Source organism: Riemerella anatipestifer (assembly GCF_009663465.1).
GTDB classification, from domain to species: Bacteria; Bacteroidota; Bacteroidia; order Flavobacteriales; family Weeksellaceae; genus Riemerella; species Riemerella anatipestifer_C.
Window position 1 is genome coordinate 1 of the sequence record NZ_QXHU01000008.1, and the last position, 41,819, is coordinate 41,819.

34 protein-coding genes, 1 rRNA gene and 1 pseudogene are annotated in these 41,819 nt (G+C 35.4%); 16 read left to right on the forward strand and 20 right to left on the reverse strand.

Annotated elements, in window-relative coordinates:
- Both rrf and D1003_RS10235 read left to right on the forward strand, forming a co-directional pair.
- Positions 1-92, forward strand: a 5S ribosomal RNA gene (gene rrf, locus D1003_RS10230); the annotation flags it as partial.
- A 489-nt stretch (positions 93-581) separates the two neighbouring features.
- Entirely contained in the window at positions 582-2,714 is a 2,133-nt protein-coding gene (locus D1003_RS10235; protein ID WP_153936909.1) for a S8 family peptidase, read from the forward strand.
- A gap of 77 nt (positions 2,715-2,791) precedes the next feature.
- On the opposite strand, the gene D1003_RS10240 is transcribed toward D1003_RS10235, so the two are convergent.
- Positions 2,792-3,556: an enoyl-CoA hydratase/isomerase family protein gene (locus D1003_RS10240; RefSeq protein WP_153936910.1), complete on the reverse strand. Its 765-nt coding sequence runs from the start codon at positions 3,554-3,556 to the stop codon at positions 2,792-2,794.
- Positions 3,557-3,649: 93 nt separating this feature from the next.
- Here D1003_RS10240 and radA point away from each other — a divergent pair, with 93 nt between their 5' ends.
- From radA to D1003_RS10255, 3 genes are read left to right on the forward strand one after another with little or no spacing between them, the layout of a single operon-like run.
- Entirely contained in the window at positions 3,650-4,999 is a 1,350-nt protein-coding gene (gene radA / locus D1003_RS10245) for a DNA repair protein RadA (RefSeq protein WP_311710112.1), read from the forward strand.
- Between the two features lie 46 nt (positions 5,000-5,045).
- Positions 5,046-6,695: an Ig-like domain-containing protein gene (locus D1003_RS10250; RefSeq protein ID WP_153936911.1), complete on the forward strand. Its 1,650-nt coding sequence runs from the start codon at positions 5,046-5,048 to the stop codon at positions 6,693-6,695.
- A 5-nt stretch (positions 6,696-6,700) separates the two neighbouring features.
- Positions 6,701-7,165, forward strand: a complete 465-nt coding sequence (locus D1003_RS10255; protein ID WP_153936912.1) for a heme-binding domain-containing protein — start codon at positions 6,701-6,703, stop codon at positions 7,163-7,165.
- A 41-nt stretch (positions 7,166-7,206) separates the two neighbouring features.
- Here the strand turns inward: D1003_RS10255 and D1003_RS10260 are convergent, their stop codons facing one another.
- On the reverse strand, positions 7,207-8,067 hold the full coding sequence (locus tag D1003_RS10260) for a GLPGLI family protein (protein ID WP_079206946.1): 861 nt from the start codon (positions 8,065-8,067) through the stop codon (positions 7,207-7,209).
- Positions 8,068-8,231: 164 nt separating this feature from the next.
- Here D1003_RS10260 and D1003_RS10265 point away from each other — a divergent pair, with 164 nt between their 5' ends.
- Both D1003_RS10265 and D1003_RS10270 read left to right on the forward strand, forming a co-directional pair.
- Entirely contained in the window at positions 8,232-9,662 is a 1,431-nt protein-coding gene (locus D1003_RS10265) for a redoxin domain-containing protein (protein WP_153936913.1), read from the forward strand.
- Between the two features lie 228 nt (positions 9,663-9,890).
- Complete coding sequence (locus D1003_RS10270; RefSeq protein ID WP_153936914.1) at positions 9,891-12,080, forward strand: TonB-dependent receptor domain-containing protein; 2,190 nt, start codon at positions 9,891-9,893, stop codon at positions 12,078-12,080.
- Between the two features lie 124 nt (positions 12,081-12,204).
- Here D1003_RS10270 and D1003_RS10275 read toward each other — a convergent pair whose 3' ends face one another.
- The gene (locus D1003_RS10275; protein ID WP_153936915.1) at positions 12,205-14,400 is read right to left on the reverse strand and encodes a glutamine synthetase III; all 2,196 of its coding nucleotides are present in this window, start codon (positions 14,398-14,400) and stop codon (positions 12,205-12,207) included.
- 96 nt (positions 14,401-14,496) lie between these two features.
- Positions 14,497-15,609, reverse strand: a complete 1,113-nt coding sequence (locus D1003_RS10280; protein WP_153936916.1) for a DUF3078 domain-containing protein — start codon at positions 15,607-15,609, stop codon at positions 14,497-14,499.
- 106 nt (positions 15,610-15,715) lie between these two features.
- On the opposite strand from D1003_RS10280, the gene D1003_RS10285 reads away from it, so the two are divergent.
- Positions 15,716-16,480, forward strand: coding sequence for a rhomboid family intramembrane serine protease (locus D1003_RS10285; protein ID WP_153936938.1), 765 nt, complete (start codon positions 15,716-15,718; stop codon positions 16,478-16,480).
- Between the two features lie 3 nt (positions 16,481-16,483).
- Here the strand turns inward: D1003_RS10285 and D1003_RS11395 are convergent.
- The 3 genes and pseudogenes from D1003_RS11395 to D1003_RS10300 form a co-directional block, all read right to left on the reverse strand.
- Positions 16,484-16,953: pseudogene (locus D1003_RS11395) on the reverse strand (YdeI/OmpD-associated family protein).
- A 1-nt stretch (position 16,954) separates the two neighbouring features.
- Positions 16,955-17,089 carry a DNA alkylation repair protein gene (locus D1003_RS10295; RefSeq protein WP_260393399.1) on the reverse strand — a complete coding sequence of 45 codons (135 nt, stop codon included), beginning with the start codon at positions 17,087-17,089 and terminating at the stop codon, positions 16,955-16,957.
- A gap of 594 nt (positions 17,090-17,683) precedes the next feature.
- A complete protein-coding gene (locus D1003_RS10300; RefSeq protein WP_260393400.1) occupies positions 17,684-17,950 on the reverse strand; it encodes a hypothetical protein in 267 nt (88 codons plus the stop codon).
- A gap of 737 nt (positions 17,951-18,687) precedes the next feature.
- Here D1003_RS10300 and katG point away from each other — a divergent pair.
- Positions 18,688-20,910: a catalase/peroxidase HPI gene (katG, locus tag D1003_RS10305; RefSeq protein WP_153936918.1), complete on the forward strand. Its 2,223-nt coding sequence runs from the start codon at positions 18,688-18,690 to the stop codon at positions 20,908-20,910.
- Positions 20,911-21,238: 328 nt separating this feature from the next.
- Complete coding sequence (locus D1003_RS10310) at positions 21,239-21,724, forward strand: YkgJ family cysteine cluster protein (protein WP_153936919.1); 486 nt, start codon at positions 21,239-21,241, stop codon at positions 21,722-21,724.
- A gap of 101 nt (positions 21,725-21,825) precedes the next feature.
- Here D1003_RS10310 and D1003_RS10315 read toward each other — a convergent pair whose 3' ends face one another.
- The 6 genes from D1003_RS10315 to D1003_RS11340 form a co-directional block, all read right to left on the reverse strand.
- A complete protein-coding gene (locus D1003_RS10315; protein ID WP_221410928.1) occupies positions 21,826-23,586 on the reverse strand; it encodes an erythromycin esterase family protein in 1,761 nt (586 codons plus the stop codon).
- Between the two features lie 116 nt (positions 23,587-23,702).
- Entirely contained in the window at positions 23,703-24,923 is a 1,221-nt protein-coding gene (locus D1003_RS10320; protein ID WP_153936921.1) for an aminotransferase class V-fold PLP-dependent enzyme, read from the reverse strand.
- Between the two features lie 108 nt (positions 24,924-25,031).
- Entirely contained in the window at positions 25,032-26,573 is a 1,542-nt protein-coding gene (locus tag D1003_RS10325) for a glycine--tRNA ligase (RefSeq protein WP_153936922.1), read from the reverse strand.
- Between the two features lie 88 nt (positions 26,574-26,661).
- Positions 26,662-27,510: a hydroxymethylglutaryl-CoA lyase gene (locus D1003_RS10330; protein WP_153936923.1), complete on the reverse strand. Its 849-nt coding sequence runs from the start codon at positions 27,508-27,510 to the stop codon at positions 26,662-26,664.
- 355 nt (positions 27,511-27,865) lie between these two features.
- Positions 27,866-28,423 (reverse strand): hypothetical protein, encoded by a 558-nt coding sequence (locus D1003_RS10335; protein WP_153936924.1) that lies wholly within the window; start codon positions 28,421-28,423, stop codon positions 27,866-27,868.
- Between the two features lie 3 nt (positions 28,424-28,426).
- Positions 28,427-30,787, reverse strand: a complete 2,361-nt coding sequence (locus D1003_RS11340; RefSeq protein WP_260393401.1) for a thrombospondin type 3 repeat-containing protein — start codon at positions 30,785-30,787, stop codon at positions 28,427-28,429.
- A gap of 115 nt (positions 30,788-30,902) precedes the next feature.
- Here D1003_RS11340 and D1003_RS10345 point away from each other — a divergent pair, with 115 nt between their 5' ends.
- Genes D1003_RS10345 through D1003_RS10360 form a run of 4 tightly spaced genes read left to right on the forward strand, consistent with a single transcriptional unit; the run spans position 30,903 to position 34,176 of the window.
- A complete protein-coding gene (locus D1003_RS10345) occupies positions 30,903-32,153 on the forward strand; it encodes a dicarboxylate/amino acid:cation symporter (protein ID WP_153936925.1) in 1,251 nt (416 codons plus the stop codon).
- A 57-nt stretch (positions 32,154-32,210) separates the two neighbouring features.
- Positions 32,211-33,314, forward strand: coding sequence for an Mrp/NBP35 family ATP-binding protein (locus tag D1003_RS10350; RefSeq protein WP_153936926.1), 1,104 nt, complete (start codon positions 32,211-32,213; stop codon positions 33,312-33,314).
- Positions 33,315-33,345: 31 nt separating this feature from the next.
- The gene (locus D1003_RS10355) at positions 33,346-33,585 is read left to right on the forward strand and encodes a NifU family protein (protein ID WP_153936927.1); all 240 of its coding nucleotides are present in this window, start codon (positions 33,346-33,348) and stop codon (positions 33,583-33,585) included.
- Positions 33,586-33,594: 9 nt separating this feature from the next.
- Complete coding sequence (locus D1003_RS10360) at positions 33,595-34,176, forward strand: hypothetical protein (RefSeq protein WP_153936928.1); 582 nt, start codon at positions 33,595-33,597, stop codon at positions 34,174-34,176.
- A 91-nt stretch (positions 34,177-34,267) separates the two neighbouring features.
- Here D1003_RS10360 and D1003_RS10365 read toward each other — a convergent pair whose 3' ends face one another.
- From D1003_RS10365 to D1003_RS10385, 5 genes are all read right to left on the reverse strand, one after another.
- A complete protein-coding gene (locus D1003_RS10365; RefSeq protein WP_153936929.1) occupies positions 34,268-34,708 on the reverse strand; it encodes an exosortase F system-associated membrane protein in 441 nt (146 codons plus the stop codon).
- The gene (gene xrtF / locus D1003_RS10370) at positions 34,692-35,219 is read right to left on the reverse strand and encodes an exosortase family protein XrtF (protein WP_153936930.1); all 528 of its coding nucleotides are present in this window, start codon (positions 35,217-35,219) and stop codon (positions 34,692-34,694) included. The genes D1003_RS10365 and xrtF overlap by 17 nt, the downstream gene beginning before the upstream one ends.
- An 86-nt stretch (positions 35,220-35,305) precedes the next feature.
- Entirely contained in the window at positions 35,306-36,280 is a 975-nt protein-coding gene (locus tag D1003_RS10375) for a deoxyhypusine synthase family protein (RefSeq protein ID WP_153936931.1), read from the reverse strand.
- A 183-nt stretch (positions 36,281-36,463) separates the two neighbouring features.
- Positions 36,464-36,964 carry a DUF2480 family protein gene (locus D1003_RS10380; RefSeq protein ID WP_153936932.1) on the reverse strand — a complete coding sequence of 167 codons (501 nt, stop codon included), beginning with the start codon at positions 36,962-36,964 and terminating at the stop codon, positions 36,464-36,466.
- Between the two features lie 30 nt (positions 36,965-36,994).
- A complete protein-coding gene (locus tag D1003_RS10385; RefSeq protein WP_153936933.1) occupies positions 36,995-37,762 on the reverse strand; it encodes a DUF3108 domain-containing protein in 768 nt (255 codons plus the stop codon).
- A 137-nt stretch (positions 37,763-37,899) separates the two neighbouring features.
- On the opposite strand from D1003_RS10385, the gene D1003_RS10390 reads away from it, so the two are divergent.
- Together D1003_RS10390 and D1003_RS10395 are read left to right on the forward strand one after the other, a co-directional pair.
- Entirely contained in the window at positions 37,900-38,952 is a 1,053-nt protein-coding gene (locus tag D1003_RS10390; RefSeq protein WP_153936934.1) for an NAD(P)/FAD-dependent oxidoreductase, read from the forward strand.
- A 5-nt stretch (positions 38,953-38,957) separates the two neighbouring features.
- Positions 38,958-39,287, forward strand: a complete 330-nt coding sequence (locus tag D1003_RS10395; protein WP_153936935.1) for a 2Fe-2S iron-sulfur cluster-binding protein — start codon at positions 38,958-38,960, stop codon at positions 39,285-39,287.
- Positions 39,288-39,482: 195 nt separating this feature from the next.
- On the opposite strand, the gene D1003_RS10400 is transcribed toward D1003_RS10395, so the two are convergent.
- Both D1003_RS10400 and D1003_RS10405 read right to left on the reverse strand, forming a co-directional pair.
- Positions 39,483-40,043, reverse strand: coding sequence for a hypothetical protein (locus tag D1003_RS10400; RefSeq protein WP_153936936.1), 561 nt, complete (start codon positions 40,041-40,043; stop codon positions 39,483-39,485).
- Positions 40,044-40,131: 88 nt separating this feature from the next.
- Positions 40,132-41,819, reverse strand: a 1,688-nt coding sequence (locus D1003_RS10405; protein WP_153936937.1) for an FISUMP domain-containing protein, incomplete at its 5' end; no start/stop codon positions are given.

Here is a 41,819-nt window from a genome sequence, read left to right on the forward strand (position 1 = left end):
GTGGGGCTCACCTGTTCCCATTCCGAACACAGAAGTTAAGCCCACCAGCGCCGATGGTACTACGAAAGTGGGAGAGTAGGTCGCCGCCAGTTTTTATTTTTGAAAAGCCTCTAGCATTACTGCTAGAGGCTTTTTTGTTTGGAGTGTTCAGGAAGGAGGAGTGTTGTCTTATCAGACGCCACATCGGCGTAGCCTAAGACAACGGAGTGTTGTAGGGTAAAGCAACACATCGGCGTAGGATTATAAAACTCCTTGCACCGTTTTGATTAAAACGGTGCGAGAGATAGGATAACTTCTCGCAGTGTTTTCTGAAAGTTTAAAAGAGTTGGAACTAAGCGATTGAAATTTGTATTATGAATGCCGTTGCGTGAGGGCGAAGGGCATTGTTGGAGCTCATCTTACAAAGGTGTAAGGGATAGGTGTGGGCTTTGTAAGATAGCGACTGCCCGTAGACCGACCCTTGCTAGGGCTTTAGAATTGGAAAGGGACACGCCCTATAGAGAAGAGGGTATCCTTAATCTTTTAGTAAAATTATGAACTTAATAATAAATGACTACATTTGCAGTGTGAAAAATCTAAGTATGAAGAAAATTATATTTTTAACTTGTATAGGGCTTGGGGGTGTTGTTTTGGCTCAAGAGAATTCTTTTTCTCTTGAAAAAAAATTAGAAGAAGATAAAAATCGTTTGCTCTCTCAGTTTGATTTTTATAAGAATAATTTACTTACTAATAAAGTATTAGCAGGTAAATCCTCTCTTGAAGGTATAAAAAAAGCAGAAAGGGCTTTGCTAGATAAAAGAAAAAAGGTTGATTTCTTTTTTGATGGAAAGCCTTATTTCTTGAGTGCGGAGGATTTAGACCAAATAGAGAACTCTAATGTGGATTTTATCCAAAATGGTAAAATGTTAGGGCTGACAAAAAGTTATAATGGAGAAAATGTAAAGGTATCTGTGTTCGACGGAGGGAAAGTCTATGAGAAACATACTGATTTTGGAGGTGCTGTAAGTACTAGAGTGGTTAATAAAGAGAAAGTTTCTTCTAGTTATAGTGCTCATGCGACTGCTGTTACTAGTATGTTAGGGGGGATAGGGCATATTATAAGAGATGGGACTATCTCGGGTAATACTAAGGGAATTATGCCTAAAGCTACTTTTGATGCTTATAGTTTTATGAATTCTACTTTAGAGGGCGAAAATGCAGATAAAACAGTATATCAAAAAATATTATTCTCTAAAGCGCATCTTTCTAATCATTCGTATGGTATAAATCCAGCTTGGAGTTATGAAGAGGCTGGCGATATGGGAGAAGGATTTTATTGGGGTGGTGCTTATGATACTACAAATAAAGTTTCTTATGACTTGAACGGAGCTTACATAAGTAATGACCAAAAATATGATGATATAGTTTATGAAAATCCTTCGATGATTTTGGTTAAGTCTGCAGGAAATTCTTTTGGTGATGGTCCTGCGGGTACTAGTCTAAATTCTTATTATGAAGATAAAGATGGTAATTATGTTAAGTTTACACAAGCTGATAATTTGCCTAGTAATAACTGTTCTGAAGGTTATGATTGTATAGGCCCTGGCTCTCTAGCTAAGAATATTATAGTAGTTGGAGCTACAGAAAAAATAACCTCAAATAATAAAAGGTATAGGCAATCTACAGATGTGATAAAGGCTGATTATAGTAGTGCTGGTCCTAGAGATGATGGTGCAATAAAGCCAGATATTGCAGGGGTGGGAAGTGATATTTTTTCTGCCTCATCTTCTGATACGGGAAGTAATAGCTGGGCGTATGGAAGTGGAACTTCTTATTCAGCTCCTCAAGTTACGGGGATTATAGGACTGTGGATACAAATATATAAAGACTTGTTTAGTGATGCAAGTTTAGATGCTGCATCGGCGAAAACACTCTTGATACATTCTGCAGAGGAAGCAGGAAATGTGGGGCCTGATGTTTGGTTCGGTTGGGGTTTTGCTAATGCTCAAAAAGGAGCTGAACTTCTTGTAAAGAAAAGTAATAACGAAATTATTTTTGAAACTAAGCAACTAAAAAACGGAAATAAAGAAGTACTAGCATTGAATACTGATGGTAAACAACCGCTTAAGGTAACCATAAGTTGGGTAGATCCTTCGTATAAAAAGTTACCTAAAAATTATGCAGAGGCTCATAATAATAGAGCTTCTAAGCTAGTAAATGATTTGGATTTAAGAATCATAAATGAAAAAACAGGGGAAGTGTACTATCCTTGGAAATTAAATATCAATAGTCCAATGGCTGCTGCTACCAAGGGAGATAATACGGTAGATAATGTGGAACAGGTTTTAATAGATGTGCCAATTTCAGGAACATATAGAGTGGAAGTTTCTCATAAGGGTAAATTACTTAATAATTTAGGAGCTGAAGCTCAAACTCAAGATTATAGTATTATAGTTTCTGGATATACAGAACTTGAATCAGCCAGTCAACCAGTTGATAAGCTATCGGGTGAGGTGAGATTGCAAGATGCCGTGGTAACTTCTAATATTATTTTTGTTAATCCTCAATTAATTACTTCTCCTGTGTATATGTATGATATGTCTGGAAGATTACTTCAAACTATAAATAGTAGTTTTTCACAATCGGTTGATGTATCTGGGCTTACGCCAGGTGTATATATCATAAATATGATGACAACTAATGGTAAGGTTACCAAGAAGTTTATCAAGAAATAAAAGTTTATATGATAAATATCTCCCCAAATTTTAAAATTTGGGGAGATTTATTTTATATTCAAATGAATTTTGGATTGTTATTTTTTAGCTAATTTTTCTTTAATTTTTTGTATGCTTTCTTTTGCAGTAGCCTCTAATACTAGACTTGCACTCATTAGAATTCGGTCAGGCATAATGCTATCAAAATACTCTGTACCTTCCCAAGATACTTTTTTAATGAGAGCCAACGCATCTGCACTCCTTTCTGACAACTGCTTTAAAAAAACTTCTAATTTTTCGTCCATAGAAGTTATATCCTCCGAAATGTGATGGTAGATGTGATTTCTTTCCGCCCATTCAGCACTTCTAAACTCTGTATCTAGAGACATTGCAGAAAATTGTGATTTTCCTATCTTTCGCTCCACAAATGGACCAATAACGAATGGACCAATACCCAAATTGATTTCTGTAAGTGCTAAAGCAGCTTCTTTTGTAGCGAAGCAGTAATCTGCTGCACAAGCGATGCCTACGCCGCCACCTGTAACCTTACCCTGAACTCTTACAACTACTATTTTGCCACAATTCTTCATAGCATTTAGCACCTTAGCAAACCCTCCAAAAAATCTTTTGGAAGCTTCTAAATTATCAATCTCTAATAGTTCATCAAAACTCGCACCTGCACAAAACGCTTTTTCTCCGTGAGATTTAAGTAATATTGCCTTTACTTCTTCTTTTTCTCCTTCGGATAAAATCGTTTGTGCTAGTTGTTCTAAAATATGTCCTGGTAAAGAGTTACTTTTAGGCGTTCCAAAAGTAATATGTGCAATATGATTTTTAATTTCTGAATTTACAAAAGCTTCCATTCTTTATTGACTTTAGATTTATATTCTACGCTCTGCTAATTTAAGAAAATTTATTTTGTAAATTGCGGTTTCATTTTTAATAGACATTCAGAAGTGGCTAAATTAAAAACAGTATATTATTGTCAGAATTGTGGTTCGCAACATTCCAAATGGCACGGACAATGCCAAAATTGTGGACAATGGAACACTTTAGTGGAAGAGATTGCAGAAAAAACAACCTCTAAAAATTATGCAGGAGATTTTGGAAGGCAACACCTCATCAATATCATAGAAGTAGAAACACAAGCCGAGCAACGCATTAAAACTCCAAGCGGAGAACTTAACAGGGTTTTGGGTGGCGGTATTGTTTTAGGTTCGGTAACCCTTATTGGCGGAGAACCAGGTATAGGGAAATCTACATTACTGTTGCAATTAGCCCTTAAAATGAAGAAAAAAATTCTCTATGTTTCGGGGGAAGAAAGTGCCTCTCAAATCAAAATGAGAGCAGATAGACTAACGGAACTTCAAAATCCGAATTGTTTTTTATACACCGAAACTTCAATAGAGAAAATCTTACACGAAGCCAAAAAACTTCAGCCTGATTTTATGATTGTGGATTCCATACAAACTCTACATTCGCAGGTGATGGAAAGTTCCCCAGGTACGGTGTCTCAGATTAGAGAATGTGCTTCGGAAGTTATAAAGTTTGCAAAAGCGACTAACACGCCTGTTTTCTTAGTAGGACATATTACTAAAGATGGGCAAATTGCTGGACCAAAAGTATTGGAGCATATGGTAGATGTGGTTCTTAATTTTGATGGTGATAGAAACCATTTGTTTAGACTTTTGAGAGCAAATAAAAATCGTTTTGGTTCTACTGCGGAGATTGGTATTTATGAGATGATTTCGGCAGGATTGAAAGAAATTAAAAATCCTTCGGAAGTGCTTATTACCAAAAAATCCGAAGAGTTTTCAGGTAATGCGGTAGCAGTAACGCTAGAAGGTAACCGCCCTATGTTGCTAGAAATACAAGCCCTTGTAAGTACAGCCGTGTATGGTACACCACAGAGAAGTTCTACGGGTTTTGATGCTAAAAGACTTAATATGCTTTTGGCAGTTTTGGAGAAACGTTCTGGTTTTCAACTCGGGGCTAAAGATGTATTCTTAAATATTACAGGAGGTATTAAAACGGACGACCCCGCTTTAGATTTAGCTGTGGTAGCTGCTATCTTGTCTTCCAACGAGGATATTGCAGTGTCGGAGCATTATTGTTTTGCTGGGGAAATTGGTCTTAGTGGAGAGATTCGTCCTGTGCCACAAATAGAAAAACGCATCTCCGAAGCCGAAAAATTAGGCTATCATAAAATATTTGTTTCTAAACAAAATAAGATACCAAAGAAAAAACACAATATAAAAATTGTGGAAGTTTCTAAAATAGAAGACTTTCACGAAGAGATATTTTAAGCATTCATCTTGTTTAAAAACCTTACTTTTGCCTAAATAAAAGAAAATGAAAAAAGTTTTTTTTCTGCTTATCCTTAGTCTTATAATGCACTCTTGTGCTAGAGTAGGGGCTCCTGTGGGAGGGGATAAGGATACTTTGGCTCCTCGTTTTTTAGGAGCTAATATAGACAGTTCTAGAACCAAAGTACCTCTACTTATAAGAGAGTTAAGACTAGATTTTGATGAATATGTTAATTTAAAAGATATTCAGAAGCAGCTCATTATTTCGCCACCTATTAAAAATATAAAGAAGATTATCCCCTCTAATCTTGCCAACAAATATGTATTGATACAGTGGGGAGATACTCTACAAGCCAACACGACTTACAGCTTTAATTTTGGTAATGCCATTGTGGACAACAACGAAGGTAATATTTTACCCTATTTTAATTTTGCTTTTTCAACGGGGGAAAAATTGGATAGCCTTTACCTTGCAGGAACGGCACAAAACGCTTTATCTACGACTAATAGTGAGGCTCAATCTAAATCTAATATAGTAGTGGGGCTTTACAAGGCTTCGGATAGCATCAATTTTAGAGAGAAACCTTACTACATTACTAAAGCAGATAAAGACGGCTATTTTGAGTTAGAATATCTAGCTCAAGGCAAGTATAAAGTCATCGCTTTTGATGATGAGAATATGAACTCAGTGTACGATAAAGGAAAAGAAAGTCTAGGCTTTATTAAAGATGAACTTAATATTACTAAAGGTGTTTCTGGGCTTAAACTCACGCTTTATCCACCTAAAAAAGAGGTAAAATATAAAGAAACAAAAGCCATAGACGGAGGTCTCCTGCTCCTTTTTGAAGGCAAACCCGAAAAAGTAGAAGTGAAGGAAATTACAGGTCTAGTACAAGATTATAAAGTTTCTCATCAGAAGTTTTCAGATTCTGTAAGAGTTTGGTTTGATGCCCAAAAGGAAAACCTAAGCTCCAACCATGGGACTAACCTTAAGTTCAGTTACGATACCAAGGTTAAAAAAGACACCGTCCAAATATTCTATCGTACCAATCCTAAGGAAGAATTTACTCTTAAAAATAATGAGGGGCATTTACTTCCGCCCAATCACCCATTTAGGATTACAGCTAATATGGAGTTAAAAGAACTCAATACCCAACAATGGGAACTAAAGGTAGACTCTACTCATCAACAACCTTTTAAAGCCAGAATAGCCGAAACTTCACCCAATACCATTCTTATTGAAAGTGATTTTCAAAAAGGAAAAAAATACCGCCTATTTATTCCAAAAGAAAGTGTAAGTTCTTTCTATAAGTCTAATACCAAGCCTTATGTTTTTGAGTTTGAGGCAGACTCTCCCCAAAACTATGGTTCTGTAATAATAAGACTTAAAAATAAACCTTCTATTCCCTTTTGGATAGAGCTTCTAGACCAACAAAACAAAGTATTATCTAGTAGAAAAACTACCGAAGCGGAACATAAATTTACAGAATTAAAACCTGATACTTATTATATAAGAATTTTGGTAGATAATAACGGTAACGGCATTTGGGATACCGCCGATTTAGCGACTAATACTCCTGCCGAAGATTACTTTGTTTTCCCTAAGAAAATAGAAGCCAGACAGCTATGGGATTTGGTGGAAGATTGGGAACTTCCAAAACAAGAAGTACCAACAACCGAAAACAACAATAAATAAAACTGATGAAAAAAATATTTAAAATAGTATTGTGGGCGATATTAGGTCTGTTACTGATACAACTTATCCCAATAGACCGCACCAATCCTCCAGTAAACGAAAAGGATAATTTTGTAAAAGTAGAAAATACACCTAAAGAGGTAGAAGTGCTTTTAAAGAAAGTTTGTTACGACTGCCATTCCAACGAAACTAAATACCCTAGCTATGCCTACATTGCACCTATATCTTGGAGCATAAAACACCATATTAACGAAGGAAGAAAGCATCTCAACTTCTCCGTGTGGAATACTTATAACGAATATCTAAAAAAAGGAGCTTTGGAGGGAAGTATAGAAACTATAAAACGCCACGAAATGCCACTAAAAGGCTATGTAGCACAACACCCAGAAGCACAACTCACCCAAAAACAAAGACAGCTTTTACAAGATTATTTCCAAAAGCTACTAGATGAGGAGGTTTATAAAAAATAAGTCTATTACATTGTAATAGACCTATTTTTATCAATAATGTACTAATTTTCTAACTCAATAGGATTGTATCCTTTCTTTTCCAACTCATCTCTTTTTTGTTTTTCTCTCAATGCAGTGGTTTGCTCAGGTGAGAGAACAACACCATCATTTTTCATTGATTGTAATAAGTTCTTCCTAAAACTATCTTTCGCAACCTCTAACTCCTGCTTTGTAACAGATATAGAATTATCATAGCGTTTTTTGTTTATACCTACTATCTTTCCTTTTAAATCTCGACTAGGTAATGATTTTACTAACTCAAAATCGTACTCACCTTTTTTGTCCGTCATTTTTATAATCAGACCCGGTAGTCCTCCAAACTTATAAGGTCCATAAGGGAAAGGAATTTCAGCAGAGTACCAAGCAATCCAGTCTCTGCCCTTAAATCTTAACTCTGCTTTTTTACAACTAAAAGAGTTAACTAGTTTTGTTTCATCAACTAATTTCCAGCTATTGATTTTAGATTCGTGATAAGAAAGAACAGAAGTTCCTACAGTTCCATAGAAAATAGTTTTATCATTTTCTTGCACGATTAAGAATTTAGAATTCGTTTTTGGAAATGATTTACCACTAAAATTAACAGATTTTGAACCACTTCTGATAGCTGTATTCATTTCATTAGTAAAAATAGAATCATACTTTAATAAGTTTTCACTAATAAAAAATGAGCGATTATCACTAACTTGAAGGGAAAATAGCTCTTGATAAATATTTTCAGGGTACAAATTATTAGGTTTAGACTTCAATAGATAAGTAAAACTTCCGCGTAATGAATCACTTTTATACGCTTGTGCACCAATGCATATAGATGACAATAGTGTAATAATTAAAATACATTTTTTAAACATAGATATTATAAACATAAAATACAATAATAGTTAATTTTTATTTTTTATAAGCCTTTTTTATTAAATTCCAAATCAGCAATCAATGAGGTCGTTAAAAAAATGTTCATTTCTCTGTACCTATTTTTTTACCGAGTTTTATTAACTACCTTTGTGATTGTAAAAAATAATCATTTATATCTATGAAAAAATATCTTTTGTTAGTACTTTTTGCCATTCTAATGGTATCTTGTTCTAAAAATGAAGTTCAAATTTCGGGCACGCTTAAAAATGCTTCTCCTTTAGATAGGATAGAGCTTATCAATGTATCTAGTGCCAGCTCGTTGCCTATTATGAATATAGGAGTAGATGCTAAAGGCAACTTTTCCGCAACACCAAAAATAGAGGAAGACGGCATCTATCTAATTACCTACGCAAGGCAGATGAATTTTATATATCTTAAAAAAGGAGATAATATTAAAATTACGGCTGATGCTACAGAATTTCCTAGAAAAATGAAAATCTTAGGAGATGGCGAAAAAAACAATGAGTTCCTTACTCAAATGCAATCTTATATAGAGGACTATATGAGCAAGATAGATATGCAACTTATGTCTAAACCCGAAAAAGAGTTCATTACAGCAGTAAAAAAAATACAAACAGATGTAAATAAGAAAATAGAAGAGCTTAAGTCTAAAACAAAGCCAGATTCTGAAGTGGTAGAATGGAAATCAGACGAGATGAAAGTAAACCTACTAATGATTACCGAACAGTATGCGACTATGCACGGTGTAGCTACTGGGAATCCTAGCTTCAAGCCTTCAGCTGAATTTACAAAATATCAAGACGGTCTAAAAGGAGATGAGAAAAAGTGGATAAAAACTCTGCCTACTTATAGAAGCTACTTACTTATTAAGAGTCAAGAAGGTTTTACCAACTTTATGAATACACTTCAAAACAAAGAAATCTCTACTACAGAAGCCTTTGTTAAATATCTAGAAGGCAAAAAAGATATTGACCAGTACACTAAAGACCATCTAATTGCTTTTATTGCAACACAATACGATTTGCAACCTCAACACCCAAGAATTAAGCAGGTAATGGAAGTGGTTAGTAAGTCTATTAAAGACAGCCAGATAAAAAAAGAGTTAGAAAAAGTTAAACTCGCTATACAAGGTATTGAAGTTGGGCAGAAAGCTCCTAGCGTTGATTTAGTTAATAATAAAGGAGAAAAAGTGAGTTTATCTAAATATGAGGGTAAACCAAGTGTTTTAGTATTTTATGCTTCTTGGAATCCTTATGTATCAGAAAGCCTTACCCCTTCTGTAAAGCAACTTGCAACACAATACGGAGGTAAAGTAAATTTAGTAATGATAAATCTAGATGATACAGAAGAACAATTCAAAAAAACCGAAGCAGCTATGTTTAAAGGATTAAAGGTAGAAAGCCTGTATGCTAAAAACGGTATGAACTCTGAAGTTGCTGATAAATTTGGTATTTATGGATTTAAATTACCAAGTGCAGTGGTAATAGATAAAGATGGTAAAGTAGCTAGCCCTGCAGCTATAGGTAACATAGATATGCAGATAGTAGATGCTCTAAACAAACTATCTCAATCTACAGCGAAAAAGTAAAAATTTTCCTTTTAAAAAAACTATACATTAAATTAGGCTGCATCGTTAGGTGTAGCCTAATTTAGTTATATATTAAGATGATAAAAATCATAAAATCAAAATAGATTGAATTAGAGTTTTTTATAAAAATCCATTAAGTTTTATTTAGAATTGACCTAAATAAATTTTGTATGATTAAGAGAATATTATACTTTTGTTAAAATTTTTAATAATTCTAAATAGGCTATAATGAAAAAACAATTTTTACCTCTTATACTATTAGCTTCGGCGACCTCATTTGCTCAAGAAACAGATTCTTTAAATTCACGTACTATAGACGAAGTCGTTATTCAGTCACAAACCATTTTTACCAATAAAGACAAAAATGAAAAAGCAAGTTCGTTCATCTACATTGGTACTAAAGAGTTACAAAAATATAATTACTCCGATGTTAACCGTGTGCTTATGGGAAAAACGGGGGTTCATGTGATAGAAGAGGAAGGTTTTGGGTTGCGTCCTAACATTATCATTAGAGGAGCCTCTTCGCTTAGAAGTTCGTCTATCAATTTAATGGAAGATGGTGTTTTAGCTGCACCTGCTCCTTACGTGGCACCTGCAGCTTACTACTTCCCTACTATGGGAAGAATGGCTGGTGTAGAAATTCTTAAAAGTAGTGGACAAATTATGTATGGTCCCAACACTATTGGAGGGAGTATGAATATGCTTTCTACCCAAGTGCCTAATAAGTTTTCAGGGTTTTTAAATGCCTCTTATGGTAGTTTCAACACCTATAAAGTACATACTCATGTAGGAGATAAAATTGGTAAGTTCGGATATTTAGTAGAGTATTTTACTAATAATTCTGATGGTTTTAAAGAACTCCCAAATGGGAAAAATACAGGATTCGCACTTAATGATGGTATGATAAAATTGTTGTACGATAATTCTGATGCCGCTATTCCTAATAAACTTCAATTGAAGTTCCAAGCCTCTAAGCAAAACTCTAATGAAACTTATATGGGAATTTCTAAACGAGATTTCAATAGAAATGCATATCAGCGTTACTTATCATCGGAACTGGATAACATCGAAGTTAATCAACGGCAATATTTGTTGTCTTATCAAATAGAACCTAGTAAAAAACTTCACTTAAATTTTGATGCTTATAGAAATGAAGTTAAACGAAATTGGTACAAAGTGAATGATGTTAAAGCTGGAGGTAACAAAGTAGGGCTTTCTAATGCTTTAGAAATGGCTGATAACTCTAACGAAATGCTGGCTTTAAAAGGAGCTTACAATGCAGATAATACTATTTATATAAGACATAACGATAGAGATTATATTTCACAAGGGCTTCAGTTCAACGGACATTATCATTTAGGTAAAACGGGTATGGTTCGCTTTGGAGCAAGATACCACTATGATAGCCAAGACCGCTTTCAGGCAGATGATGAATATCTTTCCACATCACAAGGTTTAGCACTAAAAAAACGAGGAAGTGCAGGCTCTCAAGACAATAGAATAGAAGATGCTAATGCTACAGCATCTTATGTTCAATATCAACAAGAGTTTGGAGCTCTTGTTGCCACTGCAGGGGTAAGATATGAAAATATCACTCTAAGACAAAGAAACTATGGGCGTTCTGATGCAGATAGAACGGGTAAAGATTTAAAAACTACGACTAACAAAGTAGAGTCTTGGATACCAGGGCTATCCTTACTTTATAAAATAAATGATGGTTTAAAAGTATTTGGTAGTGTTCACAAAGGGTTTTCGCCTCCAGGAATTCAACAAGGACAAAAGGAAGAAAGAAGCTGGAACTACGAGCTAGGAACAAGGTTTAATAACAACTTTGTAGATGCTGAACTGATAGGCTACATCAACGATTATTCTAACCTACTAGGTGCAGATACCAATATTATGGGCGGCAACACAGGGCAAGGCGACTTATACAATGCAGGTGAAGTATTGATAAGAGGTATAGAAGCACAATTAAGATACACCATCAGCGGAAAAAACAGTGAAATTAACTTCCCTCTTTCTATCAATTATACTTATGTAGATTCTTCCTTCAAGAAAGACTTTCAATCTCAAGTATTCGGAACAATTAAAGAAGGTGATGCTCTACCATTTATTCCTAAAGAACAATTAAGTATAGAAGCAGGAGCTAACATCAAAAACTTTAGACTTTCTGCTATTTGGAGATATAGAAGTGATTTTAGCAATAAGGTTTGGCAAGGGGCTATACCAGAAGCTAACCTAGTTCCGTCTATGAACATACTAGATGCTTCTATTTCTTATAAAGTAAATAGAAATGCGACTGTTTATGCTAACGCTCAAAATTTACTTAACCAAACTTATTTATCTTCTCTTAACCCTTCAGGATATAGACCAGGTATGCCAAGGTTTGTAAATGTGGGTGTAAGAATCAGTCTATAATAAAACGCGCCAATCTAATATAGTTTTTCATTAAAAAGGAAGATAACTCCATGGAGTTATCTTCCTTTTTTGATTGAAGCTAATCTAACCCAAGTTTAGGTTAATATATTTTAACACCTTTGCTTTATCTTGTAAAGAGGAGTTCTCTGTATTTTGTCATTGGCCAAAGCTCATCATCTACCATCATTTCCAATTCGTCTGAAGCCTCACGAATACTATCAAATAAAGGCTTTACTTTTGAGCAATAAGCTTCCGCTTGTTTCATACCATGTAATTCTTTAGCTTTAGCTTTTTCTGAAAGAAGCTCATCTACACCTAGTTTTATTTTGGATACATTTTTAGAAATTTCAGAGATAAGATTTAGTTGCTCTTTCGCTAGGACTTTATACTCTTTTTCAGGGAATATTTCTTTCAGTCCTTTAACATTTTCTATAAGTCTATTTTGATAGCTAAGAGCAGCAGGAATAATGTGATTTCTTGCAATATCGCCTAGTACTCTAGCCTCAATATCTATTACGGTAGAATATTTTTCTATCTTAATTTCATTTCTAGCTTGGAATTCTCTTTTTGAATAGATTCCAAGTTCTTCATAAAGTTTTATAAATTCATCTTTTAGCTCATTTTTGAGGGCTTCAGGTGTAGTTTTTAAATTGTTAAGTCCTCTTTTTTTTGCCTCTTTTTCCCATTCTTCAGAATAGCCATCACCTTCAAAAATAATGTTTTTAGATTGTTTTACATATTCTCGTAGTACATTAAAAATAGCTTCGTCTTTCTTAAGACCTTTTTCAATCAGTGCATCTACTTCTTTTTTGAAAACGCCTAATTGTTTAGCCATAATGGCATTCATTACTGTCATTGGTTCAGCACAGTTTGCAGAAGAACCTACAGCACGAAGCTCAAATTTATTTCCTGTAAAAGCGAATGGTGAGGTTCTATTTCTATCGGTATTGTCCAATAAAATCATCGGAATTTTTCCTACAACATTCAGTTTTAAGTCTGTCTTTTCTTCTGGAGATAATTTTCCAAAAGTTACTTTTTCAAGTTCGTTGAGTACACCTGAAAGCTGACTTCCTATGAAAGCGGAAATAATGGCAGGAGGTGCTTCGTTAGCTCCTAGGCGGTGGTCGTTACTTGCAGAAGCGATACTTGCTCTAAGTAGGTCGGCGTAGTCGTGGACGGCTTTTAGCGTGTTTACAAAAAAGGTTAAAAATTGTAAATTCTTTTTAGGGTTTTTTCCTGGGCTTAATAGGTTTTCGCCAGTGTCTGTACTTAGAGACCAGTTGTTGTGTTTTCCACTACCATTAACTCCAGCAAAAGGTTTTTCGTGAAATAAAATATGGAAGTGATGTTTATGAGCTACTCTTGCCATTACGTCCATTAGAAGAGAGTTATGGTCTACGGCTACATTGGTTTCTTCAAACATCGGAGCAAGTTCAAATTGATTGGGTGCAACCTCGTTGTGTCTTGTGGTAACGGGTATCCCCAATTTCATACACTCTATTTCTAACTCTTTCATAAAATTCATTACTCTAGTAGGAATAGAACCGAAGTAATGGTCGTCTAGTTGTTGGCCTTTAGCAGGAGAATGTCCCAAAAGGGTTTTTCCAGTAATTACAAGGTCTGGTCTAGATTGGTAAAGAGCGGTATCTACCAAAAAATATTCTTGTTCCCAACCAAGTGTGGCGGTAACTTTATTTACATTTTTATCAAAATAAGCTTTACATACTTCTGTGGCTGCCATATCTATAGCGTGTAGAGCCTTTAGAAGAGGGGTTTTGTAATCTAGAGTTTCTCCTGTATAAGAAATAAAAATAGAAGGAATACATAAGGTAGTTCCCATAATGAAGGCGGGAGAAGTAGGGTCCCAAGCGGTATAACCTCTAGCTTCAAAAGTATTTCTTATTCCTCCGTTCGGGAAAGAAGAGGCGTCAGGCTCCTGTTGAATAAGCATACTTCCGTTAAATCTTTCAATAGCTCTACCGTCTTCTATAGGAGTGAAAAAGCTATCGTGCTTTTCTGCCGTAGCGCCTGTAAGGGGTTGGAACCAGTGGGTATAGTGTGTAACACCTTTGCTCATAGCCCAGTCCTTCATAGCTACTGCAACTTGGTCTGCAATGTGATGCTCTATTTTTGCTCCCATTTTCATAGCGGCTAGAATGGAGTTGAATGCCTCTTTGGTCAAGTATTTTCTCATAGTTTCCACGGAAAATACATTTTGGCAAAATAAATCTGATAATTTAGTAGGTATATCTATAGCGTTAGATTTCCTATAATCTCTAAATGGAAGCTCTGATAAAGCTTTAAATCTTAAGGTTGACATATTTTGTAATTTTTAATGGGGCTAAATTACAAAAAAAACAATTTAAAAATAAATAAACCCTATTAAATTTAGGGGTATGTGTGTTAAAAAGATGTTTTATCTAAATTCGTATGGCTTCAAGATTTTTTTCTGAGGTACTTTTTTCTTTTCTTCTGCTCCAAAGTTGTAAGTAAGTCCTACACCTAAAGTTTGTTTCATTTGTAGTTTTTGTATTTGGTCGTGGTCATATAATAGGTTTATCATTACCACTGTAGTAATAAATTCGTTAAATTTGATATTAAGTGTGCCAGTGTAGGTAATATCCACTCTCTCTGGGTGATATAGGTAATTAGTAAAGAATCCTACTTGGTTCACCAGATTAATATCTTTATAAATTTTAAGGCGATACAAAGCGGTAAGCATTGCACCAAGCTCTGTTCTTAGTGACTGTCCGTCTCTTTCCAAACCGTACCTTCCAGCTTTTTGTAATTTTTCGTCTAAAACAAAGGTGAGTTTTGTGTTTGCAGGACGAAATACCACTTGAAAATTTTCATTCGGATTATGAGAAATACCTATACCTGCATTGATATATCCAGGAGCCATAAATTTTGAAATTCTATTTTCATATACAGGTCTTGGGGTAGTATTATAGTTATAACCTGGCATAAACTGGCTTAAGAGTTGAATCCCCATAGAGAGATAATAGTTTTTTCCTATTTCATAGCCGTAGTTACTCATAATGTTGAGGTAATCGTCAGTTTTTCTTGCTGCTTGATTTTGAGTTGAAACCATACCGTATCCCATTCTAATAATATTTTCCCAGTAATGATTTCTGTTTTTATAGCTTAGGTTATAATCTATGCTTCCTATCACTCCGATGCTGTTATTACCGCCAGAGTTCCAGTTGGAAAAGCTAGACTGGTTGAAGACTAAAGTGTTTTGCCCCCAAAAATACCACTTTTGAGGTGTATCCATTCTTAGGAATTTGTAGGGAGTTACGGGAATATCTTCTTTAATATTTTTAGGCGGAGATGGGGAGATTAAGGTGTCTATTTTATAAGATTTAAGAGCTACCAAATGTTCTTTACTAAAGCTATCTATATCTATAACCTGTGATTGCCAGTATGTTCCACTTATAGAGTCTATCAGTTTTCTATTGTGACAGATTTGTCCTAATATAATAAATGTAGGACAAATAGATAAAACAAAAAGGATTAAATATCTTAGCATTAGTAATTTATTTATAACTTCAGTACAAAAATAGGACAGATTTTCTATTTATGAAAAATAAAGTATCTTTTTGGGGTTTGGCAAAACATTTGTGAAAGAATTTACTATGTTTGAAAATCAATTTTTCCGTTCTTTAAAAGTGCCGATTGTAGTATTGTCAGCTATATGGTTGGGGTTTTTATTACAATCTATGGACTTAGTGGAGCGTTGTCAGGGGGCACTAATTCCGTTAGCTCCAGAAGGGATAAAAGGAATTTTATTTTCTCCTTTTTTACATTCGGGATTAGAGCATATATGGAGTAACTCTGTTCCTCTAGGGGTTTTACTTTTTTTACTATATGAGTTTTATCCTAAAATAGCAAATGTTATTTTCTTGTTGGGTTGGTTGTCTACGGGGTTTTTGGTTTGGCTGACTCCTCAAGTAGATTTATTTACAGGGGAGCTGCATTATACCTGCATTATAGGAGCGAGTGGCATTGTTTATATGTTAGCTTTTTTCTTGTTTTTTAGTGGGATTTTTAGATGGAATATGAAATTACTTACCATTTCCCTTCTTGTAGCATTATATTATGGAAGTTTAATTTGGGGGATTTTCCCAGAGGGGCTCTTCTCTCAGCTAGACCAGCCCAGCCAAATCTCATGGCAGTCTCATTTGGTAGGAGCGGTAGTGGGCGTTGTTTTAGCATTTATGTATAGAAAACAAGGCGAAAAAAAACGCCGATTTATATGGCAATATCCCAATTATTACAGCGAAAGAGATGACAAACTTTGGCAAACCTACAAAGAAGAACACCCCGAAGATTTTGAGGAACTCCCAAAGCTGAATGAACCTGATATATGGGAAGAACTTAATAGATTGCGTAGGCAGTAATAACTATTTATTTTTGGTTTCCTCTAAAATAATGGAAGGTAGTTGTTGCTTTCTTCTTTCTCTAGTTTCTTCTTTTTTGGCAGAGGTAATCCATAACATTAGTTCTTTTTTTCGGGTGTACGATAGCTTGTTATAAGCTAACCCTACTTCAGGATAAGCATTAAATATAGTTAATACTTCCTCGGGTACAACCACCACTCGTTCCTTCAATCTTGCTCAAGGCTTACCTCTACAGTATCTCCAAAGGTTTTATTTAATGATGCCCTCACTTCTTTAGTTAAAATTAAAAAATGGTAGGATTTGCCCATTTTAGCAAGGCTTCCTCGGTATGGCACTTTATTGTCGAATAGCACTTTTACCTTTACTTGCCCTTTTTTGCCAAAAAGTTCTTCGGTGGAAAAAGGGAAGACCACATAACCAGCATTGTCTGTTCCGTGTTGGATAATTTCTGCAGTGAAGTTAATAGTTTTCATATTAAATATTTCCTTTTATAAAGTCTTGTCTTAGAGGTTCGTTTAGTTTTTCTATAGCGTATCTTAGAGTAGTTCTAGGCATAGTGGTGTAGTGCTGTTTGAGGAACTCTAATAATATTTCTTCGTTTTTTATCATAATATTTAAATAAGAAAGCATCTTAGTAATGAGATGCTTTCTGGTCTGTTACTTCTCTCATATCCATCCTTATAAGTGATAAGGATTTTGTATTATCCTCTACTTAATGTTCGTCTTATTTTTCAATATATAGATTATGCTTACAACTATATAGATAGATACAATTGTATTACCTATCAAATTTAAAATACTCATATTCTCAAAATCTGTTATAATGCAATAAAAATTGTAAGTAACAAAAAAAACAGAAACTATAATAAGAGAACACAATATATATTTTTTCATTTAAATAAAATCACTTTTTATTATGCGAACGAATTCTTATAAATATTATACATAATCCGTTGTGTATTATAATTATTTAAATTAAAGTTTAAAAAAAATTACAATAAACAATCTAAGTGCAAGTTACAACTTGCTTTACAAGTTTTACAAAAAATATCAGAAAAATCAACTTTTAACTTATCAAAGAGGAAACACCTATTATGATACGATGTAATTATGCTAAATCACTCGATAGGTTTAAAACACGGATACTTGCCAAAATAACTTCCTTTTTAAAATACACAACCGATTTAAATAATATATCTAAATCTACAAACCTTGTTTTCCTTCCACCCAATATGGCTCAGTTTGTATTTGTGTTTTTTTGTTAATCCCTAGTTTGGTTAAAGTATTTCGTAAGTTGGCAATAGATTTTGCGTTTCCAGTCAAATAAAAAGCAATATTTTCTTTATTTCCTTGATAATTATTTAAAAATTCTTTCGTTTTTTCAATAGCATATTGAGCCTTGTTGATAGTAGATTTTTTGCAAGTTTCTATTTCAAAATCCAATTCATCAGCGATATTCAAGTTTAGCATTGTTAATTTATTATCTGATTTCAGAAACAAAAGATTTAAAGAGTTTTCTAACAATTTAGAGTAACACTTTGTTTTTCTTTTAAATTTCGTAATGCCTTATTCTACTGCTATCTCTCTCCACTGTAAAGATTCCTGTTTCGGAGGTATCACCTCTGAATGGCTTTTCCAATTATCACTACAAAAACCATTTATATTTCTATTTTTTTAATCGTTCCCAAAGTTTTAAGAAGGTTTTTATGTCCCGTTTGTCACAAACAAAACTAATGAACCTTTTTTCAAATCTATCAACAGTAATTCAGCTCCAACAGTAGTTTTTTATGTTGTACATAGCTGTGAATCTCATTCAATCCCACCATTTCAATAGAGTCTTCGTTTTTTGGAAGTTCTACAGATTCTCCCTATTTCTTAATCCGCTGATAAACTGTTCTGTAGCTAGTATCTAATAATCTTCCAATAGCTCGAAAACCTAAGCCTGCCAGCCCCTAAAAAACCTAAAAACAAAACCACCCTCCTAGCTTATAGAGAGCTTATAGCTACCTTATAGCGGTGCACTTAAAAAAGAAAACTTAATATTAAAATAAAGTTAATTCCAAATAAAAGGCTCAATTCTTGCATTACTGTAGAAGTAATAGTTTAATTTATAAAATCTATCATTGTTATAAATTTAATTGTTTTTATAAACTAAAAGTATTCCGTTACCTTTGCATCAATAACTCATTAAAATAATACAAAAAAATATGGAAAACACAGGAAAATGCCCGTTCCCACACGGACAACAAGAACAACCAAAATCAACAGGAAAATGTCCCGTAGCACACGGTGCAAATACCGAAATGGGAGACTCTGTAATGGAGTGGTGGCCAAAAGCACTTAATTTAGACATTCTACATCAGCACGATACTAAAACTAATCCTTTAGGAGAAGATTTCAATTACGCCGAAGAATTTAAAAAATTAGATTTAGAAGCCGTAAAAACCGACCTTAAAAACCTGATGACCGAAAGTCAAGAGTGGTGGCCTGCAGACTGGGGACACTATGGGGGGCTTATGATTCGTATGGCGTGGCACGCCGCAGGTACTTATAGAATTGCAGACGGTAGAGGTGGCGGAAATAACGGAAATCAGCGTTTTGCTCCGTTGAACTCTTGGCCAGATAATGCCAATTTAGATAAAGCCCGCCGTTTGCTTTGGCCTATCAAAAAGAAATACGGCAACAAACTTTCTTGGGCAGATCTTATGATTTTAGCAGGAAATATGGCTTACGAATCTATGGGATTAAAAACTTTTGGCTTTGCAGGTGGTAGAGAAGACATTTGGCACCCAGAAAAAGACATTTATTGGGGCTCAGAAAAAGAATGGTTAGCTCCAAGCGGAAGCGAAGGTAGCCGATATTCGGGCGAGCGTGATTTAGAAAACCCTTTGGCATCAGTAATGATGGGGCTGATTTATGTAAACCCAGAAGGGGTAGATGGCAACCCAGACCCTCTAAAAACAGCAAGAGATATGCGTACTACCTTTAAGCGTATGGCAATGAACGATGAGGAAACGGTTGCACTTACCGCTGGAGGACACACCGTAGGGAAAGCCCACGGAAACGGAAACGCTGCTCTTTTAGGTGAAAGTCCAGAAGGGGCTAATATAGACGAGCAAGGTTTTGGGTGGAACAATCCTCACTGGGACGGAAAGGCAGCTAGTGTGGTAACCAGTGGTATTGAAGGAGCGTGGACAACGCATCCAACTAAATGGGATAATGGATTCTTTGATTTACTTTTCAAATACGAATGGGAACTTAAGAAAAGCCCAGCTGGAGCGTGGCAATGGGAGCCTATCAATATCGCAGAGGAGGATATGCCTGTAGATGCGTCTAACCCAAGCGTAAAGAGAAACCCAATGATGACCGATGCGGATATGGCACTTAAAATAGACCCTGAATATCGCAAAATTTCGGAAAGATTTCACCAAGACCCTGCTTATTTTTCAGAAGTATTTGCAAGAGCTTGGTTCAAATTAACGCACAGAGATTTAGGTCCTAAGAGCCGTTATTTAGGAGCAGATGTGCCACAAGAAGATTTAATTTGGCAAGACCCAATCCCAACGGTAGATTATACACTTGCCGATGCGGAAGTTAAAGAATTAAAAGAAAAAATCCTTCAAATAGGTTTAACTCGCACCGAGCTTATCAACACGGCGTGGGATTCTGCAAGAACTTTCAGAGGCTCCGATTTTAGAGGAGGTGCAAACGGAGCAAGAATCCGCCTTGAACCACAAAGAAACTGGGAAGGCAACGAACCAGAAAGATTAAATAAAGTATTAGACGCTTTAACGCAATTCCAATCAACTTTAGCTAAAAAAATCAGTTTAGCAGACCTTATCGTACTAGGAGGAAGTGCCGCCGTAGAACAAGCGGCAAAAGAAGCAGGTGTTGAAGTAGAAGTTCCATTCTATGCAGGAAGAGGAGACGCCACACAAGAAATGACCGATGTAGAATCTTTTGAACCACTAGAACCACTACACGATGGTTTCAGAAACTGGGTGAAAAAAGAATATGCCGTAACACCAGAAGAAATGCTATTAGACCGAGCTCAACTTATGGGGCTTACTGCACCAGAAATGACGGTGTTGGTAGGAGGAATGCGTGTATTAGGAACCAACTACGGAGGTACTAATCACGGTGTGTTTACCGACAAAGTGGGCGTATTGACCAACGATTTCTTTGTACACCTTACGGATATGAATTATGCTTGGAAGCCAGCAGGAAGCAATCTTTACAACATTGTAGATAGAAAAACAGGCGTTACCAAATTTACTGCCACTCGTGTAGATTTGGTGTTTGGTTCTAACTCTATTTTGAGAGCTTATGCAGAAGTTTATGCCCAAGACGACAACAAAGAAAAGTTTGTAAAAGACTTCGTAAAAGCATGGACAAAAGTAATGAACGCCGACCACTTTGATTTGAAATAATAAAATTTCTTTAACAATAATACCCCTTTATTCATGATGAGTAAAGGGGTATTTTTTTGTGCGATGATTAGGGCGTGTCGGCTCCCCAATCCCGAAGCTAATACCTCGCCGTCGGGCTTTCGGCTATATCTTTTTCTTTTTTTCAACACCAAAGCTCAACCCAAAAAAGAAAAAGGATACCGCCTCTATCCCTCACGCAATAAAAATACTCAACAAAATCCCCTACGATTATTATCTGTCCAACCAATTCGATATAAAATCTAAATAACTTGAAAAGGTATAAACCATACAAAAAAATCAAACAATAAGATTTTACTAAATTTGCACTATGGATTTGGAACTTAACAGACAAAATGCTCAACAGAAGTATAAAGAACATAAAAAATTCTTAGATAAGCTCAAGAAAAAAACACCTAAAAATTTAGATTATCTTACTCAAGAAATTCACGATGAAGTGTTTGATGAGATAGACTGTCTATCTTGTGCCAACTGTTGTAAAACCACAGGTCCTCTTTTTACGACACAAGACATAGAACGAATTTCTAAATTTTTAAAACTAAAACCTACTCAGTTTGAAGAAAAGTATCTAAAGATAGACGAAGATAATGATTGGGTATTACAACAATTGCCTTGTCCGTTTCTGTTCTCTGATAATACTTGTATGATTTATGAAGTCCGCCCCAAAGCCTGCCGAGAGTTCCCACATACGGACAGAAAGAAGATTTACCAAATCAATCATCTTACAATTAAAAATATAGAAATATGTCCTGCAACCTTTAAATGGGTTGAGAAAATGCGAGAAAAAATAGAGTAATTTCATTCTGGGAAAAGCATTTTCGATGAAAAATTACTAAATAATTTTCTACCATTCCCTACTCCTCCTTTTGCAAATGCTATGTTGGCAGAAATGTTTTTTTATTCAAGTCGTTTTGCACTTGTTGATTTATTAATGAAAATTAGATAGTCATAATTATCAGAAATATCCGTTTGATAAAATTCATTTAATAGTTTTGTGTGGCCAACTGATCTAAAGTCCAAATCGGAAACCAACCAACTTAGATCGTTGTCTTTTTTCATTTCATTTAGGTCTAATATAAAGTATGGGACATTTAAAGAATTCATCCAATATTCATAAGTTCCCAAATATGGTTTTTGTGCGGTTTGTGTTGCTAGCATTTTATCTTTAGTTCCTCTTGCTGTATATTCTCCGTCAAAAAAAGCAAATCCGAAAGTTTTATAATCATTTTGTAACTTGTCTTTCAAAAATTTGCCCATTCTATTTTTCACAGTATTAACATGTCCATTATGTGCTGAAATTATGAATTTGGAGTTTGGGTTATGCTCTTTTATCCATAAGAAATTTTCAGCCATAAATTTATCTCGATTAATACTTGATTTTTCTAATAATTGCTCGATAATTCTAACATTTTGGGTTTGCCAAGATTTATCATTTGTAGAAAATTTTGAATTTTTATTTATTTTAGTTTTTAATTCTGCAATAATAGGATAAATAATATCTGCTTGTTCTTTTTTAAGAATATAAGATTTTATATTTCCTCTATTCTCGTACGCAAATTCTTTAACAGTAGAAGACAATTTCTCAATTTTTTTGACAATATCTTTATCTTCCGAAAATGCTTCATATAACTGCTTTATTGGTTCAGTAGCATCTTGCATATCAAAACCTGTGAAAAGAATTTTTTGAGAGCCATTATTATATTGTTTCATCCATTGTAACATTGTAGACATCTCTTCGGTTTTCCAAACAAAGAAGACAAGGTTTTGCAATGCTTCATTGAGCGTTGCAGTATTTTTTATGGTATAGTCATTTGCAAGATAGGCTTGTTGCATATATGCTTCGAGTGAAAAAATATCAAATTTGTGATTTTTTACCAAGTAACGAGTTAGTCTATCCTTCATTTTATAAATCTCGCTTGTTCCGTGCGTCGCTTCTCCCAAAGCGACTACTTTAGAACTACCTACTAATGTTTTTAATATTTCTAGATCAGTATTATCACTCGAAGTTGGTTCAAATGAACTTAACGGATAAACATATTTTTTTATCGCTGTAATATGTTCGGGAGTTAATTCCTTTACAGGTTTCTCAATAGGTTTTCCGTCAAGTAGTATCTCAACTTTATCAAACCAAGCTATCCCTTTTCCTTTATACACAAATCCAAAGTCTAGATTTTCCACATTTTCTAGGATAGGTATTTTTATTGTTACTTCTTGCCAATCTGTATTTCCTTTTACTGGTTTGTCTTGTTGATTGAGAAATGAAACATTTTTTTTGTCTTTATCTAATGTTCTTAAATAGGGAAAGGCGGCACCATCAAAATTACTTTTTGATTTTATCCTTGCTTTAAGCACAAATTCTTTTCCGTTGAGATATTTTTTTTGAATCTTTTGCATCACTACAGCAAAATCATTTTTATCATCTGATGATATACTTTCTCCTGTAATTTTCAAACTTCTGTTTCCTTCAAATTTAACTAGAGTATCAATTTCAATGCTTTGATTTTTTTTGTTTGATCTCCATTTTAACATTTTATTATTGTCGGATACATTTTCAAAACCAAGGTTCATTCTAGATTGTGAAAAAAGAAAGTTTGATAATAATGAAAGAATTAAGATTTTTGACCTCATAACTTGAGTTGATTTTAGTTTAGGCTTCAAAGAAAAAATAATATTTTCAGAACCTCTCTATTTCCTACTTTAAAATTTATTTAAACTTTGTTAAAAAATGCTAATGTTTGCGAGAACATTTGGTAATATTTCTGCTAACTATAAAATTACCTCAACATCTTTTGTGCTTTTTTCAATCCTTCTATAAAAATATCTATTTCCTCTAAGGTATTATAAACCGCAAAACTAGCTCTTACTGTACCAGCTATATCAAAAAACTTCATGATAGGCTGTGTACAATGGTGTCCCGTTCTTACGGCTATGCCCATTTTATCTAAAATCATACCTACATCAGAAGCAATGCCTACACCATCAAGGTTGAAAGAAATAGCACCAACTCTGGGAGCTTTTTTAGCATAGATATGTACGCCTTCCATTTGTTCTAGTTGGTTTTGAGCATATTGCATCAGTTGATTTTCGTGAGTTTGTATATTGTTATGACCTATTGTCGTTATAAAATCTACAGCAGCTCCTAGTGCAATATTACCTCCTACATTAGGCGTGCCCGCTTCAAATCTAAATGGAAGTTCGGCATAGGTGGTTTCTTCAAAAGAACAAGTGGCTATCATCTCACCGCCGCCGTGAAATGGAGCTAGAGAGTTAAGAGCTTTTTCCTTACCATAAAGAATACCCGTTCCCATAGGAGCGTACATTTTGTGTCCCGAAAATACAAAAAAATCACAGTCTAATTTTTGAACATCTATTTTAAAATGTGGTACTGACTGTGCTCCGTCTATCAATATTAAAGCGTCTGATAATCGTCTCGTTTTTGCTATAATTTCCTCTATTGGATTGATAACTCCCAAGGCATTGGATACTTGATTTACCGATACTAATTTTGTTTTTTCAGAAAGCCATTCGTCTAAAACTTCTATTTGTAGTATGCCATTTTCATCTATAGGAATTACCTTTAGTATTGCTCCTGTTCTTTGACACAACATCTGCCAAGGCACAATGTTAGAATGATGTTCTAGGTAGGAAATAATGATTTCATCACCTTGCTTGATATGAGGTGTAAGTGCATAAGCAACTAAGTTGATAGATTCCGTGGTTCCTCTCGTGAAAATAACTTCATAATCGTACTTCGAATTGATAAAAGTTTGAACTTTTTTACGAGCGTCTTCCATTGCTTCGGTTGCTAATTGGCTCAAAGTATGTATGCCTCTATGCACATTGGCATTGATTTCTTTGTAGTAATTTTCCCAAGTCTGTAGAACAGAAATAGGCTTTTGCGAAGATGCTCCGTTATCTAAATAAACTAAATCTTTACCATTAACTTTCTGAGATAAAATAGGAAATTGATTTCTTATATATTTAATGTCTAGCATTTTAACTAATTTAGATTAAATTAAAGTTCAAAGGTAGTGAATTAAGTTTACAACAAAAAAGCCTTACCAAATTATTTAGGCAAGGCTTTTATGCAAAAATTGTTTATTTTAAATTTTAGATAAAAGTGTTCTAAAGTTTACTTTATCATCTATAATTTTTCTTAGGTCTTCTACGGAAACTCTTTCTTGTTTCATTGTATCTCTTTCTCTAAGAGTTACGGTGTTATCATTAAGTGAATCATGGTCTACAGTAATACAGAAAGGTGTACCTATGGCATCTTGTCTTCTGTAACGCTTACCAATACTATCTTTTTCTTCAAAGATAACATTAAAGTCGTACTTTAATTCGTTGAAGATTTTTTCTGCAAATTCTGGTAATCCGTCTTTTTTCACCAATGGCAAAATAGCCGCTTTTACAGGAGCTAGAGCTGGAGGTAAAGACAATACCGTTCTTGTAGAGCCATCTTCTAAAGCCTCCTCTTTAAGAGAGCTAGAGAACACCGCTAGGAACATTCTATCTAATCCCACAGAAGTTTCTACCACATAAGGTACATAGCTTTCGCCTCTTTCTGGGTCAAAATATTGTAATTTTCTACCTGAGAATTTCTCGTGTGCAGAAAGGTCAAAGTCTGTTCTTGAATGGATACCTTCCAACTCTTTAAATCCGAATGGGAATTTAAACTCTATATCTGCTGCTGCGTTAGCATAATGAGCTAGTTTTTCGTGGTCGTGGAATTTATAATTTTCGGAGCCTAATCCAAGCGCCAAGTGCCAGTTAAGTCGTTTTTGATTCCATTCTTCGTAGAATGACAATTCTGTTCCTGGAGCTACAAAAAATTGCATTTCCATTTGTTCAAACTCTCTCATACGGAAAATGAATTGCCTCGCTACAATTTCATTTCTGAACGCTTTTCCTATTTGAGCAATCCCAAAAGGCAGCTTATGTCTAGAAGTTTTTTGTACATTAGAAAAATTCACAAAAATGCCTTGTGCTGTTTCTGGTCTTAGGTAAAGTTCCATAGCGTTTTCAGCGGAAGCACCTAGTTTAGTCCCAAACATTAGGTTAAACTGTCTTACTTCTGTCCAGTTTTTAGAGCCAGTATCAGGGTCAGCAATTTCTAGTTCTTCTATAAGAGCTTTTACATCAGCTAAATCATTATTATCAAGAGATTTAGCCATTCTAGTAAGAATATTTTTTTGTCTTTCTCTGTATTCTAGAACTCTAGGGTTGGTATTTACAAATTGTTCTTCGTCAAAATCAGCCCCAAATCTTTTTTGAGCCTTAGCTATTTCTTTCTGCGCCTTATCTTCTAATTTTGCACAATAGTCTTCTATAAGTACATCGGCTCTAAATCTTTTCTTGGAATCTTTGTTATCTATCAAAGGGTCGTTGAAGGCGTCCACGTGCCCAGAAGCTTTCCATGTAGTAGGATGCATTAGAATAGCAGAGTCTAACCCAACAATGTTTTCATTAAGTTGAGTCATGGCTTTCCACCAATATTGCTTAATATTATTTTTTAGTTCGGCACCATTTTGCCCATAGTCATAAACAGCAGATAGTCCGTCGTATATTTCACTAGACGGAAAAATAAACCCATATTCTTTAGCGTGGGATACCACTTTCTTAAAATCGTCTTCTTGCTTAGCCATAATATTTAGAATATACCTGCAAAAATAACTTTTTTAATTTTAATTTTGAGGTAAAATCAAATTCTATTTAATGAAAAAGAATTGATATTTAAAAATGGAAAATAGATTTGGCAATATTCCAAGCAGATTCAAAATGGAGCATATTCTGCTTAATCTCTATCTTTTCTAAATTCATAAAGTTGAAAAGCTGTTCTGTAGGCATATTTCCTACAAGGTCATCTTTAGCCATTGGGCAGCCTCCTATCCCTTTTATAGCTGAATCAAATCGTCTGCAGCCTTTATCGTACGCTGCTTTTAGTTTAATGTAAGAATCTTCGTACCTGTTATGAAAATGGGCTCCAAAACTAATATCGGGGTGATTAGCTGGAATTTTATCAAATAAAAGTGCGATGCTTTCCGCCGTGGCCACTCCTGTAGTATCTGAGAGTAGTATGTTCTTTATTCCTATTTCCGAAAATCGGTTCGCCCAAAAGGCAACATCTTCCCATTTCCAGTCCTCCCCGTAGGGATTGCCAAATGCCATAGAAAAGTAAAGGTTAAGTGTTTTATTCTCAGATTTTACCATCTCTAAAATGGTTTTTACCTGATTAAAAGCTTCTTCTTGATCTTTATTAGTATTTCTAAATTGAAAGGTTTCGGATATAGAAAAAGGAAATCCTAAAATATCCACATTAGTATGAGAAAGTGCGTTTTCTGCACCTGTTATGTTGGCTACAATAACGGAGAGTTTAGTATCTGATAAAGATTTATCTATATTATCCAGCACTTCCCCAGAGTCTGCCATTTGCGGAATAGCTTTAGGCGAAACAAAACTACCACAGTCCAACACATCAAATCCTACTTCCATTAGACTATTAAGGTAATTTATTTTTTTATCTGTCGGAATAAACTCACTCCAACCTTGCATGGCATCTCGTGGACATTCTGTTAGGAACATAACTTAATATTTTGTAAACTTTGGTTTCAAATATAACAAAATTTTTTAAATGCTATAAAACCCAAAATAAACTAATATACAAACATTTAAACAAAAAAAATAATTTAATCTTTTTTCTTAAATTTGAGTAAGTATAACTCCTACTTTATTAAAAAAGTATATCCAACTAAATATAACTCTAATCAAGATATACAGAAAACAATCTCCATTTTGTAATGTTTGACAAAATAGAAAATTTAAGTCTAGAATCTTATGGGAGAAGTTACTGACTGTATTCTGATGGAAATTTTCAACTATTCATCAATTGTTTTTAGACAATGTTTATAAGTTACAAACCTATTTGAACTATCTACAATTATTTCCAAGTCCAAAAACTCCATTCTGTACCATTATATACACAAAGTTGTTCTTTACCTGGTGTATCATCAAAAGCCATCATACCAGGAGCTGGATTTGTGATGCTCTTCTGCACATCTCTAAACTTTGGTAACACCAACGCTTTAGTAGTACTTTCTAAAACCAATATTCCTTTAGCTGTACTAGAAGCCGCTCCCATTACAACCTGAGCTCCTGAATTCTCCACCTTACCAGTATTGGTATTAACAGGTACTGTATTGGTGTTATCTGCTAAATAACTCAAGTTTTGCCAACTATTACCAATCTTAACTTTTACAGCTTTATCACTTCTATCCAAAACAAAAGTTCCGTTTGGTGAAAATGTATTATCTGTTAAATTAGCTTCTGACACGGCATTAACCCACGGCAATATAATACCTTTCTTTTCCAAATTATTAAATTCTAATAATACTGAAGATTCTATAGAGCCAGTATTTAAACTTCCTTTACCTATGTTAACCTGTGCCTTCAAGCCTAAACTTGAAACAATGGCTATTGTATATATTATATTTTTCATGATTTATCTGTTAAATGCTTCTCCTTGAGGGCACCCTTGTTTGTTCATACATTTCCAAGCTCTTATGACACTTGGAGTTGACTGTGTTTCTACATAAGATTTTAAACAATTTTCTGTAGTATCATACACCATCATTCCTATAACAGGATTGGCGATTGCTTGTATTTCAGTTGTACTCATTCTCGTAATTGTAAAACCTTTGGTATTTGCCTCTAGTGCAATATGACCTCCTTTTCTAGACATAGGCCAATTATCCGAATCTATATTCCCCGATCTTCCTAAAGCAGTTATACCTACTTTGGTATCTAGCGGACTTAATACTGATGTAGCGTTCTTTAAAGTACAAAAACATCTATCATTGATGGCTGAGTTATACGGTGCGTTATTATTTAAACCTTGTCCTATCGAAAAGGTATCTATATGAGCTATACCTTGTGTTCCAGAGGTATTATTAGTAGATGTGTTTACTATTTCTGGCACTCCCATAGCAGAACTTACTTTCGATACAATATTTGCTCCTGTGGTAGATACATTTCCTTTTGCATTGGTTATGATAGACCATTTTTTCGCAAAAAAAGGTGTTGTTATATCCGCTACGGCTAGATGGGTCATATTCACATTATCTGAGCCCTCTACTGCATCTGGACAACCATCGCCATCTGAATCTAAATCTAAATAATTTGGTAAACCATCACCATCTATATCACAATAAGGTCTAATTGCAAAAGCAACTCCTTGTCCACCCATTCCTCCATCCATCCATTCTAATGTAACATTTAACATTGTTGCTTCAGTAGTAAATAATGCATTACCATTAGGTGTCGTATCACTTTGCATATTGGTGTTTCTATATACTAATGTATTTGTTCCCTCCCCCTCTATAACATAGCTAAGATTATTACTTTCTAAAAAAGAAAAGGGAGTTCCGTTCGTTTTAAAAGTTATAGTTTCTTTACCTAGAGAAGTTGCTTCCATATCCAAAGGAATGATTTGGAATTTTATCCTAGGATCTGAACTTGTAAATGTTACATTAAAAGAGGCTTTTCTATTGGGTAAACTAGTGTTCATAGGAGAATAAAAACCTTCCTTAAATGTACCTCCACCCAAATTATATAGTTCTTTTATCCCTGCACCTGGCCATGTAGCTATATCACTACCATTAAAAGAAGCATTCCCTGTAAATCCTGAAATAGTTGCAGTATAAGTTACACCATTTAAAGTAGTAGAACGACTTATAGTACCAGTAGAGCTGTTTAATGTAGCACCAGACCAATCAAAAAAGATTAATTGTCCTTTATAAGCACCTGCTCCAGAGGCACTACTAGTAGGATTATTTGGTAAATTACAAAAAGTTTTTTCAAGAGAATCAAGAATACCATCATTATCAGTATCTAAATCTATAACATCAGCAACACCATCACCATCTGTATCTACCCCTGGAACTGTAAAGGATTGGCTAGTACTAGAGCTACATACACCTTTACTAGCAACTACAGTATAAGTTGTTTCGTAAGAAAGATTTGAAATAACTCCTCCCGCTCCTACTGTAGGACCACTCGGAGAAAAGATATAGCTATAACTAGAATCGTAATTAGATATTGTTGCACTACCGTTATTATAGTAAGTAGCTGGCGTTACTGAAACCACAGGTGTAGGAGGAACCACACAAGACACCTTAATTGCGACATATATCACCGCAGCTCTATTAGTTGAAGCATCATTAGGTGATGTATAATTGATGGTTAGTGTCTTAGTAGGAGCAGACGATTTTTTCCAACTAATCCATTCTGTACCTCTAGCATCCGAACCACGGTAAGTTCCTGAAGAATAAGAGGACGTTGTAATTGTAGCCCCTGCATATCCTCCTGTGATATTTCCTCCGTTAGAAACTCCATAAGTTACACTACCAAAAGTAGCACCACTGTCCATAGATAGAGAAAAGTCATCGTCCCAAAAAAGAGACGAACTAGATTTATCGGCATCTGTAATTACCAATTCGTCTATCATAACTGCATTTGCAAAATTGAAAATCACAGAGTTTAAATCATTACCGTAAGCAGAGCTTTCTATTTTAAGAACTTGAGTAGCAATGCTAGCCCCATTGAAGTTATCTACCAACCCTCCTGTAGGTTGTCTTAATCCTGAGTTGGCGGAAAAAATATCAGGTGCATTATAGGTAGTTCCTCTTGCAACAGCCACATTAACCGCTCCTGTTATAGGGTTATTAGAAGCACTGGCTGTTGCTGTAGGCACCCCTGCTGTTTTATTTCCTAAAACATCCCACGTAATCCAACTTTGTGCATTAATAGAACCGAAAACCAATATTAAGAATAGGGGTAGAGTTAAATTTAAAAATCGTTTCATATAGTATAGAATTATCAAGCCTTGGGAGTTATCAAAAACCTTGCCATGAATCAAATGTATGTTTAAATTTTCAAAAAAGTTTATATTTGCATTCTAACCTAAAAAATCATTACAAATGAAAGGACAAAATAAACTTTTTATAGCGATACTGCTAGGACTTATTATAGGAATAGGATTAGGAGGATTTGTGCATTTGCAATATCCAAATAGTGCAGAAGGCTTTTCCAAAAACATAAAATTGCTAGGGACTATTTTTATCAGACTTGTTCAGATGATTATTGCTCCGCTTGTATTCACTACTTTAGTGGTGGGTATTGCTAAAATGAGCGATATTAAGATGATAGGCAGAGTAGGTACTAAGGCAATGCTGTGGTTTTTAACAGCTTCTTTGGTTTCTCTAATGATAGGACTTGTATTTGTAAATTGGCTAGAACCAGGTAAGGTAACCCAACTCCCAGTACAAGATGCAAGTGCGGCAGCAGAAATAGTAAATAATAGCAAAGGCTTTTCGTTAGAAGATTTTGTGAAGCACATTATTCCTAAAAGTCTATTTGAAGCTTTTGCTACTAATGAAGTATTACAAATCGTGGTATTTTCAATAATGTTTGGAGTGGCTCTATCCCAGTTGGGAGAAACTCATTCCAAGCCAATTATCAAAGCCTTTGATATTTGTGCCCACGCCATTCTTAAAATGGTAGGGTACATTATGTGGGTGGCTCCATTAGGAGTATTAGGTGCTATTGCGGCAGTTGTTGCCACTAATGGTTTTGAGATATTTATGGTTTATGCCATTTACCTCAGAGATTTCTTTTTTGCCTTAGCTATTCTGTGGTTAGTTTTGTGTATTGTAGGCTATTTAATTCTCGGCAATAGATTGTTTGATTTATTGAAAAGAATTAAAGAGCCATTACTTATTGCATTCTCAACTACAAGCTCCGAGGCTGTTTTTCCAAAACTTGTAGAAGAGTTAGAAAAGTTTGGTGCTAATAATAGGATAGTGTCATTTATACTCCCCTTAGGGTATTCATTTAATCTTGATGGAAGTATGATGTATATGACCTTTGCATCTATCTTTATTGCTCAAATTTATGGAGTAGATATGTCTATTGGGCAACAAATCACAATGCTTCTGGTTCTTATGCTTACTTCCAAAGGGATTGCAGGTGTACCTCGAGCAAGTTTAGTAATTATTGTAGCTACTTGTTCGATGTTTGGAATTCCACCAGAAGGCATTGCTCTTATATTACCAATAGACCATTTTTGTGATATGGGAAGAAGTATGACTAATGTACTAGGTAATGCACTAGCGACTTCTGCAGTTTCTAAATGGGAAGGACAACTAGAAGAACCTACAGAAAACATATAAAATAAAGCAATTTACAACAAAATAAATCCTTAAATTTGTATTTCTAAAAAGAAAAGAATGATAAAAAAAGATAGAGTATTAGCTTTTTTGAAAGAGGTGGAGGTAGATGATTTGGTGAATAATGTCCAGGTTATGGGTAATGACGTCTATATTGATATGACGGCACATTCTCCAGCAATGCACGAGAAAAAAAAGCTAGAAGCCGCAATGAAACAAGCCTTTGCTTCTGAATTTGGTGAAGAGGTTATTTTAAAGTTGAAAATCGTTTCTCCAGAGCCTTCGGAAGCTCAGCTTAACCAAATCAAAGGAAAGGAAATACCAGGTATTAAAAATATCGTTGCTATTGCTTCTGGAAAAGGTGGTGTGGGAAAATCTACAGTAGCCGCTAATCTTGCGATATCTTTAGTTAAAATGGGCTTTAAAGTAGGTTTACTAGATGCCGACATCTATGGTCCTTCTGTACCTACTATGTTTGATACAGAAGGACAAAAACCTATTTCTGTTGAAGAAAATGGCAGAAACCTAATGAAGCCTATTGAAAATTACGGGGTTAAAATGTTATCTATTGGTTATTTCTCTGGGGCTAATCAAGCGGTAGTGTGGAGAGGACCTATGGCTGCAAAAGCTCTTAACCAAATGCTAAGAGATGCCGCTTGGGGTGAATTAGATTTTTTATTGATAGACCTACCTCCAGGAACAGGGGATATTCATCTTTCTATTATACAAGAAGTACCTGTAACGGGGGCTGTTATTGTAAGTACGCCACAGCATATTGCTCTCGCAGATGTTAAGAAAGGGATTGCAATGTTCCAAATGGAAAGCATCAATATTCCTGTTTTAGGCTTAATAGAGAATATGGCTTATTTCACGCCAGAAGAGTTGCCTGATAATAAATATTATATCTTTGGCAAGCAAGGAGCACAATATATGGCGGAAGATTTGGGCATACCTGTACTAGGTGAAATTCCTCTTATCCAAAGTATCAGAGAAGCGGGTGATGTGGGAAGACCAGCGGCTTTGCAAGATGATTCTAAAATTGCAGATATCTATACAGAAACCACTCAGAAAATGGTGGAAAGTTTGGTAGAAAGAAATAAAAATTTGCCTCCTACAGAAGCCGTTAAAATAACCACTATGGCAGGATGTTCTCCTAAAAAATAATTACTACGCATTAAATAATTTAAAAATAATTATGGAAAATAATAGTCTGGAAGTAAGAGTAGAAAACGCTTTAGAGAGCATTCGCCCTTTCCTTAATAAAGATGGTGGAGATATAGAGCTGGTTAAGATAGAGGATACCGTAGTCTATGTAAAGTTGCTTGGTAACTGTTCTGGTTGTCCTGTAAGTTTCTCTACAATGAAGCTAGGAGTGGAAAACACAGTTAAAGAAAAAGTTCCTGAAATTACACGAGTGGAAAATATAGCGGAATAAATTCCAATCATGAGTATAGAAAGAAGTTCATTAGAAGCTCTATCTGATAAAGAATTAGAGGAATATATAAAAGAGAGAGAGAAATTTACTCCCGAAGTGAGTGTATATGCATATGAAATCCTTAAATCTAGAGGAAGAGATTTTTCAGAAGCTGAAACTCAAAGAATAATATCATTACCTCCTTCAACAAATAAGAAAATAGAGAGTACACTACACCCAAATTATAAAAAAGCGAGCAATGTAATTTATTTACTAGGAGTTTTAGGTTTAATAAGCAGGATATCAAATTTTAATGCAGGGTACGAAGCCTATGATGATTTTAGTATAATTTTAATAGCTTGCGAATTAGGCATAATATTTGGCATTGGCTACTTAACAGGTAAAGGCTATAATTGGGTAAAGTATGTATTATTAGTATTAATGTTTTTTAGTTCAATCTGTATTCCTATTATAATTTTCGCCGCTATATCTGGAATACTAGGAGATATATCCAGTTTATTTGGAGTAGTTACTAGTCTTACACAAATGGGGTTACTAATTTACGCTGTTATTCTTATTTTTAGAATACCAAATCAGAAAGCAAATACTTAACGAAATTGATTTTTTATTCCTAACATCTCTAATTTAAATTAGATATCCAAAACATATATTTGTACCTCGTTCCACAATAGCGAGGTATTTTTTATACCATATCTTTATTTTTTATATCCATATAATAAAACATTGGAATGATGAGCAATAAAATCATCGGTTGAATGACAAACCTACGAACATAAAAAGCTAAAAGTAATCCCGAGTTAAATTCCGTATAAACTAGATAGAGATAAATAGGGAAAGTAATCAAAAAGACTAATGACATCAAAACACAAGCTAACATTGTCTTTGTTTTATCTTTAAAAAGAAAATAAACAATAATTAGCGAAAAAAATAAATTAAGTATGAGTCTGAAAAGATGCCCCAAAACAAGTTTTTCCCATTGAAAAACTGGGAATACTTTAGACCCATCTGTAGTTTTAAAATAGGTTAAAAAAGGGTCGTAAAATAGAGTTTCTTCTAAAAAGCGAACACCTATTAAGCCAATAATACCGAGTATAACAAATGCAAGATTACCTTTGAACTTCATCTTTCAGTACAAAAAATTTAATCCAAATAATCCATAATAAAACCACACTTCCGTAAATAATCGCAGGAAATATATAATCATGGGCAGCTTTACCATAAGATGGAGATTCTAGCAACACTATATTTATCCCAACAATTCTAAGTATATTAACGATATATAAAAATATAACCCCTACAAAAGCAAAAATAAAAGTCTTTAGACCTCTATAAAAAGCAAAAATAAATGCTACAAAAAGTATCATTATAGATATAGCATTGCATCCTTCTACCATTCTAGATACATACTTCCCGCTTACATAGTACCATAAAGTATTGTACTCTGGCTGAGGAATAGATTGTGAAGGATAACCTATGTTATTCTGTATCAAAGTACATTGGTTAGCTACATGTATTGAAAAACCATCTAACCCTATTTGAGTATTTAAGTAAAATTGATAGATACCTAGCAGAGCCAAGTAAACTAGCAAAAATCTTAATAAGATTTTTAGTGTGGGTTTTAAATCTTCAAACATAGGGGGCAAAGGTAACGAAATAACTTATTATTAAAGAAAAACCTCTAAAACTTTAGAGGTTTTGTATACTGTTGTCGTAATTTTTCCTACGAATTTTCTAACACATATTGGAACATCAGAGGTGCACAAATCGTAGCATCGCTTTCTACAATAAATTTAGGCGTATCTATATCCAGTTTACCCCAAGTGATTTTTTCATTTGGCACTGCCCCAGAATACGAACCGTAAGAAGTGGTTGAATCTGATATTTGGCAGAAATAAGACCAAAACGGAATATCATGCATTTCCATATCCTGATAAAGCATTGGCACTACACAGATAGGAAAATCTCCTGCAATACCACCTCCAATTTGGAAGAAACCAACTCCCTTACCACCACAATTTTTAGTGTACCAATCGGCTAGGTAAGTCATATATTCTATCCCTGATTTCATCGTAGAAGGTTTTAATTCTCCTTTAATACAGTAGCTAGCGAAGATATTTCCCATTGTAGAATCTTCCCAACCTGGTACAACGATAGGTAAATTTTTCTCAGCAGCTGCTAACATCCACGAGTTTTCTTTAGGGATTTCATAATACTGCTCAAGTACGCCAGATAGTAGCATTTTGTACATATATTCGTGAGGAAAATATCTTTCGCCTTTCGCTTCTGCATCTTTCCATATTTCCACGATATGCTTTTGAAGTCTTCTAAAAGCCTCCTCTTCTGGAATACAAGTATCCGTTACACGGTTAAGACCTCTCTCTAATAAATCCCACTCTTGTTGAGGCGTTAAATCTCTATAATTAGGCACTCTTTCGTAATGAGAATGAGCTACTAGGTTCATTAAATCCTCCTCTAAATTGGCACCTGTACAAGAAATGATTTGAACTTTATCTTGTCTTATCATCTCTGCTAGAATCTTACCCATCTCTGCAGTAGACATTGCTCCCGCTAAGGTAATCATCATTTTACCACCATCTTTTAGGTGGGCTACATAGCCTTTAGAAGCATCTACTAATGCAGCCGCATTAAAGTGTAAATAGTATTTTTCTATAAATTCAGTAATTGGTTTACTCATAATTTTTTATTTATCGCAAATATAAGGATTTTTAGATTTACAGCTCCTTAATCTTAATTTACTTAAAATTGAGAAGTTTATATTTTTGATTTTTTTAATGAAACAAGAAAAACTATTAGTAAAATTTCAATTTTAGGTAGCATCAAGTTGAAACATCAGCCTCCCAACCTGTACAAATTATTCCTAATTTTTAAATATAGGTACATTACTACACGCTTCTCCAAACATCAAAGATTTAACGATTGGCTTTAATTTTTCAACTAACTCAACATAAGCGTTTTCTGGAATGTTTTCGTCTGTACAACCTTTTACTAGAACTCTTTTATCTTTTAGGTTAGAAAAATCATAATCATTTAGAGATTGATGCATAATGAGTAACTCTAACTCATCTTTGTTTCCATAGATTACCTTTTTAGCAACTCCAGATAATTGAGAAGCAATTAAAAAATAAGCCCACAAAGGAACAATGGCTTCCGCAGAATTATAAATGTAAACATAAGCGTCCTTGTATAAGTCTAAATTAAGTGTTTTCACTTTTTCTCTAAAGTCTTTTTCTTTGAGAACCATCTCTTGGAACAAAAATGGCTTCAAGTCTATCCCCAGCCTTTTCCCTTTAGGGACTAAAGAAGATAAATCAAAATTAACTAATCCGCTTTCTGCTACTTTATTTTTAATCTCTGCCATTGCTTTTATAAAATGAATTTAACCCATCAATTATTTAAAATTGATATTATACTTTACATTTTTGTAGTCGTCTAGACTTGCTTTTAAAGAGCCTACTGCAAGTTCCGCTTTTAGTTCCACGGGGATATGATTAGTGTCGTTTGTTACCCACATTGTTACCCCTTCTTGGTCTTTAAATACCCTTCCACTCATTACCGAAGGGATAATTTTAAGACATTCTACCTTGCCAAATTTGGTTCTTTTGGTTTCTACACCCACAATTCTCAACTGGAAAGGGAACATCTCATCATCAATCCATACATTCATTTTTATGCTTGTTCCTACTTTTAATGCAGAATTATCTCTACTCCTTAAATAGTAGAAAGCAGAAAGCATATCTTGTATACCCTTAACAGATTTTAGAGTTTTAGAACCATTAGATGGGGTTTTCTTATCGGTTAAAATAAGGGTTTGGTTGGAATGGTTGAAAACCGTTTCTAAATGCTGTCTGTAACTGCCTTCTTGTACATTTCGCACATAGAAACTGGGTAATGCTGTGCTAATATTGATATAACTTTCATAAAGGTCTTCTACCTTGAAAAAAGCCCTTACAGCTCCCGTGGTCTTACCTGTGCCTTTGACATAGTAATGAGGTTCGCCTTTGTAGGTTGTTTCTCTAATGTTGAGTGTGGCATATCCTGCGTTTAGTATGCCATAATGAATTCTGTAAGTTAATGTTTCTCCAGACTTGATATTGGTAATTTGCGACCACACATTTGCCGAAATTACGAGAGTGATTAAATATAATATCTTTTTCATACTTTTAAAATTTACAAATACTTTGCCAACTCACCCCATAACATTATAGCTTATATAACTAAAGTTACGATATAGTTTCAGCAAAATTAGTACTTTTGCAAAGATATATAATTTAATCCCAAAGTTTTTTACATATTATGATTACTACAGATTTACTCATTATAGGAGCAGGACCTACGGGGCTTTTTGCCGTTTTTGAAGCTGGATTGTTGAAACTCAAATGCCACATCATAGATGCTCTGCCACAACCTGGTGGACAGTTAGCCGAGCTTTACCCTAAGAAACCTATTTTTGATATACCAGGTTATCCGTCCGTAAATGCAGGAGAGTTGGTAGATAACTTAATGGAACAAATTAAACAATTTCAACCAGGGTTTACTCTAGCAGAAACTGCCGTAAGTCTAGAAAAGATAGATGATGAATGGTTTGAAGTAATTACCAATAAAGGAACCGTACACCGTGCCAAAGCAGTAGCAATAGCAGGAGGGTTAGGTACTTTTGAACCAAGAAAACCTCTTCTAGAAAACTTAGAAAAATATGAGGAGAATGGGGTGGAGTATTTTGTAAAAGACCCAGAAGTCTTTAGAAATAAAAAAATTGTAATTGCAGGGGGAGGAGATTCTGCTTTAGATTGGAGTATCTTCTTGTCTAATGTGGCTAAAGAGGTTACTTTGGTACACAGACGAAATGAATTTAGAGGAGCCTTGGATTCTGTAGAAAAAGTACAAGAGCTGAAAAACCAAGGTAAGATTAACCTCATTACACCTGCGGAAGTGGTAGAACTGAAAGGAGCTAACACTTTGGAAAGTATTGTAATAGAGCGTGAGGGTGAGAAAACGGAAATAGAAACAGATTATTTTATCCCTCTTTTTGGACTTACACCAAAGCTCGGTCCTATTGCTAATTGGGGGCTAGAAATAGAGAAAAACTCTATAAAGGTAAACAATGCATTGGATTACCAAACCAATAGAGAAGGCATTTATGCTATTGGGGACATCAATACTTATCCGGGTAAACTGAAACTGATTTTATGTGGCTTCCATGAGGCGACTTTAATGTGCCAAAGTGTTTACAATAGGCTTAATCCTGGTAAGAAATATGTGCTAAAATACACTACGGTGAGCGGTGTTGATGGGTTTGATGGGAGTAGAAAAGAGGCAGAGAAAGCGGTTGTTAAAAAAATAGACTAAAGATTATGGCAGATGTTCAATTAAAGATTACTGATAGAGAGGGCGTACAGCACGATATAGTAGCCCCTACAGATATGTCTATGAACCTTATGGAGGTGATAAGAGCCTACGAATTGGCAGAGGAAGGTACTGTAGGTGTATGTGGCGGAATGGCGATGTGTGCGTCTTGTCAGGTTTATGTTCTTAATGATGTGCCTCTACCTGAAAAAAGTGACGAGGAAGAAGCTATGCTTTCTGAAGCTTTTGATGTTAAGGATAACTCCCGTCTAGGCTGCCAAATCTACATCACAGAAGAAATAGATGGCTTGGAGGTGGAAATAGCACCGTATTCTTAAAAAAGATTAAAATTAAATAGACTGTACCCAACTACTACCGCTATAAGGTGGCTATAAGCTCTCTATAAGCTAGGAGGGTGGTTTTGTTTTTAGATTTTGGGCTGGTTTATTTGTTATACTTTTATTACTAACTAAAAAAAGGCAGACCTTTAAGGTCTGCCTTTTTGCTGGTGGGCTTTGTGTTTTTGCCCTGCTTTATAGTAGGGTTTCTTGCTCTACAAGGTTGGCTGGGGTGTCTGTGGCTCTGATGATGATTTTGTCCCCCGATAGCTCCTCATTGTTGGCTTTGGCAGTATATACCCAGTCTAGCCCTTTTAGCGTGGCGGTGCCTTCTTCTACCAAACTGCCGTCTTGATTGTAAATGTGTACGCTTACTTGCTCTACTTTGTAGTCGTCATACACTTGTACTTTTATAAGGTCTCCTTTTTTGCCCGTGTAACTAGAAAGGTCTATTTTTTCTATTTTGGGAGCGTTTAGGAGGTCTGCTACGGCTATATTATAAGGGGTAATGCCGTCTTTTTTAGCCGCTTCTGTGGCGTAAGCCTCCTTTAAACTAGGGTCTAGTAGTGCGTTTTTGGCATATAGCACCGCTTTTTGGAACTTCTGCTGGTGCTCTAGCTGCTTGGTTGAGTTTCTGTCTGTCTTTTGTGGCACTTTAGACACTATGGTTTTGCCATTTCTTTGGCTAAAGATAATAAGGTCTCCCACCTTGCCACTAAGCCCGTGGGTAATAATGTTGTTTTTGCTTTCTGCCATAATTGTTAAGTTTTTTATGGGTTATACTTTAGTTTATTTATCTTATATATAAGGAGGGGTTACCCTCTTGGGTTCTTAAGCTGACTGCTTAGTTATCCTTAACGCAGCGAACGCCGAAGCCGCGAGAACGCAGGTTACTATCGGTCACAGAACTTCCACCATTATAAGAGAACCTCAGACGATGCGCTTCGTATTCGGCGATCGCCTCGCTGCAGCTCCACAAACACCCTGCGGATCCTTGACCGAAGAACACGCCAGTGCTGTAATCGCGTTCTCCACTCGCAGGCAGGCGGAGATGTGAGTCATACCATAAAACCGCACCACCATTACCAGTTCTCGTATTTGTCAAGGCTTGATGCAGGTCTTGCAATTCTGAGTAGGTAGGCGTATGCCAACCCGTAGGACAAGGGTCGTTATAAGTGGTTAATTGGTTGTAAGAATGCCAACCTAAACTATGTTTAGGCGACCCACTTGTGGAAGAAGACCAATTGATAAGCTCATGCCCATCGGCATCCCTACCCCACTGGAAGAGGGAACCGTAAGCCTTGTAATCCGTAGGCGAAGTGCCTTGCTGGGCAGGGTTGAAATGCGGTGAGTTCATATTCGCATAATCCGCACCCAGATTGAGGTTCAACCACTCCTTAGAATAAGGCTGACCATTGACAGGGTAAGTTCCCGTAACCGTAACAGGAAGATAGACAAACTGATGTTCTAACACTCCGTTGGTGGGTACATTAAACTTCTTATCCAGAATCCCGCCAATGCCCTTTAAGACCAGTTGGTAGCTCTGTCCATTAAGCGTGTAAGGTATCGTGGCAATGGTATATTCTTGCCCTGGTGCTAACTTTTTTACCAAATATTCTCCATCTCCATCTACCACAATAGTAGCGGATAGGTCGCCACTTACGCCGAAATTGCCAGCGGGGATTGAGAGGCTGAGCCCATTGTTATCTCCACCCTCTCCGGGAGCGGCAGTAATTACTGCCGATTGCACCGCTTGGTAAGAGCCTATACCTGAAGTATAAGGTATTTTAACGGTGAGCTTATTAGTGCCATTGTTGATTTTACCTTGTATATTGGAGCCGTTGTAAGTTAAAGACACCACATATTCTGTCTTAGGCGAGGTGATGGTGGCAGAACCCAAACCTACTTGGGTTTGTTGGTCGGCTTGGGCTCCGAGTTTATTAAAATTGGCTTTCAAAGTGCCTGTTTCGGGCGTACCGCCCATCGTGTACCACAACATAGCCGATTCTCCTGAGTTTAAGTTAATAAGGTTTCCCGAGGTGCACTGTGCTACGCTACCCGTAAGCGTGGAGCCATTGAGTTTCTGCCACTGGCAGTTTGCCATCGTAATCGTTGCTCCGCCATTCTGAAAACTTACCGCATCGTGAAATGCCGAACTGATATTCCCAAACGAGTTATTTTCTAGTTTAAATTTGGCTTTATTGGCACTGGTAAACGCCACGCCACCCACATAAGAGCCTTCAAACCCCGCCGCCTTTACGGCTACCGACTGGGATTGGTTGCTCCCCGGCATACAAGTCCACTGGTGAACCCCCGAAACCACGCCTTGGTAAATCTCCACACAGCTTTTGTCGGTATTGTAAATCATCGTGCCTACTTCGGCAGTCCCCGAAAATTTCAAACGCTCCTCCGAAGTAAATCGAGGGAATAGCACGCCTTGCGGCTGGGTGTTGGGGATATGGGTATTTTTCTTCACCTCTAAGGTGGCTTTGGGGTCGTTGGTATTGATGCCCACTTGTGCCTGTAATGCCA

What these genes read in the sequence shown, in the direction of transcription:
- D1003_RS10355 (WP_153936927.1), top strand. Translation starts at nt 33,346, where the DNA reads ATGGAAAATAATAGTCTGGAAGTAAGAGTAGAAAACGCTTTAGAGAGC.
- D1003_RS10320 (WP_153936921.1), bottom strand. Translation starts at nt 24,923, where the DNA reads ATGCTAGACATTAAATATATAAGAAATCAATTTCCTATTTTATCTCAG.
- D1003_RS10250 (WP_153936911.1), top strand. Translation starts at nt 5,046, where the DNA reads ATGAAAAAAGTTTTTTTTCTGCTTATCCTTAGTCTTATAATGCACTCT.
- D1003_RS10350 (WP_153936926.1), top strand. Translation starts at nt 32,211, where the DNA reads ATGATAAAAAAAGATAGAGTATTAGCTTTTTTGAAAGAGGTGGAGGTA.
- D1003_RS10385 (WP_153936933.1), bottom strand. Translation starts at nt 37,762, where the DNA reads ATGAAAAAGATATTATATTTAATCACTCTCGTAATTTCGGCAAATGTG.
- D1003_RS10295 (WP_260393399.1), bottom strand. Translation starts at nt 17,089, where the DNA reads ATGATAAAAAACGAAGAAATATTATTAGAGTTCCTCAAACAGCACTAC.
- D1003_RS10335 (WP_153936924.1), bottom strand. Translation starts at nt 28,423, where the DNA reads ATGAAAAATATAATATATACAATAGCCATTGTTTCAAGTTTAGGCTTG.
- D1003_RS10390 (WP_153936934.1), top strand. Translation starts at nt 37,900, where the DNA reads ATGATTACTACAGATTTACTCATTATAGGAGCAGGACCTACGGGGCTT.
- D1003_RS10235 (WP_153936909.1), top strand. Translation starts at nt 582, where the DNA reads ATGAAGAAAATTATATTTTTAACTTGTATAGGGCTTGGGGGTGTTGTT.
- D1003_RS10400 (WP_153936936.1), bottom strand. Translation starts at nt 40,043, where the DNA reads ATGGCAGAAAGCAAAAACAACATTATTACCCACGGGCTTAGTGGCAAG.
- xrtF (WP_153936930.1), bottom strand. Translation starts at nt 35,219, where the DNA reads ATGTTTGAAGATTTAAAACCCACACTAAAAATCTTATTAAGATTTTTG.
- D1003_RS10365 (WP_153936929.1), bottom strand. Translation starts at nt 34,708, where the DNA reads ATGAAGTTCAAAGGTAATCTTGCATTTGTTATACTCGGTATTATTGGC.
- katG (WP_153936918.1), top strand. Translation starts at nt 18,688, where the DNA reads ATGGAAAACACAGGAAAATGCCCGTTCCCACACGGACAACAAGAACAA.
- D1003_RS10285 (WP_153936938.1), top strand. Translation starts at nt 15,716, where the DNA reads ATGTTTGAAAATCAATTTTTCCGTTCTTTAAAAGTGCCGATTGTAGTA.
- D1003_RS10330 (WP_153936923.1), bottom strand. Translation starts at nt 27,510, where the DNA reads ATGTTCCTAACAGAATGTCCACGAGATGCCATGCAAGGTTGGAGTGAG.
- D1003_RS10310 (WP_153936919.1), top strand. Translation starts at nt 21,239, where the DNA reads ATGGATTTGGAACTTAACAGACAAAATGCTCAACAGAAGTATAAAGAA.
- D1003_RS10280 (WP_153936916.1), bottom strand. Translation starts at nt 15,609, where the DNA reads ATGCTAAGATATTTAATCCTTTTTGTTTTATCTATTTGTCCTACATTT.
- D1003_RS10345 (WP_153936925.1), top strand. Translation starts at nt 30,903, where the DNA reads ATGAAAGGACAAAATAAACTTTTTATAGCGATACTGCTAGGACTTATT.
- D1003_RS10395 (WP_153936935.1), top strand. Translation starts at nt 38,958, where the DNA reads ATGGCAGATGTTCAATTAAAGATTACTGATAGAGAGGGCGTACAGCAC.
- D1003_RS10375 (WP_153936931.1), bottom strand. Translation starts at nt 36,280, where the DNA reads ATGAGTAAACCAATTACTGAATTTATAGAAAAATACTATTTACACTTT.
- D1003_RS10300 (WP_260393400.1), bottom strand. Translation starts at nt 17,950, where the DNA reads ATGCTAAACTTGAATATCGCTGATGAATTGGATTTTGAAATAGAAACT.
- D1003_RS10325 (WP_153936922.1), bottom strand. Translation starts at nt 26,573, where the DNA reads ATGGCTAAGCAAGAAGACGATTTTAAGAAAGTGGTATCCCACGCTAAA.
- D1003_RS10270 (WP_153936914.1), top strand. Translation starts at nt 9,891, where the DNA reads ATGAAAAAACAATTTTTACCTCTTATACTATTAGCTTCGGCGACCTCA.
- D1003_RS11340 (WP_260393401.1), bottom strand. Translation starts at nt 30,787, where the DNA reads ATGAAACGATTTTTAAATTTAACTCTACCCCTATTCTTAATATTGGTT.
- D1003_RS10380 (WP_153936932.1), bottom strand. Translation starts at nt 36,964, where the DNA reads ATGGCAGAGATTAAAAATAAAGTAGCAGAAAGCGGATTAGTTAATTTT.
- D1003_RS10255 (WP_153936912.1), top strand. Translation starts at nt 6,701, where the DNA reads ATGAAAAAAATATTTAAAATAGTATTGTGGGCGATATTAGGTCTGTTA.
- D1003_RS10360 (WP_153936928.1), top strand. Translation starts at nt 33,595, where the DNA reads ATGAGTATAGAAAGAAGTTCATTAGAAGCTCTATCTGATAAAGAATTA.
- D1003_RS10275 (WP_153936915.1), bottom strand. Translation starts at nt 14,400, where the DNA reads ATGTCAACCTTAAGATTTAAAGCTTTATCAGAGCTTCCATTTAGAGAT.
- D1003_RS10265 (WP_153936913.1), top strand. Translation starts at nt 8,232, where the DNA reads ATGAAAAAATATCTTTTGTTAGTACTTTTTGCCATTCTAATGGTATCT.
- D1003_RS10240 (WP_153936910.1), bottom strand. Translation starts at nt 3,556, where the DNA reads ATGGAAGCTTTTGTAAATTCAGAAATTAAAAATCATATTGCACATATT.
- D1003_RS10260 (WP_079206946.1), bottom strand. Translation starts at nt 8,067, where the DNA reads ATGTTTATAATATCTATGTTTAAAAAATGTATTTTAATTATTACACTA.